We start from the raw sequence: 55878 nt of genomic DNA, 5'->3' as shown, positions 1-55878 counted from the left end.
AGCTCATCGCGCGCTGGATGCGCGAGGCGCTGGCGGCGCACCTGCCCAATGGCATCTGAGCGGGTCTGCGGCACACTCTGGCAAGCCGCAGACGGACGATGCCAGCCAGCCGACGCCGCGAACGCCACCGAAGCAATCACTACAAAAATAATAGCTTTCAGCGATGAATGGACCTGCGCCAGATGGCAATTTGGCTTCAAACCAATGCTTCCCCTGCCTTTCCACCACCCTGTTGACCGCCTTGCATCCGAGTCACGCCACGCACCCTGAGGCACGCCCATGGAACTGAGACAACTGCGCTATTTCGTGCGTGTGGTGGAGCAAGGCTCCATGAGCCGCGCTGCGCTGGACCTGGACGTGGTGCAGTCCGCGCTGAGCCAGCAAATCACCCGGCTGGAGAGCGAGCTGGCCACGCGCCTGCTGCAGCGCACGCCGCGCGGCGTCACGCCCACAGAGGCAGGGCTGGCGTTCTTTCGCGAGGCGCAGCTCACCCTGCGCCATGCCGACCAGGCCGTGCGCGCGGCGCAGCAGGCGCGGCTGTCGGGCACCGTCACCGTGGGGCTGGCGCCCACCACTTCGGGCGTACTCGGCCTGCCACTGATGCAGGCCATGCGCACACGCTACCCGGACGTGCGGCTGCACATGGTGGAGAGCATGTCGGGCCACCTCACGGCCATGCTGCATGCGCGCGAGCTGGACCTGGCCGTGCTGTTCGACACCCGCCTGCACCAGGCACAACAGGCCACGGGCGCGCGCCGCTGGGACATGGCGCCGCTGCTGGAGGAAGACCTGTTCCTCATCTGCGCCCGTGACCGACGGGAGAGCCCCGGCCCCCCCCGTGGCCGGCAGCTGCCGGAAACCATCACCGTCGCCGAGCTGGTGCAAGAACCGCTGATCCTGCCCACTGGCCCACACGGCCTGCGCAGCACGCTGGACACGGCCTTTGCCCGCGACCGCGTGGCGCCACACGTGGTGCTGGAGGTGGACTCGCTCGCCATGGTGATGGCCGCCGTGGACGCGGGCCTGGGCTCCACCGTGCAGCCCTGGGCCGCCATGGGCCGCTACCCGGATGCGGCCGAGCGTTTTCAGTGCGCACGCCTCACCGACGCGCCCGCGCGCCGCGTCAACCTGCTGTGCAGCCTGCCCGACGAAGAACTCTCACCCGCCGCCCTGGCCGCGCGGGTGGTGCTGGCGGACTGCGTGCGTGAATTGGTGACGAGCGGCCAGTGGTTTGGCACGACATGGATAGGCGGACAAGACACCAGCGCCTGAGCGGCCACCCCGCAGCCATCACGATCCGTGATACCCCCATGACCTGAACCCGCTGCACGGCGGGCCTGCGTCTCCCTACAGTCGCCATCACCCCGATGAACGACACGGCGACCGCGCCAGGAGACACCCCATGGGCCCCACACCCCCTTCTACATTCCCCCCCTCGCAGCGCGCCGCCTGGAGCCACCAGCCATGAGCGGCGATGCTGTGGTCGATGTGCTGGTGATCGGTGGCGGCAACGCCGCCCTGTGCGCCGCCCTGATGGCGCGCGAGGCGGGCGCCAGCGTGCTGCTGCTCGAATCCGCCCCGCGCGCCTGGCGCGGCGGCAACTCGGCCCACACGCGCAACCTGCGCTGCATGCACGACGCGCCGCAGGACGTACTGGTCGATGCCTACCCCGAGGAAGAGTTCTGGCAAGACCTGCTCAAGGTGACGGGCGGGCTGACCAACGAACACCTGGCGCGCCTGGTGATCCGCGAGTCGAGCACCTGCCGCCCCTGGATGCGCCGCCACGGCGTGCACTTTCAGCCCGCGCTGGCAGGCACGCTTCATGTGGCGCGCACCAATGCGTTCTTCATGGGTGGCGGCAAGGCGCTGGTCAATGCGTACTATCGCAGCGCCGAACAACTGGGAGTGCAGATCCGCTACGAAGTACCCGTGGAGCGCATCGAGATGGACGGCAGCCGCTTCATCGCTGCCCACCTGGCGAATGGCGAGCGTATTGCCGCCAAAAGCTGCGTGCTGGCCGCGGGTGGCTTTGAATCGAACCGCGAATGGCTGCGCGAGGCCTGGGGCCAGAACGAGCGCGGGGAGTGGCCGGCCGACAACTTCCTGATCCGCGGCACAGCCTACAACAAGGGTGTCTTGCTCAAGCACCTGCTCGACGACCACGGTGCCGACCGCATCGGCGACCCCACGCAGGCGCACATGGTGGCCATCGACGCGCGCGCGCCGCTGTACGACGGCGGCATCTGCACGCGCATCGACTGCGTGTCGCTGGGCGTGGTGGTCAACCGCGCGGGCGAACGCTTCTACGACGAGGGCGAGGACTTCTGGCCCAAGCGCTATGCCATCTGGGGCCGCCTGGTGGCGCAGCAGCCGGGGCAGATCGGCTACTCCATCATCGACAGCAAGGCCATCGGCCGCTTCATGCCGCCCGTGTTACCGGGCGTGAAAGCCGACACCCTGCCCGAGCTGGCGCAGAAGCTTGGCCTGCCCGTGGACACGTTCACCCACACGCTCCATGCCTACAACGCCGCCTGCCGCGTGGGCACGTTCGACCACACCAGGCTGGACGACTGCCACACTGAAGGCGTGGCACCCGCCAAGACGCACTGGGCTCGGCCCATCGACACCGGGCCGTTCTATGGCTACGCGCTCAAGCCCGGCGTCACCTTCACCTACCTGGGCCTGCACACCGACGACACCGCTGCCGTGCGCTTTGGCAACGTGCCCAGCCCCAACCTGTTTGTGGCTGGCGAAATGATGGCCGGCAACGTGCTGGGCAAGGGCTACACCGCGGGGGTGGGCATGAGCATTGGCACCGCGTTCGGCCGCATTGCGGGCACACAGGCAGCGTTGGCCTCCAAACGGCCGGTAGCGCTAGTCGAACATGCCTCAGACGCTACAAAACAAGGAGCAAACCATGCAAACGCTTGAGGCCCTGACGCGCGACGCCCGGGCGCTGGCGAATGGCGGCATTGTGCTGTCAGCCCCCGAAATCGAAGTGGCGCGCCAGCTGCAGATCTGCAACGCCTGCCGCTACTGCGAGGGCTTTTGCGCCGTGTTCCCGGCCATGACGCGGCGGCTGGAGTTTGGCAAGGCCGACATCCACTTCATCGCCAACCTGTGCCACAACTGCGGCGCCTGCCTGCATGCCTGCCAGTACGCTCCGCCGCACGAGTTTGCGGTGAACATTCCGCAGGCCATGGCCCAGGTGCGCGGCCAGACCTATGCCGACTACGCCTGGCCGCCTGCGCTGGGCCAGCTGTACCAGCGCAACGGTCTGACCCTGGCCCTGGCGCTGGTGGCCGGGCTCACGCTGTTCCTGCTGCTGGCCGTGGCACTGCATGGGCAGGGCATCGTCGCGCTGTGGCAGGCCCCTGTGGGCGGCTTCTACGGCATCTTTCCGCACAACCTGCTGGTGGGCCTGTTTGCGCCCGTGTTCCTGTTCGCCGTGCTGGCGCTGGGCCTGGGCGTACGCCGCTTCTGGCGCGACGTGACGCCCGCCACCAGCGGCGCGCCGCTGAGCGCGCCCGCCACGGCCGAGGCCACCGATGCCGTGCTGCGCCTCAAATACCTGGATGGCGGCCACGGCGACGGCTGCCACAACGAGGACGATGCCTACACCTTGTCGCGCAGGCGCATGCACCACCTCACGTTCTACGGATTCATGCTGTGTTTTGCGGCCACCAGCGTGGCGACGCTGTACCACTACCTGCTGGCCTTGCCTGCACCGTACGACCTGCCCAGCCTGCCCAAGCTGCTGGGCGGCATTGGCGGTGTCAGCCTGGCCGTTGGCACGGCTGGCCTGTGGCGGCTGAACCTGCGCCGCCACCCGCAACACGGCGATGCCGCGCAAAAGCCCATGGACCGCGCCTTCATCGCCCTGCTGTTCCTCACCGCCACCAGCGGCCTGGCGCTGTGGGCCGTGCGCGGCACTGCAGGCCTGCCGCTGCTGCTGTGCCTGCACCTGGGCGCGGTGATGGCGCTGTTCGCCACCATGCCCTACGGCAAGTTTGCGCACGGCATCTTCCGCACCGCCTCGCTGCTGCGCCATGCGGTGGAGAAGCGCCAGCCCAACCCCATCGGCCTGGGCGCCGACTGATCCCCAGCCCCCCAACAACCCACGATGAAGGAGACCCCCATGAACCCCAAAAGAACCCTGCTGCGTTGCGCCTTGGCGCTGGCCACCCTGCCTCTCGCCTTGGGCGCTGCGGCGCAAGACTTTCCGCCCAAGAAGCCCGTCACGCTGGTCGTGGGCTTTGCCGCAGGCGGCGCGGCCGATGCGGCGGCACGGCTCATCGCCAAGAAGCTGGGCGAGAACATCGGCCAGTCGGTGGTGGTGGACAACAAGGGTGGCGCAGGCGGCAACATCGCGCACCAGTTTGTGGCCAATGCGCCCGCCGATGGCTCGGTGCTGCTGCTCGGGTCGGTGGGACCGCTCACCATTGCGCCCCACCTGATGAAGGTGACCTACGACCCCTTCAAGGACCTGGCCGCCGTGTCGGGCGGGGTGAACTTTCCGAACGTACTGGTGGTGCACAAGGGCGCGGGCGTGAAGACGCTGGCCGAGTTTGTGCAGCTGTCCAAGAAGAAGCCTGGCAGCGTGGACTTTGCCTCCACCGGCGCGGGCTCGGCATCACACCTGGCGGGTGAACTGTTCAACCAGCGCGCCGGCATCGACATGACCCATGTGCCCTACAAGGGCGGCGCCCCGGCGCTGCAGGACCTGCTGGGCGAGCGCGTGACCTCGTACTTTGCCGCGCCCCCCACTGCGCTGCCGCATGTGGAGACGGGCAAGCTCATACCGCTGGCCACCACCGGCCTCACGCGCCCGGCCTACCTGCCCAACATCCCTACCGTGGCGGAGTCGGGCTATCCGGGCTTTGAGGCGCTCAACTGGTACGCCTTTGTGGCGCCGGGCAAAACGCCCGCGCCGCTGCTGGACCGCTGGAACCAGGAGATCGTGAAGGTGCTGAACGACCCGGGCGTGAAAGAGGCGCTGAATAAGCACGGCCTCACGCCGCAGCCCACCACACGCGCCGAGCTGACGGCCTTCATGAAAAAGGAATCGACCCAGTGGGCCACCATCATCAAGGAACGCAAGCTGACGGCGGACTAGCAAGGGCCGGCACCGCGCGATGCCTCCACAGCACCATCCGCCTGCACCAACCCATCGTCCAGCAGCTGCGCGAGCCAGCCGCCGAGCACGGTGGGGTCGCCCTGCCACAGGCCGCTGCCCAGCAGCGCCGCGCAGGCGTCGTGCACCGAGGCACCGGCGTGCAGCGCTTGCACCCAGGCGGCCTCGACCGCGTCGAGCGTGCGAAAGTGCGGCTGGTGCCCTTTGCGCCAGACCAGCAGCGTGGCTGGTGCGGACAGAGCCACGGCCTCGGGCACGTCGTCATCCGTGTGGATGGCGTTCCACACGCCCACGACGTTCGTCGTGATCGTTCGCAGCAAGGCGCTGGGGTGCAGCACACCGGGGCGGGTGGTCCAGGTGTCCGATGCCTGAGCTGCCGCAGTCTCCAGGGTCGGCACATCGGCACTGTCAAAGCGGGTGCGCAAATCCCAGTCGAGCTGGGCCAGTTCATGCAGCTCGGGGTTGTCGGGGTATTGCACTCGCAGCGCTTCCACCAGTCCTTCACCGTAGCGATTCAGGCTGCGTGTCTGCGGCGGATGGGCCACCGCAAAAGCGTGGGCATGCACATCGAAACTGTCTGACCCCATGTAGAGAAACGTCTTGGCGTAAGTGTCCGCCAGCACCTCGGCCAGCCGTGCGCGGTAGGCATGGTGGTAGATGGGCAGGCGGCCGGTGACAAGGTCATCGGGTGTGGCTTGCGGCAGCGCGCCGGCCAGCACCTGGTCGGCGAAGTGGCGCTGTACCGCAGCCAGTGGCAGCGGGTCCACTGCGGGGGCTAAAGGCATGACTGCAGCAGTTGCGGGTTCGGGCGAGGCCAAGGTCTCTGCCGCTATGCGCCGCGCCGTCGCCAACTCATCGAGCAGGTCGGCCAGCGGCGGAATGTGGTCGTCGCGCTCGATCATCGCGGCCACGGCGCCAAAGCGCTGGCAGGCCTGGGCGTAAAGATCCCACACCGGTTGCGCTACCGGGTGGTCGTGCGTGTCGATGATGTGGTCGCCGTTGTCGCTGTGCCCAGCCAGATGAATCTGCTGCACGCGATGCGCGGGCAGTGCCTGCAGGTACATCAGCGGGTCAAAGCCATGGTTCACGCTGCTCACGTAGATGTTGTTCACATCGACCAGCAGCAGGCAGTCGGCCTCCTCAGCAATGTGGGCCAGAAACTGCCACTCGCTCGCGCTGTCTTGCCGGTAGCGGACGTAGCTCGACACATTCTCCAGCACCAGCCTGCGGCCCAGCACGTCTTGCGCATGGCGGATCTGCGCGATCACGTGGCGTGCAGACTCGTCGGTGTAAGGCAGCGGGTACAGGTCGTGCAACTGCTCGGGGCCAGGGCCCGTCCAGCACAGGTGGTCGGACACCCACAACGGTTCGATGCGGTCGGCCAGCGCCTTCACACGCTGCAGATACGGCACGTCCACGCCCTGCGACGCACCGATGGACATCGCAACGCCATGCATGGCCACGGGGTAGTCGCGCCGGATGACATCGAGCACCGCCAGCGGCTTGCCGCCATCGATGAGGTAGTTGTCGGTGATGATTTCCAGCCAGTCGAGCGGCTGCTTGCGCGCGAGGAAATCGGCGTAGTGCTGCGTGCGCAGCCCCAGGCCAAAGCCGGTGCCGCGCGTAGCTATGAGGTCATGTGCCATGGCGAAATCAAGGTATCAAAGTGCGGGCACTGGGCATGATCGCCGAGACTGGCACGCCCTGATGCCAGCACCGCCGCGCAAGGGCCGCCCCGCCGCGCTGGCGGTGTCCCCCTGGGGGGATGGCGCGCAGCGCCTCAGGGGGGCTTGTTGCCTTATCCCTTGATATCGCCGATGGTGCCCTTCTCCATCAGGCACTGAGCCGCTGTCTTGGCCTTGAAGCCATGGCCCTTGCAAGCGTTCTGGCCTTTGCAGCTGTGCTCGGCCGTGGAGCAGTCGCTGTTGCCCTTGCAGTCGTGCACGTTGTAGCAGTGCACGGTGTCGTTGGCGCCAATGGCCGCGCCCTTGGAGCCCTTGGGCGCATCTGCTGCGAAGCTGGTGGATGCCAGTGCCAGCAGGGCGGCAGACAGGGCAAAGGAAGCGGTGGACTTGGCTTGGGTAGACAGCATGGTGAGTAACTCCGTAAACGTTGAGGGATGAATGAAGCGGGTAGATCACGCTGCACAACTGAGCGCTCTCTGCCTGGTAATTCGTCCCCCGCGCACTACGGGTTACAGGCCGTCCAAAAATTTTTCGCGTTGTCGCCTGGCGCTATTGCACTGAGGGTTCCGTCACCGAAATATCGGTGTGCACCAGCGTCAGCGGAAAACGCTGGCCCGCCAGGTAGTCCTCCAGGCAGCGCAGCAGCAGCGGGCTGCGATGGCGCTCGGGACAGGCGCGTATCTCATCGGGCGTGAGCCACACCGTGCGCACGATTCCCGTGTCCAGCGCCCGCCAGCCATGGTGCGTGCCCAGCGTGCCCGCAAATGCAAAGCGCATGTAGGTGATGTCATCACCCGTGCGCGTCTTGGTAAAGCGGTTGAGGTACACACCGATCAGCGCTGTGGGCTCGAAGTCGTGCGCGGTTTCTTCCAGCACCTCTCGCGCGCAGGCCTGAATGGGCGATTCGCCCGGGTCCAGGTGGCCTGCAGGGTTGTTGAGCTTGAGGCCGTCCGTGGTTTCTTCCTCGACCAGCAGAAAGCGGCCATCGCGCTCGATGAGCGCGGCCACGGTGACGTTGGGTTTCCAGCGGTGGGGCATGGCGGGCATTATGACGAGGGCGGGTGACAGTGGGCCTACAAGGTCTACAGCGCTCGCGCCATGTACACGGCGCCTTCGCCGTAGCTGGCCAGGCGGGCCTGCTGGGTGGCATCCTGCAAGGGGTGCAGCGCGTAGCCCTGCCGCTGCCAGTAGGCCTGCGAGCCCTGCACCGAGACCAGCGCACTGTGCCGCAGCCCTTCTGCACGGGCCTGCGCCCACAGAGGCTGCAGCAGCGCGTGGGCCAGGCCTTGCCCCGCATGGGCAGGCAACACGGCCATGTCGTGCAGGTACAGCGTGTCGGGCTGGGCGGCGGCTTCAAAGTCGCCATGCAGCGGGGTGACCTTGCCACGCACACTGCGATAGGCCGCAAGGTAGGCGCACACCGCGCCGCCTTGCTCCAGCACCAGCGAGCAATTGGCGGGGCTGGCGAGGCGGCGGGCAAAGACCTCGCCACTTTCCACAAACCCCTCGCCATAACAGGCCAGCTGCACGGCCAGCAGGTCGGACAGGTCGCTCAGCGCCAGCGGGCGCACCACCACGGACATGAGTGAGCTTGGTTCGATCAGTGCGGCAGCACGGGCGCCTGCACAAAGTCGTCGAGCGACAGGCCCTTTTCTTTCAGCAGCGCCTCCAGCACGGGCTGCAGGCGGCCCAGGCTCTCCTGCACGGCCTCGCGCACGGTGTCCACCACCACCTGGGTGCTGCGCTCGATCTCGATGTTCAGGCGGTCGCCCACCTGCTTGTTCTCGAACACGGTGGCGCGGCGGGTCTCGGGGATCATCCAGATCTCGAACCAGCCCTCTTGCCGGTTCACCTCGGCCACCGTGAGGCTGGCGCCGTGGATGGCGATGTAGCCCTTGGCAAAGATGTAGCGGCGAAACGCCTCGGGCACGGCCACGCGCCACACCAGGTTGTTGTCAAACTCGCGCCGCTCGATGAGCGTGCCGGTGAAGTCCACATGGCCCGACAGCGGGTGGCCGCCGATCTCGGCACCGTCCTTGGCCGCGCGCTCCACGTTCACGCGGTCGCCCTGGCCGTAGCTGCCCAGCGTGGTGATGTTCAGGCTCTGCAGCATCACGTCAAAGTTGGCCTGCGTGGGCGACAGGATCTCGGTGACCGTGAGGCACACGCCATCGGTGGCCACGCTGGCGCCAATGGCCAGGTCCTGGCAGAAGCCCTCGGGGAAATCGAGCGTGAACGTGCGCAGCCCTGCGCGGTCGTGGATGGCGGCAATGCCTGCCGTTGCTTGGACGATGCCTGTGAACATGATGGCGCGGCTTCCGGGTACGTTGGAACGGGAACCGGGAATTTTGCCACCCGGCCCCCACCGCGCGCTGGCGCCGGGTTACTTGGCTTGCAGTAGCCCGCCCACCTCCAGCAGCACCAGCTCGTTGTCATCCGCCTTGTTGGGGTCGCGGCTGCTGCTGAAGGGCAGGTTGTTGTCGTTGCCCACCACGATGTGCGTGCTGTCCACGATGTCCACGTTCTCGATGGTGAAGAACGGGAAGGTGAGCACGCCGCTGTTCAGCGGCTTGCGCGCCAGGCGCTGAGGGTCCTGGATGTTCATGAGATCGATGTAGCCCACCTTGCGGATCTCGCCACCCACGTTGGCGTCGCTCATCTCCACCTTGTAGACGCGCTTGAACTTGGCGAGGTCGTGGAAGCAGTCCGTGCGCTTGGTGCCTTCGGGGCAGGCCTTGTCGGCCGTGCCTTCGCCGTTGTCGCGCTCGATGATCAAACCGGTGGTGCCGTCGATCATGTTGAAGTCGCCAATCGCGTGGTGGTTGGCCTCCAGCACGTACTTCCAGTGGCGACCCGTCCACTGCTCGGTCTTCACGTCAAATTCGAGCACACGCAGGTACTGCTTGCCGCCCACGTTTTCGTACGCCTTGGCGCCGTCGTTCCACAGCGCGCCTTCGAGCAGTGCATAGAGCTTGCTGCCGTCCTTGCTGGAGGCCATGCCTTCGTAGCCCTTGGAGCGCTTGACTTCAAACGGCGTGGGCTTGGCGTCGGGGGCACCGGGCATCAGCACACCGGGCGCATCGGGCGAGCGCACGACCTTGCCGTCCACCTGCGTCTCGAACACGGCCAGCACCTTGCCGTTCAGGTCGGCCTTGATGAGGAAGGGGCCAAACTCTTCGCCGATCCACAGTGCGCCACCGGCGAACTGGAAGCTCTCGGGGTCGAAGTCAGCGCCCGTCAGGTAGCGCTTGTCGGTGCCTTCGTGGGTGATCCGAAACGGCACCTTCTTGTCGGGGTCGTGCAGGAAGACTGTCTTGAGGCGGTTGAACTGGCCGCTCTTGAAGTCCACGGTGTAGTGGCTCAGGTGCAGCATGAAGTCGGGCGAGTTGGCCTTGGAGCCCGCGCCGTTGTCGGTCAGGATCCAGAACGAGCCGTCGGCCATGCGCTTGATGCCCGAGTGGCCCTGGAGGGGCTGGCCCTGGAAGGGCAGCGACACGCCTGTGTCGCGGCCACCCGACTGGCCCATCACGCTGCCCACGGCGTCCACACGGCGGGGGGTGGTGAACTTGCCCGCCACCTGCAGGTCTTGCGGCGCGTCCTTGGGCGCGGCAACCACGGTGAGGGCGGGCAGCACGGCGTGGCCGGCCAGGGTGGCGGGGTAGGCCTGCTGGGCGATGGCGGGGGTGGCGGCAGCGCACAGCAGCGCTGCGCAGGCGGCAATTTGGGACAGTCGGGACATGGTGGTCAAGGGGAAGAGAGCCAAAACCGTGAACGATGCCGCCGCCCTGTGACACCGCCATGAAAAGCGGTTCTCCAACGCCCCCCACCAGGCAACGCCGAATCGGGCACATGCACGGACCTTTTGCGGCTGGCCAGGATCACACCAGCCTCACTCCACCCGCACGGCCTGCGCACCTGCCATGGAAACCCTCTCTGCACTGCAATCCCTCGGCCTGGAGCTGCCCAGCCCGGCCTACATAGTGGGCGCCATCCTGTTTGGCCTGATCGGCATGGCGGCGTACTGGCACGGCAAGCGTGCGCAGCAGCCGCGCACCCGCTGGTGGGGCGTGGCGTTGATGTTCTATCCCTACGTGGTCTCGGCCACCTGGCTGCTGTACGCCGTGGGCGTCGCGCTGTGCCTGGGGATGTGGTGGGACGGGCAGCGCGGCTAGGGATCCTCCGCACCAAGGAATCAACCGGCGGCGGCCACCAACCCTGCGCCGTGCCCGCGCGTGAAGGCTTCTTCAAACACCGAATACCCCGACCAGTCGGCATGCGCAAACGCCAGCCGTGCGGTGGTGGGCGTGGGCAGCCAGGCGGCACGCTCACCATTTGATAGCACCTTGGGCATGAAAGACCTGCGCTCCAGGCCGATTTGACTCAAAAACTGCTGCAAACCCGGTGTGGGGATGGACATGGCGTGCCCATAGCGGGTGATGTCCACGCGCGTGGCGCGCTGGCGCAGGTCGGGGTGGGGCACGGCGAGAGCGGCCAGGGCGGCTTCGGCCCAGTGCTGCCAGGGCTGGGTGGCCAGTTGCTGGCGGCCGTCCGCCCGGTCGCCCAGCGCCTGGTAGTAGGTGAGCACGGTGGGGCCGGCCAGCGTGGCACGGGTGTCCAGGCGCTGGTGGCCGGCGTTCACATAGCCCAGGCCCCCCGCCGTGGGGTCGGCATACAGGACGTTGTCCCAGGCCGGCGCGGCGCCGGGGCGGTCGGTGAGCGGACTTTGGATGTGGATGTTGGCCACCAGCCAGGGCGCCCACGACAGACGCTGGGCCGCCCCGGTGAGGAAGGCGGGCGGGTTCTGCACCACGCGCGCCGCCATGAAGACGGGCAGCGCCACGATGCAGCGTGGCGCCTGCCAGCGCTCCACGCTATCGGTGGCGTGGTTGAACGCATCCACCTCCACGCCGTGGCGGCCTTCGGTGATGCGCAGCACGCTGGTGCCGGCGCGCAGCTGGCCGCCGCCGTGGGACGTGTTGGCCAGCGGCTCGGCCAGGCGCCGGGTGATCCAGCCATTGCCCTCGGGCCAGGTCAAAACGCTTTCGCGGGCTTCGTCCACGGCCTCGCCGGGCGCATGAAAGCCATGGCGGCTGGCAAAGTAGTGGATGCCCGCCCAGGCCGAGACGCGGTCGGCCCCGGCGCCGTAGTCGTCGCGGCAGCAGTAGTCCAGGTACCAGCGCAGGTGGGCATCGTCCAGCCCTTCCTGCGCCAGCCAGGCGGCAAACGTCATCGCGTCCAGCGCCTGCTGGCTGGGCGCCAGTGGGCGCTTGGCGGCCCACAGCTTGAGTGCGGGCATGGCAAACCGGGCGGCGCGGGCCTGCGCGTCCACGGCCTGGGCAAAGCGGCGGTACTGCGCCAGCGTGGCCTCGCCCACGCCCTGCACGGGCAGCAGGCCGTCCTGCCACTCGCCATCGAAGTACAGGCGCTCCTGCGGGCTGTGGCACAGGTGGCGTTCGTCGTACTGCCAGCGCCCGGCCACGCGCTGGCGCAGGCCCAGCTCCTCCAGCAGGTCCTGCACCTCGCGCGCGTCGTCGCCCGGCACAGGCAGGTAGTGCGCGCCCTGCGGGCAGGTGATGCCGTTGACGGCGGTGCCCCGGCTGTTGCCGCCTGCGGTGTCTTCCAGCTCCAGCAGCGCAAAGTCCTGCACGCCCGCCAGGCGCAGCGCGCGCGCGGCGGCCAGCCCCGCCACGCCACCACCGGCAATGATGACCTGCGCACGGCGCACCACGGCAGGCTCGGGCCAGGTGCCGCGCGCCAGCCACTCACGCAGCTGGTGGCCGCGCGCCATGTCGATGCCGGTAAAGCTGCCTTCCAGCGGCGGCACGGCGTGGTCGCACCCGCCCAGCGCAGCCGTGGCCAGGGCGGCGGCGCCCGCCACGAACTGGCGGCGCTGCAGGGTCCAGGGGGTCATGCGGTCACGCCTCAATCGGCCCAGCGGGCGCGAATCTCAAGCAGCTGCGGCACCAGCGGGGCGAACAGCGCCACCAAAGCGGGGTCGAAGTGTTTGCCGGCCTGCGCTGCAATGTGGTCGAGCGCATCCTGCACGGGCCAGGGTTCCTTGTAGGGGCGGCGGGTGGTGAGCGCATCGAACACATCGGCCACCGCCACGATGCGCGCCGACACCGGGATGGCCTCGCCCGCCAGGCCGCGCGGGTAGCCGCTGCCGTCCCACTTTTCGTGGTGGGCCAGCGCAATCTCACGGGCCAGCTGCAGCACGCCGGACGGGTGCTCGCCAATGATCTCGGCGCCGATCTCGGGGTGGCGGCGCATGGTGTCCCACTCATCGGCGTTCAGCGGGCCGGGCTTGCGCAGCACGGCGTCGGGGATGCCGATCTTCCCCACGTCGTGCATGGGCGCGGCGTTGAGCAGGTCTTCGGCCCAGGCCTGGCTGTGGCCGGCAGCCAGGGCCAGCAGCTGGGCAAAGTGGCTCATGCGGATCACATGCATGCCGGTTTCGTTGTCCTTGTACTCGGCCGCGCGGCCCAGGCGCTGCACGATCTGCAGGCGGGTTTCGCGCAGCTCGTCCATGCGCACCAGCGACAGGTGGGTGCGCACGCGCGCGCGCACCACGGGCGGGCTGACGGGCTTGGTGATGTAGTCCACCGCGCCCGCGTCAAACCCGGCAGTTTCGTCCTGGCTGTCGGTGAGGGCGGTGATGAAGATCACCGGGATGGAGGCGGTGGCGGCATCGGCCTTGAGCGCGCGGCACACGGCATAGCCGTCCAGGTTCGGCATCATGATGTCGAGCAGCACCAGATCGGGCCGCTGCTCGCGCGCCACCTGCAGCGCACGTTCACCATCGGTGGCAAACAGCAGGCGGTAGTCGGACTGCAGGACGTGGCGCAGCACCTGCAGGTTGGTGGGCTCGTCGTCCACCAGCAACAGGCGGGGCCGCTGGTCAGGGGCCGGTGTCATGCGGGGTTCTCCAGGGGTTCGTCCAGCCAGTGCGTGCGCAGCTGCTGCAACTGCACCCCGGCCTGGTCAAAGTCAAAGCGGTCGATGGCCTCTTGCAGGCGCTCGGTGGCGTCTGCAGGCAGCAGCTGCACCAGCAGGTCCAGCGGCGGCTGGGCCAGCTCGGACTGTGCCAGGGCCTGCTGCAGCGCCTGCGCGGCGTCCCGGGCCTGCTGGCGTTGGTCGGCGGTCAGCGGTGCGTGCTGGCCCACGCCGGGGGCGGGCGCTGCGGCGGCCTCGGCCTCGTGGGCCAGGGCCTGCTCCACGGCCTGCAACGCGGCGGGCAGGGCGGCCACCAGCGGCTGCAGAGCCGTGCGGTCCAGGCTGTGGGCGGCTTCCTCGATGCGCTGCGCCAGCGTTTGCAGCGGGCCCAGCGCCAGGTTGCCTGCCGCACCACGCAGGCGGTGGGCCAGCGCACGGGCAGCGTCCATGTCGGGCTGCGCCACCAGGGCCTGCAAGGTGGCGGGGGTGGCGGCATGGTCGGTCAGCAGGCGCGCCACGGCATCGCGCAGCAGCGCACGCTGGCCCCAGAGGCGGGTGCCACGCTCCCAGTCCACCGCGGCGATGGTGGCGTGGGGGACCGGTGGCAAGTCGGTGGCGCGCGTCAAGGTCTGCAGGCTGCTCCACCCCGATGTGGCGGTGTCGGGCTGCAGATGCAGCACGCGGGCGATCTCGCGGAACAGGCGGGCGGGCTCCAGCGGCTTGCTGGCAAAACCGTCCATGCCCGCAGCGCGTGCGTTGCGCCGGTCCTGCTCCAGCACGCTGGCCGACAGGGCGATCACCGGCACCGGCTTGCGCCGTTGCGCCTGCTCGAACGCGCGGATGCGGCGCGTGGCCTCCAGGCCGTCCATGCCGGGCATCTGCAGATCCATCAGCACCACGTCAAAGCGCCCGGCCTCGTAGGCGGCGACAGCGCTTTCGCCATCCCGCGCCACGGTCACCTGGTGGCGCCCCCGGTCCAGGTGGATCTGCAGCAGCTCGATGTTGGCCGGCACATCGTCCACCACCAGCATGCGCAGCGGCGGCAACTGCACCGCATGGCTCACGGTGGCCACTGCCGCCGTCGCCTGGCCCACCGGCAAAGGTACACACACGGTAAACGTGGTGCCCACACCCAGGGTGCTGCGCACGCTGATGCTGCCACCCATCAGCTCCACCAGCTGGCGCGAGATGGTGGTGCCCAGGCCGGTGCCGCCGAACTGCCGGGTGGTGGATGCGTCGGCCTGCGCAAAGGGGTCGAAGATGCGCTCCAGGTGCTGCGCCGCGATGCCGATGCCCGTGTCCTCCACCTCCATCACCAGCGTGCCGTCGTGGTAGTCCAGCCGCAGCAGCACATGGCCGCGCTCGGTGAACTTGAGCGCGTTGCCCAGCAGGTTGAGCAGCACCTGCTGCAGGCGCAGCGCATCGCCCCGCAGGTAGGGCGGCACCCGGTCGTCCGTCAGGCACTGCAGCGCGAGCCCCTTCTTGCCCGCATGGATGCGCAGCGAGGCAAGGATCTGGTCGCACACCTCTTGCAGCGAGAAGTCCGCAATCTCCAGTTCCACCGCGCCTTTTTCCAGCTTGGCAGTGTCCAGGATGTCATTGAGCAGGCGCAGCATGGAGCGCGCCGCATGCTGCACCGTGCCCAGGTGGCGGCGCTGCTGCGGGTCCATGGGGGTGTCGAGCAGGGCCTCGGTGAAGCCGATGATGGCGTTCATGGGCGTGCGGATCTCGTGGCTCATGTTGGCCAGGAAGGTGCTGCGCGCGGCTGCAGCCTGCTCGGCACGCTCCTTGGCGGCGCGCAGCTCTTGCTCCATGGCACGGCGCTGGGTGAGGTCGGTCGCAAACTTGACGACCTTGAACGGCTGGCCTTGCGCGTCGAAGATGGGGTTGTAGGTGGCCTGGATCCAGATGCGCCGCCCGTCCTTGCCCAGTCGCTGATATTCACCGCCATCAAGCTGGCCAGCTCGCAGTTGCTCCCAGAACTGCACGTACGCCTCGGTCTGCGCGTAGGCGGGCTCGCAGAACATGCGGTGGTGCTGGCCCACGATCTCTTCCAGCCGGTAGCCCATGAGTTCTCGAAAGTTGGCGTTGGCGTTGAGCACATGGCCCTGCATGTCGAACTCCACCACCGAGAGCGCACGGTTGATGGCACGCACCGTGCTCTCGAACTCGGCGTTGCGCTCGCGAAAGACGGTCATGTCCATGATGACGCCGTCGATCCACAGCACCTGGCCGTCATCGCCGACCACGGGGCGGCCGCTTTCCGACACCCAGCGCAGGCGCCCATCACGGTCCCGCAGGCCAAACTCCACGTGGTAGGGTCGGTGCTCCTGGATGGCCACGGAGACTTCCGCCCACAGGCGGTCCACCTCTTCGGGCAGCGTGAGCTGGGTAAAGTTGATACGGCCTTCCAGAAAATCCTGCGGCAACCAGCCCGTGAGTGCGGTCACCGCATCGCTGACGAACAGCATGGTCCAGTCGGCATCGTGGCGGCAGCGGAAAGTGACGCCCGGAATGTTGGCCATGAGCGAGCGCAGGCGCTGCTCGCTGGCCTGCAGCTCCTGCTCCATGGCGCGACGCTGGGTCAGGTCGCTGATGAAGCCCACGAACACCGGCGCGCCATCCAGCGGCACACGGCCTATGGCAATGCGGATGGGCACGGTGCTGCCGTCGGGCCGCAGGGCCAGCACCTCGCGGCTGTTGGCGCCGACCACGCCACCGCCCTGGCCTTGCAGGTAGCGCTGCAGGTAGGTGTCGTGGCGCGAGCGGTCGGGCTCGGGCATGAGCATGGACACGTTCTGGCCCACCACTTCGTCGTGACGCCAGCCCAGGATGCGCTCGGCCGCTGCGTTGAAGGACTGCACGCGGCCCTGCGCATCGATCATCACCATGCCGTCCACGGCCGTGTCGGCAATGGCGCGCAAGCGGGACTCGCTCTGGCGCATCTGCAGGAACATCTGCCGGTAACGCAAGCCAGCGTTGATGGCGATCACCAGCAGCCCGATACCCGACGCCACTGCAGCAACGGCCAGTGCCAGGGGCGCGCCATCGGCCGCGGTCAGCAGTTCCAGCTCGTTGGGGGCGTCAATGAAACGCAAGGCCGCCATGCCGGTGTAGTGCATGCCCGCAATCGCCAGCCCCATGACCACACCGGCCACCGCATTGAGCCACCGGGCGCGCCAACGCACCACGCGCTCCAGCCCAAACCGCACCCACAGGGCCACGATGGCCAGCAATACGGCCACCAGCACCGAGGCGGCAAACCCCCAGGGGTCGTAGCGCATGACCGGCGCCCACTGCGACGCCGCCATGCCGATGTAGTGCATGGCGCCAATGCCGGCGCCCACCAGCACCCCGCCCACCACCAGGGCGGTGCGGCTGATCTCGCGGCGCATCAGCAAGCCCAGCGCCACCCACGACGCGCCCACGCTGGGCAGCAGGGACAGCACGGTGGTCCACGCATCAAACTGGCCCCGCGCGCACACCGTGAAGGCCAGCATGCCGATGAAGTGCATGGACCAGATGCCGCCGCCCAGCGCCATCGCCCCGGACCCCCGCGCCATCTGGCGCATGAACCGGGTGTCGGCGCGCCGGGCCAGGCCCGCCATCTGCAGCGCCAGCACGGAGGCCAGCACCGCCATGCCCACCGACAGCGTCACCAGCCAGGGATCGTGCTGCGCCCAAAGCAGCGGATAGGGCTGTGCGTCAGAAAGGAAAAAAAGGTCCAGCATCGGGGGCGCCCACGGCGATCAGGTCTTGACAGCTTTGTAGCCGATTGTGCTGCCCATGCCAGCGGGCAGAACCCCTGCAAATTGCTCGGCGAATGGCTGTTGGAGCCCAGTCCACCGGCGACTCAATGCGCCACCACCTTGCCCCATTCGCGCTCGTAGCTGTGCACCAGCGCCTGGTTGGACAGGCGGTTCACGTCGGCCGGCACCCGCTCCATGTCAAGTGGAAAGTCGAACAGCAGCGGCAGCGACGGGGCGCTCAGGAACCGGAGCCCGGGGGGCAGGGCGTCGGGCAGGCGCCACGGCCTGCGGCTGGCGATGACGTAGCCCCATTCGCCAAAGCTGGGCACATGGGCGTGGTAGGGCGCTGTCGAGAGGCCCACGGATTCGATGGTCTGCACCACCGTCCAGAAGCTCTGGCGCGCCACCAGCGGCGAGGTGGTCTGCACCACGGCGTAGCCACTGGCCGCCAGCCGCTTGTCCAGCAACGCATAAAAGCTGTTGGTGTAAAGCTTGCCGATGGAGAAGTTGGTGGGATCGGGGAAGTCCACCACGATCACGTCAAAAAGGTCCGTCCCCTGCTGCAGCCACCCGAAGGCATCGGTGTTGACGATGGTCACCTTGGGGTTTTGCAGCGCGTGGCCGTTGAGCTTTGCCAGCGTGGGGTTCTCGCTGAAGATGCGCGTCATGGCCGGGTCCAGTTCGACCAGGGTGACGGACTCGACCGAGGGGTACTTGAGGATCTCGCGCACCGCCATGCCATCGCCGCCGCCCAGCACCGCCACACGCTTGGGCGCCCCGTGGGCCGCCATGGCGGGGTGCACCAGGGCCTCGTGGTAGCGGTATTCGTCGGACTCGGAGAATTGCAGGTTGCCGTTGAGGTACAGCCGGTGGCCATAGCGGCCCTGCGTGACCACAATGCGCTGGTAGGGCGTGGCCGTGGTGAAGATGATGCGGTCCTGGTAGAACTTGTCTTCGGCAAAGCTCGTGATCTGCTCAGACCCCGCCAGTCCCGCCAGCAACAGGCCCACCACCATCAGGCAGGCGAACAAATGGGCTTGGAGGCGCCGCAGTTCATGCCGGAACAGCCACACCGCCCACAGCGCCACGGCGGCATTCATCAGCCCGAACAGCAGCCCGGTGCGGATGAGCCCCAGGTGCGGCACCAGCAGCAGCGGAAACGCCAGCGACACCGCCAGCGCGCCCAGGTAGTCGAACGTGAGCACCTGCGAGACCAGATCCTTGAGCACCACGTTGCGTTTGAGGATGCGCATGACCAGCGGAATCTCCAACCCCACCAGCGTGCCCACCATCAGCACCATGCCATACAGCAGAAACCGGAACGCGCCCGGTGCATACGCATTGGCGAGGAACAGCGTGGCGGGCAGCGCGCCGCCGATCAGCGCCACCAGCAGCTCGATGCGCAGGAAGTGCGCGGGCAGCTGCCGCTCAAAGTAGCGCGACAGCCACGAGCCCAGGCCCATGGCAAACAGGTAGGTGCCGATGATGGTGCTGAACTGCAGCACCGAGTCGCCCAGGACATAGGACGCCAGCGCCCCCGCCGCCAGCTCGTACAAAAGGCCGCAGGCAGCCACGACGAACACGCTGATGAGCAGCGCGATGTCGATGGGGCGTGGGCCGGGGGATCGGGGCAGCGCCGCGGGCGCTGGCTCGGTAGGGGACAAGGTGGGAGGCGACAAGGCGGCTGTCAGCGCACCCTGCGGGGTGCGCTGCTACGTTCATTCAGGCAATGGAGGCAAACAGGCGCGTCAATGAATGGCGGCCGCCACGATGATGCTGATGCCCAGGCACATCGCCGCCACCACCATGCCGAGGGCCTTGTTTTGCTTTTCCACAATTTCGCGCCACAGGTCGTAGGGCGTGATCTTGTCGATGATGATGAAGGCCGCCCAGAAGATGATGATGCCCATCAGGGCATACAGCAGCGTGCCGCCGATGGACAGGGGGTGAAGCCATTCGAATTTGGTCATGCTGTTCTCCGGTGAAATTCGGGTTGTTGCGAGGTTACTTGTGGCTGCCGCCCGACGAATATCCGCCGTACGAGCCCCCCGAACTGCGGTAGCTGGAGGACGAGGAACAGTTTTCGACCCGGGGATCGCAGCTGGAGCAACGGCTCAGCAAGATGAGCAGGATCAGGATCACCACGGCGATGATGATGATGGTGCCGCAGCCCAGGCCGGATTTGGCCACGAACGGGCCAGGGTCGTCGCGCTTCAGGACATCTTTCTTGTCGTCCAGCTTGAACGCCTTGGCCACCGTGTCGCTGGACAGCTTGTCCCCCGCAGACCAGGTGATCTCGTTCGGGCTCTGCTCCATCGACAGCAGGCCCTTGGCGCTCGCAAAGTCGCGGTTGGTGGTCTTCTGGCCGCGCGTGACCTGCCAGTAGAACTCGCCCAGCACGTAGGTCGTTTCGGCCTCGTAGGTGTACTTGAGGTCGTACTTGGTGCCCATGTACGTGGCGGAGCGGCCCGTGGCCGCCATCTGCGGCGCGCCGGTGGTGGGGCGCACCATGCTCCAGCCTTCTTCGGAATCGACCAGGAACGCGAAGCCACGCTTCTGGTTGTAGAGCAGGTATTCGCTCCAGCCAAAGTGCTCGTCATCGCCGGGCTCCACGCCCATGCGGTGCTGAAAGCCCACCACCTGCCAGTGCACGCCCTGCAGCTGCCCCTTGCTGCCCAGCGGGATCAGGGGCTGGACGGGCTCGTCCTGCTCCGCCGAGCGCAACTCTCCGCCCACACCACTGTCCAGGCTGATGATGCTGGCGCACGAGCCGCAGGTGATGCTCTTGGAGGTGGACAGCTGTACCTGCACCGGCGCACCGCAGTGCGGGCAGTTGAACTGGCGGCCTTTTTCGTCCTTGGCCGATTCGTCCTTCAGACCCTGCAGCTGCAGGTCTTCCAGGAGCACTGCCTTGCCACGCTCGACATTGGGCGGGGTGTGGCCGTAGTCGATGCTGACCACTTCGCCGTCGGCGCTGCGCAGCTCGACCATGCCAAAGGGCTGGCCCAGCGGCGGTAGTTTGGGCAGCTCGCCCTGGGCCGAGATCAGCTGTGCCTGGCCGGTGTAGGCCACGCTGTAGGGTTTGCCGTTGATGGCCGTGGTGGTGCCGATGCGAAAGCGCTCGGGCGCAGGCATCTCGCGGCCCGGGTCGATGGGCCGGGTGAAGACATAGGTACCGTTGTCTTCGCCCAGCGTGGCCAGCGTGCCGTCATTCAGAAAGGCCGCCCATTCGGTCCACACGCCCGCGTCGCCCTTGTATTGCAGGCGGCCGATGAGGGTGAAGGGAACGTCCTTGCCGTCGAGCTGGATGCGCCCGCTGGCCATGAGCTGCAGCGGGCTGTGGTCGTCGAACAGTTCGGCCATCTTGCCCAGGCGCGTGAGCACGTCGCCACTGCGCACGACGGTGCTCTGGCAGTAGCCGCAGACGGCATGGGTGGACTGCGCGCTCTTGAACTCCACCGGCGCGCCACAGCCGGGGCAGGGCGCGCGGTAATAGCGCTGGGTGGGGTCGGTGGCCATCGTGTGGAGTGTTCTGCCCGCGCCGCGCTAAACGGCTTTGAAGCCCTATTGGCCTCTAGCGCCTATCCCTCCAGCGCAAGCAGCTATTTTTATGATAGCAATCGATCCGATCGATCAGACGAGCTTCTTGAGCAGTTCGGCCTTCTTGGCGTCGAACTCTTCCTGCGTGAGGATGCCCTTGGACTTGAGCTCGCCCAGCTTCTCCAGCGTGGCCATCACGTCTTCAGGCTTGACGCCCACTGCAGCGGCCGCCGCTGCGGGCGCTGCCTGGGCAGCTGCGCCGCCGCCTTGCAGGCCCTGCTGCAGGTTCTGCGCGAGCACCTGGCCCAGCGCCACACCCGCGCCCAGACCCATGGCGTCCCCCGCCACTCCGCCACCGTTGCCCGCGCCCTCGGCAAATTTGGGTATGGCCTGCGCCGTCTGGTACTGCATGAATTTGGCCATGTCGTTGCCAACCATGCCCATGCCGATCTTCTGGTCGAGGATCTTCTGCAGCTCTTCGGGCAGCGAGACGTTCTGCACCGTGAGGGACTCAATCAAGATGCCCAGTTTGGCGAAGATGGGCGCCAGCTCCTTGGTCAGCGCATCGGCAAACATGACCTGGTTGGCCGCCAGGTCCAGGAACGGCAGGCCGCTACCGGCAATGGCGTTGCTGATGTTCTGCAACACCAGGCCACGCAGCTGGCCTTCCAGGTCGGCCACGGGGTAGGACTCGCGCGTGCCCGAGATTTCGGTGTGGAACAGCTTGGGGTCGGCGATACGGAAGGCGTAGTTACCGAACGCGCGCAGGCGCACGGCGCCAAAGTCCTTGTCGCGGATCGTGATGGGCTGGGGTGTGCCCCACTTCTGGTCGATCTGCTGGCGTGTGCTGAAGAAGTACACATCGCTCTTGAAGGGGGACTCAAAGAGCTTGTCCCAGTTCTTCAGGTACGTGAGCACCGGCAGCGTCTGCGTGGTGAGCTTGTAGGTGCCGGGGCCAAACACGTCGGCCACTTGGCCTTCGTTCACGAAGATGGCCATCTGCGACTCGCGCACCACCAGCGTGCCGCCGTTCTGGATTTCCATGTCGCGCATGGGGAAGCGCCAGGCCAGCGTGCCGTCCCCCTCTTCGGTCCACTGAATGATGTCAATGAACTGTTTCTTGATGAAGTCCATGAGGGCCATGTGTGCTCCCAAAGCAAAAGAGGGGGTTGAAAAGAGCGGCCATCATAGCAACGGGGGCTTTGGTGGCAGCGGCTTTTTTCAGTGGCGGAACGTGAACTAGTTCACGCGCAGAACCTGTCTGTTTGGGATAGGCGCTGTGGCGCTTCGCAAGGCGTCATTGGATAGCGGCTATCTGCGCCTTAGCGACGATCAATTGGCTTTCGCTATTGCGAATCACTACCATTCAACCATCCCTGCTGCACCGCTGCAGGCTCTGTTGAACCAAGGAGTCCGCCATGTCCCTCATCCGCCGCGTTGCCCGGCAGAACCAAACCATGCTGATGAAGACGGGCAGCTACTACCTCATCCACATCTGCGTGGCCGCCCTGGTGGCCTATGCCGTCACCGGCAACCTGTGGGCCTCGCTCACCCTGAGCCTGCTGGAGCCCACGGTGCAGGCGGTGGCCTTCTTCTTCCATGAAAAGGCGTGGGACCGGGCTGGCCGGCGCGCTGCACGCCAAAGCGCTACTGCATCGCCCCACAGCCATCCCGCCATCCAGGGCGCCTGAACAAACTCACGACAAGGAGCACCGCCATGTACGCCATTCCACTGCGCAGCCGCACCGCCACGGGCTTGGCCTTTCAACGCTGGCTGGTCCAGCGCCTGGCGGGGCTGGCCGATACCGACTGATAACGGGCAGTCCTCTCTGCCTGCGCCAGAAACGAACATGCCCCGACCAGCGGGGCATGGGGGTGGGAACACAAACAGGCGCGCAATGGGCAGCGCTCAGGCTTTCACATCCAGCAAGGAGCCCATCATTTCGTCCTGCGTCTTGATGGTCTGCAGATTCGCCTTGAACGCGTAAGTGGCCGACATCTGCTCCACCGCCTCTTGCTCCAGCGCCACGCCCTTGGCGTCCTGTTCGCGCTGCACGGTGGCTCGCACGCCGGCGCTTTCGGCCACTTCCTCTTGTGCAACCACCTCGCGGCGGTAGCCGGGGGTGTTCATGTTGGCCACGTTGTTGGCCGACGCGTCCAGCCGCAACTGGGCGGCCTGAAGGCCTGAACTGCCGATGGAGGAAATGCTGGCCATGGGCGCTGCTCCCGATGTCACACAATGTTGCAAAGAAGGTGAATTGTCCGCCGCGCCACGGCCGCTGGCAAGCCTCAGCCCCGCAATACCCCTGTCAGCGACCGGGCCGGTGCGCATCCTCCAGGCATTGCGCAAACGCCTGCGCCGCGCGGGCGGGGGCGGGGGAGCGGCGCATCAGGCTCACAAACTGGCAGTGGTAGTGGAACAGCGACGGGTTCACGGCCTGCATGCGGCCCTGGCGCTCGAAGGCCTCGGCATAGTGGTCGGGCAAGAACCCGAGAAAGCGGCCCGACAGGATCAGCGTGGCAATGGACTCCTGGTCAAAACCCGTGGCCGCGCGCTGCAGCCGGGCCTGGTGGCTCAACTCCATATTGGGCGAGTGGTAGCCCAGCCCCGCAAACTGGTATCCGCGCACGGCATGCCAGTCGGCCGGAGGCGATGACGCCCCAAACAGCGGGTGGCCCGCGCCGCAGTACAGCAGCATGGTCTCGCCAAACAGGTCGGCGTAGGCCAGGCTTTGCGAGCTGCGGTGCGCGGGGATGATGCCCACCTGGTAGCTGCCATCGATCACACCGCGCTCGATGGCGTTGATGGAGCCCACATGCAGTTGCAGTTGCACATCGGGGGCCTGGGCGGTGAAGGCGGCAATCGCCTCGCCAATGCGGGCGGCCGGGTTGCTGGCGGTTTTGTCGAACACCGCCACGGCCAGCTGCCCGCCCATGCGCGAGTGGATGTCGTCCACGCTGTCGCGAAAGCTGCGCACCGAGGCCAGCAGGCGCAGGGTTTCGTCATACACCCGCTGCCCCTCGGCCGTCAGCGCAAACCCCGCCCGTCCCCGGCGGCACAGCGTGAGGCCCAGGCGGGCTTCCAGGTCCTTGATGTGGCGGCTGACGGTGCTGGTGCCGATGTTCAGCTCCAGCTCGGCGGCCGACATGCCGCCGCACTCCACCACGCTCTTGAACACCTGCAGCAGGCGCAGGTCCATGTCGCTGAGCTGGCCCAGTACGGCGCGGTGTTTGCCCGGTACTGCGGGCACTGAAGCTTGGGGGGATGGAACCGGGTCTTTTACTTGCATAAATCGTCAAGTAAACATTGATATTGGATTATTTGAGAGATTAACAGGCGGCGCAACAATGCCCTACGTCAAGCCTCAGGCCGCTGGGGCCGTCCGCTTTTTGTCGCCGCCTTTGCACTGGAGAACCCCATGAGCTTCGTCAACATCGAAAAACCCGCCGCTGGTGCCGAAGGCCCCCGCATGGACGCCGAGTGGCTGGACGCGCACTGGATGCCCTATACGGCCAACCGCCAGTTCAAGGCCAACCCGCGCATGATCGTGGAGGCCAGCGGCGCCTATTTCACCGACAGCGAAGGCCGCAAGATTTTTGACGGCCTGTCGGGCCTGTGGTGCTCCGGGTTGGGCCACGGCCGCCGCGAGATCGCTGAAGCCATCGGCAAGCAGGCAATGAAGCTGGACTACGCACCCGCTTTCCAGTTTGGCCACCCGCTGTCGTTCGAGCTGGCCAACCGCGTGAAGGAACTGACGCCTGCTGGGCTGGACTATGTGTTCTTCACCGGTTCGGGCTCCGAGTCGGCCGACACGTCTCTGAAGATGGCCCGCGCCTACTGGCGCGCCAAGGGCCAGGGCACCAAGACGCGCCTCATCGGCCGCGAAAAGGGCTACCACGGCGTGAACTTTGGCGGCATCTCGGTGGGCGGCATCGTGGCCAACCGCAAGCTGTTTGGCCAAGGCGTGGAAGCCGACCACCTGCCCCACACCCAGCCACCCGCGGGCTCGTTCCACAAGGGCATGCCGCCCACGGGCAAGGAGCTGGCCGACCGTTTGCTCGAAGTGATTGCGCTGCACGATGCGAGCAACATCGCCGCCGTCATCGTTGAGCCCTTCTCGGGCTCGGCCGGTGTGGTGATCCCACCCGTGGGCTACCTGCAGCGCCTGCGCGAGATCTGCACCCAAAACAACATCTTGCTGATTTTTGACGAAGTGATCAGCGGTTTTGGCCGCAGCGGCGCCTGGACGGGTGCCGAAGCCTTCGGCGTGACGCCCGACATCCTGAACTTTGCGAAGCAGGTCACCAACGGCGCGCAGCCGCTGGGCGGCGTGGTGGCTACCAAGGAAATCTACGACACCTTCATGGCCGCGGGCGGCCCCGAGTACATGCTCGAATTCCCGCACGGCTACACCTACTCGGCCCACCCCGTGGCCTGCGCGGCGGGCATTGCGGCGCTCGACATCCTGCAAAACGAAGACATGATCGGCCGCGTGAAGGCGCTGGCCCCGTACTTTGAGCAGGCGGTGCACAGCCTCAAGGGCGCCAAACATGTGGCCGACATCCGCAACTTTGGCCTGGCCGCTGGCTTCACCATTGCGGCGCTGCCCGGCGAGCCTGCCCGCCGCCCTTACGAGATCGCCATGAACTGCTGGAAGAAGGGCTTTTACGTGCGCTACGGTGGCGACACCATCCAGCTGGCACCGCCCTTCATCAGCACCCAGGCCGAAATCGACCGCCTGATCAGCGCCCTGGGCGACGCCCTGCAAGAAACCGCCTGAGCTTCCTTCGCCAGCCAGCCCGCCCTTCCATGCGCATTTCCATCCTCACCTTCGATGCCTTCAACGACCTGGATTCGCTGGTGGCGTTTGGCATGCTCAATCGCATCGCCCTGCTGGGCGACAAGGACTGGCAGGTGCGCATTGCGAGTCCCGCGCCCCGCATCACGTCCATGAACGGGCTGACCATCGATGCGCACGAAGACCTGAGCCAGCTGGCTGAGGCCGACGCAGTGCTGGTGGGCAGCGGCATGAAGACGCGTGAGGTGGCCAACACCCCAGCGCTGATGGAACAGCTAAGGGTGCTGAACCCCGCCCGCCAGTTGCTGGCGGCGCAGTGCTCTGGCACCTTTTTGCTCAGCCGCCTGGGCCTGCTGAGCGGCACGCCCGCCTGCACGGACCTGACCAGCAAGCCGTGGGTGATGGAGTCGGGCGTGGACGTGGTGCCGCGCGCGTTTGCGGCCCACGGCAACGTGGCCACGGCGGGCGGGTGCCTGGCCTCGCAGTACCTGGTGGCGTGGCTGATCGCCCGCCTCAAGGGGCTGGACGCCGCGCGCGAAGTGCTGCACTACTTTGCCCCGGTGGGCGAGAAGCAGGAGTTCATCGACCGCGCCTTGGGGCATGTGCTGCCCGCGCTGGAGCCCCAGGCTGCTGCGGCTTGAATACTATAAATTTGATAGCTATCAGCGCATGTTTCACTAGCGCTTGTGGCGCTTTTTACTTGGAATCACCATGAACCACGACAAAAACGTCACCACTACCATCGGCCACCTGATCGACGGCCAGATCGTCGCCGACACCGCCCGTACGCAGCCCGTGTTTGACCCCGCCACCGGCCTGTCCACCACCAGCGTGGCCCTGGCAAGCCAGGCCACGGTCGAGGCGGCCATTGCCTCGGCCGAGGCCGCGTTTCCGGCCTGGCGCAACACGCCGCCGCTCAAGCGTGCGCGCGTGATGAGCAAGCTGAAAGTGCTGCTGGAAGAAAACGCCGACAAGATCGCCGCCCTGATCACCGCCGAACACGGCAAGGTGCTGGCCGACGCGCACGGCGAGCTGCAGCGCGGCATTGAAAACGTCGAATACGCGAGCTACGCGCCCGAACTGCTCAAGGGCGAGCACAGCCGCAACGTGGGCCCCAGCATCGACTCATGGTCCGAGTTCCAGGCGCTGGGCGTCACCGCTGGCATCACGCCCTTCAACTTCCCGGCCATGGTGCCGCTGTGGATGTGGCCCATGGCCGTGGCCTGCGGCAACACCTTTGTGCTCAAGCCATCGGAGCGCGATCCCTCCTCCACGCTGTTCATCGCCCAGCTCGCGTTGGAAGCGGGCCTGCCGCCCGGCGTGCTGAACGTCGTCAACGGCGACAAGCTGGCCGTGGACACGCTGCTGCAAGACCCGCGCGTGAAGGCCGTGAGCTTTGTGGGCTCCACCCCCATTGCCGAATACATCTACAGCGAAGGTTGCAAGCACGGCAAGCGCGTGCAGGCCCTGGGCGGCGCCAAGAACCACGCCGTGCTGATGCCCGACGCCGACGTAGGCAACGCCGTGAGCGCGCTGATGGGCGCGGCCTACGGCTCGTGTGGCGAGCGCTGCATGGCCATCCCTCTGCTGGTCGCCGTTGGCGACGAAGTGGGTGACGCCGTGATCGCGGGCCTGAAGACCGAGATCGCCAAGATGAAGGTCGGCCCCGGCACCGACAACAGCAACGACATGGGCCCGCTCGTCACCAAGCCCCACTTCGAGAAGGTGAAGGCCTATGTGGACAGCGGCGTGGCCGAAGGCGCCACGCTGGTGGTGGACGGCCGTGGCGTGAAGGTGGCGGCAGGCCACGAGAACGGCTATTTCCTGGGCGCCTGCCTGTTTGACAACGTCAAGCCCGGCATGAAGATCTACCAGGAAGAAATCTTCGGCCCCGTGCTGGGCGTGGTACGCGTGAAGACGCTGCAGGAAGCCATGCAGCTCATCAACGACCACGAATACGGCAACGGCACCTGCATCTTCACGCGCGACGGCGAGGCCGCCCGCTACTTCACCGACCACATCCAGGTCGGCATGGTGGGCGTGAACGTGCCCCTGCCCGTGCCGGTTGCCTACCACTCGTTCGGCGGCTGGAAGCGCAGCCTGTTCGGCGACCTGCACGCCTACGGTCCCGACGCCGTGCGCTTCTACACCAAGCGCAAGACCATCACGCAGCGCTGGCCCTCGGCGGGCGTGCGCGAGGGGGCGGTGTTCAGCTTCCCGAGCAGCCGCTGAAGCACCAGCGTCCACTTTTCGACGAAAAGGCCCCACACGGGGCCTTTTTTCGTTCTGTGCCGTGCCAGGGGGTTTGAAGGTGAGCCATGCAAATGCGCATGGCTGTCGTGGCATGCCGTCTTTTGGCGCAAGAAGAGCCCATGAAGCGACCCGTTTTCGGATGCCGAGGTCTTACCCCTCAAAAAGCAAAACACTTCATAGCTTTTGTGCATGGATACGGAGGTCTCAAAACCCTGCCCGCACGACACAATCAATGGGCAAACAGCCCCTCTGTAAGCAGATTCGCTTACTAGGGTTTTTACGCACATCCCCCTACAATCGCTGACCCTTACAAAGCTGACAGCCTGCTGCAGACCCGCTGGAGTACGGTTTTGGCCCCTCACCCCTGAGTTGGAGACACTGAATGCCCGAGAACACCACGGCCCAGAACAACAACGATTCCGACAAGCGTGCCCAGTTGCGCCGTGCCGCTCTCGAGTACCACGAGTTTCCCAAGCCCGGCAAGCTGGCGATTGCCGCGACCAAGCAGATGATCAACCAGCACGATCTCGCGCTGGCCTACTCGCCCGGCGTGGCCGCGCCCTGCGAAGAGATCGTCAAGGACCCGGCCAACGCCTTCCGCTACACCTCGCGCGGCAACCTGGTCGCCGTGATCAGCAACGGCACGGCCGTGCTGGGCCTGGGCGACATTGGTGCGCTGGCCTCCAAGCCAGTGATGGAAGGCAAGGCCGTCCTGTTCAAGAAGTTCGCGGGCGTGGACGTGTTCGACATCGAGATCGACGAGAAGGACCCCGCCAAGCTGGTGGAGGTGATTGCGGCACTGGAGCCGACCTTTGGCGCCGTGAACCTCGAAGACATCAAGGCTCCCGACTGCTTCTATGTGGAACGCGAGCTGCGCAAGCGCATGAAGATCCCGGTCTTCCACGACGACCAGCACGGTACGGCGATCACGGTGGCGGCTGCCGTCGTGAATGCGCTCAAGGTCGCCAACAAGAAGATCGAAGACGTGAAGCTGGTCACCAGCGGCGCGGGTGCGGCGGCCCTGGCCTGCCTGAACCTGCTGCTCAAGGTGGGCGTGCAGCGCAAGAACGTGTTCGTCACCGACCTGGCTGGTGTGGTGTATGAAGGCCGCGAAGAGCTGATGGACGACGACAAGCGCCAGTTCATGCAGAAGACCGACGCGCGCAAGCTGGCCGAGGTGATGGTGGGGGCGGACGTGTTCCTGGGCCTGTCGGCCGGCAACGTGCTCAAGCCCGAGACGGTGGCCACCATGGCCGAGCGCCCGGTGATCTTCGCGCTGGCCAACCCCAATCCCGAGATCACGCCCGAGCTGGCGCACAGCGTGCGCAACGACATCATCATGGCCACGGGCCGCTCGGACTATCCGAACCAGGTGAACAACGTCCTGTGCTTCCCGTACATCTTCCGTGGAGCACTGGACTGCGGTGCCACCACCATCACCGATGAGATGGAGATTGCCGCGGTGCACGCGATTGCCGAGCTGGCACAGGCCGAACAAAGCGAGGTGGTGGCCGCCGCCTACGTGGGCGAGAAGCTGACCTTCGGGCCCGAGTACCTGATTCCCAAGCCGTTCGACCCGCGCCTGATGATGAAAATCGCGCCCGCCGTGGCCCAGGCCGCCATGGACAGCGGCGTGGCACAGCGCCCCATCGCCGACATGGACGCGTACCGCGACCGGCTGCAGACCTTTGTGTATGCCTCGGGCACGACGATGAAGCCCATCTTCGACGCGGCCCGCAATGCCGCCAAGAAGCGGGTGGCCTATGCCGAGGGCGAAGAAGAACGCGTGCTGCGTGCTGCGCAGATCGTGGTGGACGAAAAGGTGGCGCGCCCCACACTGATCGGCCGCCCCGCCATCATCGCCCAGCGCATCGAAAAGTTTGGCCTGCGCCTGAAGGAAGGCGTGGACTACGACGTGGTCAACACCGACTTCGACCACCGCTACCGCGACTTCTGGCAGACCTACCACCGCATGACCGAGCGCAAGGGCATCACCCAGCAGGTTGCCAAGATCGAGATGCGCCGCCGCCTCACGCTCATCGGTTCGATGATGCTGCACAAGGGCGAAGTGGACGGCCTGATCTGCGGTACTTGGGGCACCACCGCCAACCACCTGATGTACATCGACCAGGTCATCGGCAAGCATGCAGGCGGCGCCGACAGCACCGAGCAGGATGTGCCGGTGTACGCCTGCATGAACGGACTGATGCTGCCAGGCCGCCAGGTGTTCCTGGTGGACACGCACGTCAACTACGACCCCACGCCACAGGAGCTGGCCGAGATCACCGCCCTGGCCGCCGAGGAAATGATGCGCTTTGGCATCAAGCCCAAGGCGGCGCTGCTGTCGCACTCCAACTTCGGCACCAGCAACAGCCCCAGCGCTGTGAAGATGCGCCGGACGCTGGAACTGCTGCGCCAGCAGGCCCCCTGGCTGGAAGTGGACGGTGAAATGCATGGCGACGTGGCGCTGGACGGCAAGGCCCGCTCGGCGCTCATGCCCAGCAGCGAGCTGACCGGCGACGCCAACTTGCTGGTGTTCCCCAACATCGACGCCGCCAACATTGCCTACAACCTGCTCAAGACCGCAGCAGGTGGCGGCATTGCCATCGGCCCCGTGCTGCTGGGCGCTGCCAAGCCGGTTCATATCCTGACACCCAGTGCCACCGTGCGTCGTATTGTGAACATGACAGCCCTCACCGTGGCCGATGCCAACGCCCTGCGGTAAGCCTTAAAAGAATAGCAAGCGCTAACTTAAAATCCCTGCAAAGCCCTTCAGCGTCTGCCCAATCTTTGTGCAGACGCTTGCTTTTTGGGGACCGTTGAGCGACACTAGCGGGTCGAAATTTCGGGTTAACCCGTAGTTTCTGAAAGGTTCGTTGATGCTGAAGGCTGTAGCCACCCGGGCGCGCAAGGCAGGGTTATTGTGTGTTTTGGGTGTTGCTTTCGTGCTGTCTCCGGTCGCGGGACATGCCCGGAAATCCCCGTCCACCGACGGGTCCATCACCCCCATCGCACTGGCCGAGTTGCCGCCCCAAGGGCGGACAACGTATGCGCTGATTCGTGAGGGCGGGCCCTTTCCGTACGACAAGGACGGATCGGTTTTTGGCAATCGCGAGCGGCTGTTGCCCGCCCAAAAGCGGGGCTACTACCGTGAATACACCGTCAGAACACCAGGATCGCGCGACCGGGGAGCCCGGCGCATCGTGTGTGGCGGCAAGCCCCGGATGCCGGATGCCTGCTACTACACCAGCGACCACTACGCCAGTTTTCGCGAGATCGTCGAGTAACCCCAATGCGTCGTACGCCAGCCCATCCCTGAAAGCGTACGCCGCGCCCCATTGAATTCCCCATTCACAGGCCGCATCCTGCAGCCTGTGAGATGCCAGAAGTTTGTGGACTTTATAAAGAAAGAGTAGCGGAGATGCAGACGCCACTTCGTAAAGACCTGGAAACGCCACTGCGTGGCGTGCGCACCAACATCGTGCAGTCCATTCGCGCCTTCCGCGTGCAGGACCTGCAAGATGCAGCCACCTCCATGGGTCACCATTTCTTGTACGCCAATCTGGCCCACGCGCAGTCCAAGCAGGATGTGCTGGACCTGATTGCCGCCCAATTCACGTTCCCGTCGCACTTCGGCAAGAACTTCGATGCGTTGTACGACTGCATGACAGACCCCTTGCACAAATCGGGCCCGCAGCCTGGTTTCATCGTGGTGCTGGAGCAGATTCCTGCCACGGGCAAGTTCGACAAGGAAGCGCGCGAGCAGCTGCTCGACATCTTCCGTGATGCCGCCGACTACTGGGGTGATCGCAAGATCCCCTTCCGGTGTTTCTATTCTTTTCTGTAGCCCGTTCTGCATCCACCAGCCAAGCAGAACGGGCGAACGAGGCTAGCGACACCCAGGCCGTGGAAGGCATCGAGATCAACGGCGAACCCGCTGAAAAGATGCCCACCGACAAGCTTGTGGACGTGTCGCCCATGGCGCTGCGCATGAGCAGCCCTTTCAATGCCGGGTATTGGCTCAGCGCCGCATAACTCGGTACATCCCCCTGAGCGGCTACGCCGCTTCCCCCTTCTCTCGGCTTCGCCGGGAAGGGGGACGACACCAGCGCGGCGGGGCGGCCCTTGCGCGGTGTCTCTGGCATGGTATGTCGCCCATCGTCGAGGGCAGAGTTGAATCAAGCGCCTGCCACACCCGAGGCAGGCCTCTTTTCCTGCCATTGATGCGGATGATGCTGGTGCACTGCACCCCATTTTTTTGCCCCATAGACCGCCAGCACCCATTCAACAAGCGCTGCCAGCTATCAATTTAAGAGCAATTCTGCGCCAGGGCCACGTATTCAGCCACGGGCACTTCCTCGGCACGGCGCTGGGTATCGAATTCACCAGCGAACTGGCGTGCTTCGAGCCAGCGGCCCAGCGTGTGGCGCAGCAGCTTGCGGCGCTGGCTGAAGGCGACCTGCACCAGCTCTTCCAGCAGCGGCACAGACAAGGCCGCAGGCTCTGCATGCGGCACCATGCGTACCACGGCGCTGTCCACGCGTGGCGGCGGGTCGAAGCTCTCGGGCGGCACGAACAGCACGTTTTCCATCGCGTAGCGCCATTGCAGCATCACCGACAGGCGACCGTAGTCGCCCGTGGCGGGGCTGGCCACCATGCGGTCGATCACTTCCTTTTGCAGCATGAAGTGCTGGTCTTCGATGACCTGCACATGGTCCAGCAGATGGAACAGGATGGGTGTGGAGATGTTGTAGGGCAGGTTGCCCACCACGCGCAACCGCAAACCGGGCTGTCCTGCCTTGTCACGCAGGGTCTGCGCCAGTGCGGTGAAGTCCACCTTGAGCACGTCCGACTCAATCACGTCGAGCTGGCCATGCAGGCGCAGGCGCAGCGCCAGGTCGCGGTCCAGTTCGATGACCGTGAGGCGCCCCAGGCGTTCCACCAGGGGCTGCGTCAACGCGGCCAGACCGGGCCCAATCTCGACCATGGGTTGGCCGGGCAGCGGCGCAATGGCCTGCACGATGCCGTCGATGATGCCCTGGTCGGACAGGAAATGCTGTCCGAAGCGCTTGCGGGGAATGTGTTTCAACGCGGCCTTACCTGTTGTCGTGTCTGAGAGTGCTTGGAGCTCGTGTGCGCTGCACTCACTGGGGTGGCTCGCGGTACTCGACATACGCGCGCCCGCGCAACTCCTGCGCCCAGGTGGCATAGGCCTCGTCGAGCTTCTTCTCGCGCACCGTGCTGCGGGCCATTTCGCGCTGCTCGCGCTGGGTGAGCTTGGCCTCGCGGCGTTCGAGCAGCTGGATCAGGTGCACGCCAAAACGCGAAACCAGGGGTTCGCTGATGTCACCGGGCTTGAGGGCGTCCAGCGCTTGCTCGAACTCGGGGACATACCGGCCTGGGTTGGCCCAGCCGAGGTCGCCGCCCTCCTTGGAACTGCCGTCCTGCGAATGCTCGCGCGCCAGGGCTGCAAAGTCGGCCTGTCCCGCCAGCAAGCGGCGGCGGTAGTCGGCCAGGCGCGCGGCGGCGGCGGCTTCGGACAACTGGGGGCCCGTGCGCAGCAAGATGTGGCGCGCATGGTTTTGCACTACGGTGGTCGGCATACCCGCCGTCACACGTTCCACCACCTTGAGCACGTGAAAACCCGCTGGCGAGCGCACCGGGCCCACGATGGAGCCCACCGGCAGGCCGAGGGTGGAGTTCACAAACAGCTCCGGATAACGATCCGCAGGCCGCAAGCCCAGCAATCCACCAGCGCGCTGGCCTTCGGGCGCATCGGAGAACTCGCGGGCCACCGCTGCAAAGTCTTCGCCCGCGCGCACCTTGTCGGCCGCTCGCTGTGCCCGTGCCTGCCGCTCGGCCACCTGCGTGGGGGTGGCGTTTTCAGGCACCAGCACCAGCACATGGCCGAGGTTGATCTCCATGGCGGCGACATCCGTGCCCTTTTGCTCTTCACGCAGGAACTGGTCCACGTCCAGATCGCTCACCTTCACCCGCGCTTCGACTTCGCGCTCGCGCAGGCGCTGCTGCAGCAACTGGTTGCGCAGCTCTTCGCGAAAACGGTCCTTGCTCATTCCATCGCGGGCCAGGCGCGCATACAGCTCGTCCACCGTCATGTCGTTCTGGCGGGCCACGCCCTGCTCGGCCTGCGACACGGCGTAGTCATCGACCTTGATGCCCGATTCGCGGGCCTGCTGCAGCTGCACCTTCTCCAGGATGATGCGTTCGAGGACTTCGCGCGCCAGCGCATCGCGCGGTGGCATGGTACCGCCCTGCTTGGCGATCTGCGCCTCGGCACGTGCCAGGCGCGAGCGCACCTCGTAGTTGGTCACGGGCTCGGAGTTGACCACCGCCACAATGAAATCGGCCGAGCGCGGGGCCGTGCTGGTGGAGGGCGCGGGCAGCGTGATGGAGGGCACGGCAGCAGGGCGCGCATTCAGCGAAGACGGCGAGGAAGACAACCCTGTCTTGCCCGAGGACGAGGTCCCCGATGGGCGCAGGCCCTGGGCCGCAGCGCCTTGCGCCACGAGGGATGCCAACGCGGCCGTCAAGGCCAGTGCGAATACACGGTGGTTCATGGTCTAGTCGTAGTTGCTGAAGCGGCTGGGCGTGGAGACCTGCTCGCGCAGGTTCTGGTAACGCGGCACATTTTGCTTGAAGGAGTCGAGCGGGCTGGAGCCCAGGCTCAGGCGGGAGAAGCCCACGAATTCGATCTGGAACAGCAGGCGCGTGTTGGAGCTGGTCACGCTGCTTTGCAGACGCTCCAGCACCACGCGGCCGATCCAGCAGCAGCTGTCGTACTCGAAGCCCACCACGGTGTCCACGAGTTTGCGGTCCTTCATGCTGTAGTTCAGGCGGCCCACGCTGTACCAGCGCCCGCCGCCCTGGCCGCGGCCGGGGCCCAGGTCCTTGCCCTTGTCGCCCCAAAGGTCGTTCAGCGGCCACTGCCAGCCGATGTCGATCTGCTCGCTGGTGCCACGTTGCAGACGATAGGCCGCGCTCACGGTGCGGTAGTTGCTGGGGCTGTAGCGCGCGCCGATGGTCGAACGGATGGACTGCCCGGTCTTGGGGTTGTACTGCACGGTGGAGTCAAAGCCCCACTGCGGTGTCCAGTTGATGCCCGCGCCCAGCAGCAGGTCCGACAGGCGCTCGCTGACCGGCGTGCCCCCTGGCAGGGTGACCTTCTGGTCCGAGAAACGCACCCGCTGGGCAATGCCGAAGCGCGCTGCCTGGGCGCCCGACTCAGGGTCCAGCAGGCGTGTGGTCACGCCCAGGGTCAGCAAGTTGTTGTCGGCCAGCCGGTCGTTGCCGCCAAACGCGTTCTCTGTGTAGATGGTCGCAAAGTTGAAGTCATTGGCCGCCGTGTCATACACCGGCAGCATGCTCTGGTCGCGGTAGGGCGTGTAGGTGTAGAACGCCCGGGGCTCCAGTGTCTGCAGGAAGGCGCGACCAAAGTAGGCGGTGTCACGCTCGAACACCAGGCCGCTGTCCAGGCTGAAGGTAGGCAGCGTGCGGCTGGCCGAGCGCTGGCCGTTGGACAGGGCCGAGTCAAACTGGTACTGCGTGGCATGCAGTTGCAGGCGCGGGGTGATGAAGCCGCCCGGCGACAGGAAGGGGCGGCTGATCTGCGCCATGGCGTAACTGCGATCGGCATTGGGCTGGCCCGTGAGCGCACGGGCTGCTTCAAAGCGCGTGGTGTCCAGCTCCACGCTGGCATCGAATCCACCGCCCAGCTGCGAGGGGTTGTAGCGCCATTGCACCTGCGGCATGCGGTCATACGGAGGCACGATGGGCGAGCTCACGTCTTGCAGCGTCTGCCATTTGAGGGTGCGCACGGTGGCCGACATGTCGTTGCGGCCCCAGGACAGGATGGCATCGTTGGGCAACAGGCGCTGGCGCAACTGCTCGGTGGCGCGGCTGAAGTCGCGCCAGTAGTTGTCATCACTCACGCGGTTGAGGTTGAGGTTCAGCCCCAGCCCGCCGATGCCGGTGTCGAACGCGCCTTCGTGTTTGCCGCTAAAGCTCCAGCGCACACGGTCGCGCAGACGGTCGGTGGGCATCACGTCGGCGCTGATCTGGCCTTTGTAGGTTGGCTCCAGGTAGCGGAACTCGCCGCCCACGTTGGCGCCTCGTTTGGTCATGAGCGCGGCGCGCAAGGTGGCATCGCGGTTGGGCGCGATGTTCCAGTAATACGGCTGCATGTAGGTCACGCCATCCCGGCTGTCGAGCCCGACGGTGGGCGGCAGCAGGCCGGACTTGCGCTTTTCCGACAGCGGGAAGCTGATGTACGGAATGGGCAGCACCGAGATGCCCTTGAACTCCAGCACCGCATCTTCGGCCGTGCCCACCTCTTCCTCGTTGTCAATGCGGATGGTGGCGGCGCGCAGCACCCAGTCGGGCTGCCAGCTCTCCTCGTTGCCACGCTCGCAGGTGGTGTAGGTGCCGTTGTGCACCACGGCGCGGTAGCGGTCCACAAAATCCACCCGCGTCGCATCTCCATGCGCCTGCGTGGCCAGGAAGCGGTAGCGCGCGTCGCTGAAGAAGCCCTCGAAGGCCTCCACCCGCAGCTCCAGCGCCGTCCCTTCGTAGACATTGCCTGCGCGGTTGATGCGCACCTTGCCGTTGGCCTTGGCCAGGTCCTCGGGCACGTTGTAGTCGAGCCGGTCGGCGCGGATGACCGTGTCGCCCCGGCGCAGCTCGGCGTTGCCTTCAATCAGTGCGTTCAGGTCGGTCTGGCCGCTGATGTGGTCGCCCTTCACAAAGACGGGCAATTGCGAACGCACGGCGTCGGGAATCTTTTCCTGCAGCAGGGGTGACGTGCGCAGCACCGGCGGCGCATCCCAGGCGCTGGGCGCGGCTCCGTCCTGGGCCAGAGCCGCCAGCGGCAGGCCACACCAGGCCAGCGCAACGCCCAGGGCCAGCACGCGGGGCACGGGGGGCCGCAGCCGTGCAGACTTCGCCATGGCGGGCCGGGCGCGAAGGGAGGTGAGGTTCTGCACGGTGAGGGGCTGGCAGCGTGGCACGTGGGGTGTTGAGGGGCGGTAGCGGACAAAGGGACCGGTCCTGGCCAGCGCGCACGGCGCCAGCCACGACCGGTTTGTAAAATCGGATTATCCATGAGCCACCCCATCCCCCCATCGCCCGCCGGCCAGCCCTTGGGCGCCACCGTGGCCGCACCTGCTGCGCCCGCCGCCTCCACCCCTGTCAGCTGGCCTGATGCAGCCCGCCGCGCAGCCTTCGAAGCCTGGTTGGCGCCTCTCGTGGGCCCCCACCAGTTGGTGCCTGCCACACTGCGCCCCGCCTCGGCCGATGCCAGCTTTCGCCGCTACCTGCGCATCGACACGGCCACGGGCGCCAGCCGCATCGTCATGGACGCGCCGCCCGACAAGGAAAACTGCCAGCCGTTTGTGCAGGTGCAGGGCCTGATGGCCGCCGCCGGGCTGAACGTGCCGCAGATCCTGGCGTTTGATGCGCCCACAGGCTTCATGCTGCTGTCCGACCTGGGCCACCAGACGGTGATCGAGCGGCTGAACCCCGAAAAACCCCAGGACGCCTACGCCTGGTACCAGCAGGCCACCGATGTGCTGCTGCAGTGGCAAAAGGCGTCCACCCCCGGTGTGCTGCCCGCCTACGACGAGGCGCTGCTGCGCCGCGAGCTGGCGCTGTTCCCCGACTGGTACTTGGCCCAGCACCGCAGCGTCACGCTGGATGACAAGCAACAGGCCACCTTGAGCAGCGCCTTTGACGCCATCGTGGCGCACAACCTGGCCGCCCCGCAGGTGTATGTGCACCGCGACTTCATGACCCGCAACCTGATGGCACCTGCCGAACAGGGCGCCCCCTTGGGCGTGCTGGATTTCCAGGACGCGGTCTACGGCCCCATCACTTATGACATTGCCAGCCTGCTGCGCGATGCGTTCATCAGCTGGGAAGAAGAATTCGTCATCGACATTACCGTGCGTTACTGGGAAAAGGCGCGCAAGGCCGGACTGCTGGGCGCCACCAGTGCCGGCGGCTGGGGCGATGACTTTGGCGAGTTCTACCGCGCGGTGGAGTGGATGGGCCTGCAGCGGCACCTCAAGGTCGCGGGCATTTTTGCGCGCCTGACGCTGCGCGACGGCAAGCCCAAGTACCTGGCCGATGCGCCCCGCTTCATCGCCTACATCCGCGCCACCGCCAACCGCTACCGCCAGCTGGGGCCCCTGCTCAAGATGCTGGACCAGATCGAAGGCACCGAGCCCGTGGTGGGCTTTGCGTACGGCCGGATGTAGCCCTGGCCGCCTGCACGCACGGCACACCCCATAAATCAAGTAAAAACCGGCTCAAGCGCAGACAAATCATGCGCTAGCAGCTATTACAAAGATAGCAAATGCCCCGTTTCCATTGCCCGGCCCCCCTGGCCACCGGCGCCGAGCTGGACCTGCCCCCGGGCGCTGCACGCCATGTGCAGGTGCTGCGCCTGCAGCCTGGTGACGGCATCACGCTGTTCCACGGCGGCCAGAGCTCGGCCGACCCGGGCGGCGAGTTCGATGCCACCGTGGTCAAGATGGGCCGCAGCGATGTGCGCGTGCTGGTGGGGGCGCACCACGCCATCGAGCGCGAGGCGCCCCGCGCCGTGCACCTGCTGGCGGGTATCACCGCCAACGAGCGGATGGACTGGCTGGTCGAGAAAGCCACCGAACTGGGCGTGGCCAGCATCACCCCGCTGGTGGCCGAGCGCAGCGTGCTCAAGCTCAAGGGCGAACGCGCCGACAAGAAGATCGCCCACTGGCAGGCCGTGGCCGTGGCCGCCTGCGAGCAGTGCGGCCGCAACCGCGTGCCGGTGGTGCACGCCGCCATCGACCTGGCGGGCTGGCTGCGTTCACCAGGGCAGGGCCTGACATCTCCCGAGACACGGGACACCCCCCAGCGCCTGCTGCTGTCGCTGCGGGCCGGTACCGTGCCGCTGCGCGAGGCCACGGGCAGCGCGGATGGCCAGCGCCCCGTGCTGTTCCTCTCGGGCCCAGAGGGCGGCCTGAGCGCTGCGGAAGAGGAGCTGGCGCTGCAACACGGCTTCGCCCCAGTCACGCTGGGTCCGCGTGTGCTGCGTGCCGAAACGGCCCCGCTGGCCGCCTTGGCCGCGCTCACGCTGTAGCGCGACACCCCGCGCGCAGGTCGGGCTCGCCACGCGGGCCCCAGGCCCGGTCAAGGCCCGGACAGCCCTGGGGGGCTATACGCACGGCACTACCTCACCGTAAAATCTCCGACCAGCCGGTAACCCAGGATCACACGGGTTTCGGGCCACCCCGCCCGCGCGCCGCGCGGCCCTCTCTCCTGGCCGGAGCCCCCCACCTTGCGCCCACCCGCCCGCTGGCAGCGCCTCAAGGATGTGATCCTCTCCACCGACCCTCGGCGGCGTACGCTGGTGGGCATGGCCTTGCTGGCGCTCACGCTGATGGCAGGCAGCGCCGGCGTGATGCTCCTGGTGGCACATTCCAGCACCACCGTGGACCAGACCGCCGTGCAATGGTGGGCCGCCCTGTCGGTGGGCGGCCTGCTGGTCATGACGGCCTTCATCCGCTCCGGCGAAACCGCCCGCCTGCGCGACCCCTCGCTCACCATCCCGCAAATGGTCTGGACCATCACCAGCGGCGCCGTGGCCTATGTGCTGGCGGGCGATGCGCGCGGGCTGGTGCCCAGCGTGCTGGCAATGATCCTGTTCTTTGGCACCTTCGGCCTCACGGTGGCCGAGGTGATCGGCATTGGCGTGTATGCACTGCTGGCCTTTGCCAGCGCCATCGGCGTCAGTTCGCGCTTCAACGCCAACGCCTCGGGCTACCTCGACACCGCCTACGCGCTGATGGTGCTCATCGTGCTCAGCGGCTGCATTGCGCTGAACCTGCGCATCCAGCGCATCCGCGCCAAACTGCAGCAGCAGCGCGAGGCGCTGGCCCAGGCGCTCGAAGTCAACCGCGAACTGGCCACCCGCGACGAACTGACGGGCCTCATCAACCGCCGCGCCATGCTCGACCTGATGGCGCTGGAGCACCGCCGCAGCCTGCGCAGCGGCCGCCCGATGCTGCTGGCGCAGCTGGACATCGACCACTTCAAACCCATCAACGACCAGCACGGCCACGCCACCGGCGACCGCGCGCTGCAGGCGTTTGCGGGCACCGTGCGCGCCAGCGTGCGCGACACCGACGTGCTGGCCCGCTGGGGTGGCGAGGAGTTTGTGCTGATGCTCACCGACACCTCGGCAGACCACGCGCGTGAGCTGCTCGAACGCATCCGCCAGGCCGTGCAGGCGCTGGAAATTGCCCACAGCGCAGGCTCATTGCACCTCACGGTGTCCATCGGCCTGGCGCAGCACCTGCCCGGAGACACCGTGGAGCACACGCTGGAACGCGCCGACCAGGCGCTGTACCACGCCAAGGCCCTGGGCCGCAACCGCGTGGTGGTGGCGCCTGCCGCCCACCGTACCGTGGCGGCAGGGTCTAACGCACGGGCTTGATCGCGCCGCAGTCCGCGGCGAGCCACTTGCCGTTTTGCACCATGTCGATCTGCTCGGGTTTGCCGTTGGATGTGGTCTTGACCTTGAAATTGCCCGTGTAGGCCGTGGGACCCTGGAAGGTCATCGTTCCTTCGCCCGTGGTGGGCGGCTGCCCCTGGGCGCCCTTGCAGCTGAACGTCATCGCCACCGCGTTGGGGCCCGTGCGTTGCACGTTCTGCGTGCAGCCCTCCTGCGCCGGAATGCGGTCCAGGTCGGCCTGCTCGGGGCTGATGCAGACCTTCACGGTGTTGCCGCTGGGGCCCATGCTCACACCCTGCTGGGCCATGGCTTGCTCCATCTGCTTGCGCTGCGCGGGCGTCAGGCTGGCCATGGACTTCTGCATCTGCGCCATTGCGGCCTCCAGCTGGCCACTCTGGCTTTTCATGGTCACGCTGTTCTCCCACAGGCCGGGCCGCAGCTTCTGGGGCTGGGCGTGGGCAGTGCAGAGCACAGCGAAGGAAACGGCAAACACGAAAGCGCGGGGGATGGTGGTGTGCATGGTGTGGGGGCCTCAGTGCCAGCGGCTGGGACCACAGTATCGGCAAGCACGCCCCGGCTGCCAAGTGGAGACGGAGCACTTCAGGGGCCACGATCGACGGCACGCTCTCTCTGAAAGACGCCGGACCGCTCAAGCACTCAGGTGCGGCGGCGCGCGCAGCTGCTCGGGGGTGGTGAAGTAGGCCGCCGACGCCCCCAGGGCCGCACGCGCCTGCGCCAGCTCATGGCGCGCCACGGTGCGCAGGTGCACCTCGTCGGGCCCATCCATCAGCCGCAGCGCGCGGCCCCAGGTCCAGAAGGCGGCCAGCGGCGTGTCGGGCGACAGGCCCATGGCGCCAAAGATCTGCATGGCGCGGTCCACCACCCGCTGCTGCAGGCGCGCGGCCACCACTTTGATGGCAGCGACCTGCGCACGCACGGCGCGCGTGTCCGCCGCATCGGCTGATTCGCCCTGGTCCAGCATCCAAGCAGCGTGCAGCACCAGCAGGCGCGCCTGGTCGATCTCGATGCGCGAATCGGCCAGCCACTCCTGCACGTTGGCCTGATCGGCCAGCGGCTTGCCAAACGCCGTGCGCTCCAGCGCGCGCTCGGTGGCCAGGCGCAGCGCCAGTTCGCACTGGCCGATGGTGCGCATGCAGTGGTGCACACGGCCCGGGCCCAGGCGCGCCTGCGCCATCGCAAACCCCGCCCCCCAGTCGCCCAGCAGGTGGTCCGCAGGCACACGCACGCCCTGCAGCAGGATCTCGCAATGCCCCTCGGGCGCATGGTGGTGCAGCACGGGGATGTTGCGCACGATCTGCACACCCGGCGTGTCCACGGGCACCAGCACCATGCTGTGGCGGCGGTGGCTGTCTGCACCATCGGCATCCGCATTGCGGCACAGCACGATGAGCAGTTGGCAGTGCGGATGCGCCGCGCCGGTGATGAACCACTTGCGGCCGCTGAGCACCAGGCCATCCCCCTCGCGTCGCACCGTGGTCTGCAGGTTGGTGGGGTCGGACGAGGCCACGTCGGGCTCGCTCATCGCAAAGGCCGAACGCATCTGGCCGTCCAGCAACGGTACCAGCCAGCGGGCGCGCTGCGCGGGTGTGGCAAAGCGGTGCAGCAGCTCGATGTTTCCGGTGTCCGGCGCCTGGCAGTTGAACACCTCGGCCGCCCAGGGCAGGCGGCCCATGGCCTCGGCCAGTGGTGCGTAGTCGAGGTTGGACAGGCGGGTGCCCGGCTCGTCCTCGCGCAGCGTGGGCAAGAAAAGGTTCCACAGCCCTTCTTCGCGGGCCAGGGCCTTGAGGTCTTCCAGGAACGGCGGCGGGTAGTCGCGCGCGGCCACGGCCGCATGCCAGGCGGCGTTGTAGGGCAGCAGATAACGGTCGATGAACGCCAGCAGGCGATCACGCAGTTGCAGAGCCAGCGGGGAAGGTGCGAAGTCCATGCGGACATTGTGAAAACAGCGCCAGCACACGTCACAACGCAAGCGACAACGGGCTTGACGCACATCACGGCCTGCCCGGAGCGCCCTCAGGGAGGCAAACACAGCGCTATTTTATTGATAGCTATCAAGGCATATTGCACTAGCGCTACCAGCCTCTTTTGCTTGAAATCTCGCTGAGCGCCCCCCTGCACACGGGTACCATGGCCCCATGAGTACCCACTACGAAACCCTGCAACACGCCGACACCTACCGCGAGGCGTTTGCGGTCGAGCCCCCTGCGGCGCTGGGTGAACGCCACCTGTGGCCCCGCAAGCCAGGTTTGTTTATCGTGCATGCCGCGACGGCCGCCGCCCTGGCACAAGGGCCCACGAGCCCGGCCGAGGAGACCGCTCCATCAACAACTGCATCAGACACCCCCGGCAACGCCGCCCCCGACCGGGTACTGGTGCCTGCGCAATGGGGCCTGGTGCCGCACTGGGTCAAGTCGGCATCCGACGCCAAGCTGCGTGCACCCAAGCTGGTCAACGCCAAGTCCGACACCGCCTCCACCGGCACGGCGTTTCGCGACGCATGGCTGAACGGCCAGCGCTGCATCGTGCCCATGGCTGCGTTTTATGAGGACGACCTGCGCAGCGGCAAGGCCGTGCCCACCCGCGTCGCGCGCGTGGACGGCAAGCCGATGGGCGTGGCGGGCCTGTGGGCGCGCTGGCTGGGCGCTGACGGCGAGGTGATCATCAGCTACTGCCTGCTCACGGTGAACGCCAACAACCACGCGCTGCTGCACCGCTACGGCCAGCCCGGCAGCGAGAAGAGCATGCCCGCCATCCTGAACGAAGGCGCGTACGACGCGTGGCTCACGGCCCGGCCGGAAAAGGCCAAGGAGTTCATGCGCCAGTACGCGGCGCAGTGGCTCACGGCCAACCCGGTGGAGAAAAAGGCGGACAAGTTGCCCAAGGGGTGGCTGGATTGAAGGCAGTCGCCGCCACCCGCACGGGGCCTGGGCTGCGCCCGCTCAGGATGGCCGCTTCATCTGGCAGGACGTCGGCTGGGCGCTGATGTAGTTGTCCCACGCCACTTCGGAGCGGAAGCCGTAGCCGGTTTTCTCCGCGTCGTACTTCACGCCCTTGCTGCCCTGCTTGGCCCAGATGCCCAGGTACAGCGGGGCTTCAAGCTGGTGGTCGGTTTTGCGCATGCGCACCTCGCCCATGGGGCTCTTGTAGGTCATGCCCTCCAGCGCCAGGGCCACCTTCTTGGCGTCGGTGGACTGGGCCTTGCGCATGGCTTCGCGCAGCATGTGCACGCTGTTCCAGTGGGCGGCAAACACAAAGTCTTCACCGGTCTTCTTCTTGTAGTCCACGTAGATCTTTTCGAGCTCGGGGGTGGGGGCGTTGTGCACCCAGTTCCAGATGACCCCGACCTTGCCTTCGCCCCAGGGCCCGATCTGCGCGGGCGTGCCGGGGTTGTTGGCATTGAGCGTGAAGTAGTTGATGTTCAGGCCATAGTCGCGCGAGGACTTGAACAGCAGCGTGAGGTCGCTGCCCCAGTTGGAGGTGATGACGGTGTCGGCCTTGGTGGCGGCAATCTTGGCCACGTACGAGGCGAAGTCACGCGTCTGGGCGATGGGGATGAAGTCATCGCCCACAACCTCGATGTCGGGCCGCTTGCGCGCGAGGTATTCCTTGGCGGCCTTGGAGACCTGGCGGCCGTGGGTGTAGTCCTGGTTGAGCAGGTACACGCGCTTCACATCCTTGCGGCCTTGCAGGTAGGTGGTCAGCGCCTCCATCTTCATCTCACTTGATGGATAGAAGCGGAAGTGCCAAAAGCTGCAGCGCTCGTTGGTGAGCTGCGGGTCCATGGCGGCGTAGTTGAGGTACACGGTGGCGCGCTCCGGATCGCGCTCGGCGAGCTTGTTGAGGCCGTCCACCAGCGCCAGCGCCACCCCCGATCCGCCCCCTTGGGTGATGTAGCGTACGCCCCGGTCGGTGGCAGCCTTGAGTGCGTTCAGGCTCTCCTGCGGCGTGCCCTTGTTGTCGAAGTCCATCACCTCGAACTTGGGCTCGTTGGGCCCCGCCTTGGCATTGACCTGCGCCACCACCTCGCGCAGCTGGTTGAGCGAGCTTTGGCCGGTGAGCGCGAACGGGCCTGACAGCAGATCGATGAAGCCGATCTTTACCGTCTCGGCCGCGCCGGCGTGCGCCGCCATCACCAGCGCTGCGGCGCACGCGCCGGCCTTGAGCCATTGATGAGGCCATTTCCTGGGAACCATGTTCATGGGTGTCTCCGTGGGGTGGGTGGGTAGGAACTGGGTCAATGTGGGGCGATGTCAATCGCCGCCGAACACCGAGCCATGGCGTTGCCGCAGCTCGTTTTTTTGGACCTTGCCGGTGCCGCCCAATGGCAGGCTCTCGACAAACAGCACTTCGTCGGGCAGCCACCACTTGGCAACACGCTCTGCGAGGAAGTCCAGGATCTGCGCCTTGTCGAGCGACTGGCCGGGCTTGCGCACGATGAAGAGCAGCGGGCGTTCGTCCCATCGGGGGTGCTTTACGCCGATGACAGCGGCCATGGCCACCGCGGGATGCGCCACAGCGGCGTTCTCCAGGTCGATGGAGCTGATCCATTCGCCACCCGACTTGATCACGTCCTTGGTGCGGTCGCGGATCTGCACCACGCCCTGCGGGTTGATGGTGGCGATGTCGCCCGTGGGGAACCAGCCATCCACCAACGCCGAACGCTCGGCCTTGTGGTACCGGTCCACGATCCACTGGCCGCGCACCATCAACTCGCCCTGCGCCACGCCGTCGCGCGGCAGGCTGGCGCCGTTTTCGTCGACCAGCTTGAGTTCGATGCCGAACACCGACTTGCCCTGCTTGGCGACCAGTGCATGGCGGTCCTCGGGCGGCAGCTCGGCATCGGCCGCGCCCAGCACGCTCATGGTGGCGATGGCGGTGGTCTCGGTCATGCCCCAGCCGTGGCGCACCTCCACGTCGTACACGTCGTTGAACTTGGCGATCAGCGCCTTGGGCATGGCCGACCCGCCCACGCCTGTGCGCCGCATGGTGGTAAAGCGCAGCCCGTGCTGCTCCACATGCTGGATCAGGCCCATCCAGATCGTGGGCACGCCCGCGCTGACGGTGACGCGCTCGGTCTCCATCAGCTCGTACAGGCTGGCGGCATCCAGGCGCGGGCCGGGCAGCACCAGCTTGGCCCCCCCAATCAGGGCCGCATAGGGCAGGCACCAGGCGTTGATGTGGAACATGGGCACGACGGGCAGGATGGTCTCCCGCGCGCTGATGCTCAGCACGCCCGGCATGCAGGCCGACAGGGCACTGAGCGCCAGCGCCCGGTGCGAATACAGCACGCCCTTGGGGTTGCCGGTGGTGCCCGAGGTGTAGCACAGCGCTGCGCCGGTCTTTTCATCACATTCGGGCCACACAAAGCGGTCATGCTGGCCGGCCACCAGGGTCTCGTAGGCCTCGACCCCGGGCACCCTTTGCAGGTCGATGGTGCCCAGCATTTCGGCATCACACAGCGCCACCCAGTGCCGCACGCGGGGGCACAACGCCGCAATGGCACGCACCAGCGGTGCAAAGGTGGTGTCAAACAGCACCACCTCATCGTCGGCGTGGTTGACGATGTAGGCCAGCTGCTCGGGGTGCAGGCGCGGGTTGCAGGTGTGCATGACCATGCCGCTGCCCGACACGGCGTAGTACGCCTCCAGGTGGCGGTGGTTGTTCCAGGCCAGCGAGCCCACCACGCTGCCAGGGCGCAGGCCCAGCGCCTGCAGCGCGTTGGCCAGCTGCCGGGCGCGCCGGGCCATGTCGGCAAAACGGTAGCGGTGCAGGCTGCCATCGGTGTCGCGCGAGACGATCTGCTGGTCGCCGTACTGGTTCTCGCCATGTTCGAGGATGGCCGAAACCAGTAATGGCCGGTCCATCATGCTGCCGGGCTGGTGCTGCTGCATTGCCGTTGTCTCCTAGGGATGTGCGCTGTGCTGCATCCCGGCATCCGTGGGTGCCGGTGCAGGGCCCTCTTTATCGGGGCTGGCACATCGTCGCAAACAACGCGGGGCGTGCTTGTCTTCTACGTGACTGGGGAGCTCTGCACCGCCGCGGTGCGCGGTGGTGTCACAGGCCCAGCGCCGTAAAAAGCCCGTCCACGCGCGCCTGCACGGCGGCCTCCATGACCATGGGGCTGCCCCATTCGCGCTGCGTCTCGCCGGGCCACTTGTTGGTGGCGTCCATCCCCATCTTGCTGCCCAGGCCGCTCACGGGCGAGGCGAAGTCCAGGTAGTCGATGGGCGTGTGCTCCACCAGCAGCGTGTCGCGCGCCGGGTCCATGCGGGTGGTGATGGCCCAGATCACGTCCTTCCAGTCGCGCACGTCCACATCGGCATCGACCACCACGATGAACTTGGTGTACATGAACTGGCGCAGGTGGCTCCACACGCCCATCATCACGCGCCGTGCATGGCCGGCGTAGGTCTTGCGGATGCTGACCACCGCTAGCCGGTAGCTGCAGCCTTCGGGCGGCAGGTAGAAGTCCACGATCTCGGGGAACTGCTTTTGCAGCAGCGGGATGAACAGCTCGTTCATCGCCAGGCCCAGCACGGCGGGCTCGTCGGGCGGTTTGCCGGTGTAGGTGCTGTGGTAGATCGCGTCGCGCCGCAGCGTGATGCGGTCCACGGTGAGCACGGGGAATTCGGCGCATTCGTTGTAGTAGCCGGTGTGGTCGCCATACGGCCCTTCCAGCGCGTGTTGCCAGCCGCTGGCGTGTTTCGCGTCGGGCTGGATGTGACCTTCGAGCACGATCTCGGCGGTGGCGGGCACCTGCAGGGGCACGCCCAACGCGGGCGTGACTTCGGTGCGGGCGCCGCGCAGCAGGCCGGCGAACTGGTATTCGCTCAACGCATCGGGCACTGGCGTGACAGCCCCCAGCAGCGTGGCCGGGTCGGCCCCTAGCGCCACGGCCACGGGGTAGGGCTGGCCGGGGTGGGCGGCGCAGTGGTCGGCAAAGTCCAGCGCCCCGCCCCGGTGCGCCAGCCAGCGCACGATGACCTGGTTGCGCGAGAGCACCTGCTGGCGGTAGATGCCCAGGTTCTGCCGCGCCTTGCGCGGGCCGCGCGTGATGGTCAGACCCCAGGTAATGAGCGGGGCCACGTCGCCAGGCCAGCAGTGCTGCACGGGCAGGCGGTCGAGATGAACGTCCGGCCCCTCCCACACCTCCTGCTGGCAGGGTGCGCCGCGCGCCACGGTGTGCGGCGCCATGTTCCACAGGGTCTTGAGCAGCTGGCCCATGCCCAGCATGTCCTTGAAGCCTTTCGGCGCCTCGGGCTCCTTGAGGGTGGCCAGCAGTTCGCCCAGGGCGCGCACACCGCGCAGGTCGGCTACGCCCATGGCGCGGGCCACGCGGTCTGTGGTGCCAAACAGGTTGGTGAGCACCGGCATGCGGTGGCCCGTGGGCTGGGTGAACAACAGCGCCGGGCCGCCTGCGCGCAGCACGCGCTCGCTGAGCGCAGTCATCTCCAGGTGGGGCGAGACGGGCTCCGCCACGCGACGCAGGCCGCCCGTGGCTTCGAGCTGGGCCATGAAGTCGCGCAGGTCGCTGTAGGCCATATCGGGTCCAGGATTTGAATGAAATTGGCCGCTAGCGCTTTTCCAAAAAGCGCAAACAGCTATCAATCAAGGAGCATTCAGCTCCAGACCTTGCCACCGAGGCGCCAGGGCGTGCGGCACATCGATAAGGTCGAGCACGCGCGCCACGCTGTAGTCCACCACCTCGCCCACGGTCTGCGGGCGCAGGTAGAAGGCGGGCAGCGGCGGGCAGATGATGCCGCCCATCTCGGTCACGGCCACCATGTTGCGCAGGTGCGTGAGGTGCAGGGGCGACTCGCGCACCATCAGCACCAGGCGGCGGCGCTCCTTGAGGGCCACGTCGGCCGCGCGCGTGAGCAGGTTGTCGGCAAGCCCATGCGCTATGGCAGCCAGCGTGCGCATGGAGCAGGGCGCGACCACCATGGCATGGCACTGGAACGAACCACTGGCGATGGCCGCGCCCACGTTGGCCACGTCGTGCGCGCGGTGGGCCAGGGCCTCCACCGCAGCGCGGTCCATGTCCAGCTCGTGCTGCAGGTTGCGCCAGCCGGCGTCGGAGACGACCAGGTGGGTCTCGATGCCGCTCTGGCCCTGTAGCACCTGCAGCAGGCGCGCGCCGTACACGGCGCCGCTGGCGCCCGAAATGGCGACGATGATGCGGCGGGTGTGGGCAGCATCATCCATGCGAGGGCTCCACCACAGAAGGGCGCCGCAGGGGTTGGGCCTGCTGGTCAGCCTCCACCTGCTCCAGCACCAGCGCGGCCTGCACGGGGTCAAAGTCTTCGTGCGTGCGCTTTTTCACGCCGTACTGCTGCAGCTGGTAATGCCGGTCGGCCACGATGCCGTGGCGCGCCAGCGTGCTTTTGACGCAGACCAGCGGACAGCCGTCGAGCGCGATGATGGGCCGGCCCGAGCGCACGGTCTTCATCAGGTGCGGCACGTCGCCGCCCACCCCGGCGATGCACGACATCTCGGCCACGCCGCGCCGGTCGAGCTGCAGCGCCACGTGGTTGGCCAGCTGCGCGGCGCTGGAGCAGCCAGAGCAGGAATAGACCAAGGGATGGTTCTGGGGATGGGTGTCGGTGGTCATGCTCACCCTCCGTTGCGTGGAGTGGGGTCCAGGCGGCGGCGCAGGTGGCCCAGCACCTGACGCGGCGCCAGCTTGTGCACCCACTGGCGCGGGTCCAGCACCGGCAGCTCGATGGCATCGAGCGCGTTCTTCACCACCAGGCCCAGCTCGGTGTCGCCCTCCATCGACAGGCGGCGGCTGAAGAACAGCGTGTCGGGGTCTTGCTGGCGCTGGGCCAGCAGCAAAAAATCATGGGCTGTGGCGCTCAGCGTGACATCGGCCACCTGCGGCGGCACCAGCGGTGCATGGGGGGCGAAGCGCTGGCCCGTCCAGGCAAAGTCGAACGCCACGCGCGCATCGCGCACCTGCACCCGCATCTTCTTGTGCAGCAGCACTTGGCCCACGTCCGCAGGCAGGTGCCGCGCCAGCGCCAGGTTGAGCGCGGTTACCAGCAGCTGGGAGCCGGGGTAGGCGGGCAGGCGTGCCAGCACAGCGCCCACGGGCGCAGGAACGACCAGGGGGAAAGGAAGGGGAGAAGCCGCCATGAGACAGAAGGGCCCTCAGGCCACGTAGAAAAACACGGTGAAAAAGTGGCAGACGCTGCCGCCCAGCACAAACAGGTGCCACAGCCCGTGGCCGTGGCGCACGCGGTGGTCCAGCGCATAGAAGACGATGCCCAGCGTGTAGCAGGCCCCGCCCGCCAGCAGCCAGGCAAACCCGGCTGGGGTGAGCGCCTGCCACAGCGGCACCACGGCCACCAGCGCCAGCCAGCCCATGAGCACATAGATGACCAGCGACAGCACGCGTGCACCACGCGCCCACCAGATCTCTTGCGCAATGCCCAGCAGGGCCAGCCCCCACACCACGCCCAGCAGCGACCAGCCCCAGGCGCCGCGCAGCGAAACCAGCGCAAACGGCGTGTAGCTGCCCGCAATCAGCAGGTAGATGCTGCAGTGATCCAGCTTTTGCAGCACGGCCTTGATGGTGCGCCGGCGCACGCTGTGGTACGCGGTGGAGGCGGCGTACAGCGCCACCAGCATGGCGCCGTAGATGCTGAACGCCACCACCTTCCACGGGTCGCCCAGGCGCGCCGCGAGGGTGATGAGCACGGCCGTGCCTGCCGTGGCGAGCAGGGCACCCACCAGGTGGCTGATGCTGTTGAAACGTTCTCCGGGGTACATGCGGTAATTCGCTTTTTTCGTTATGGATGCATCGCAGGCCGCGCGGCACCACCACCCGAGGCCCCTTGCAGCCCCTGCTCCAGGCCTGGACGCCCGAACCAGTAGCCATTGCAGGGCAGATCGGGCATGAAGGGCTGCATGCGCTCCGCAAAGTCGGGGGTCTTTTCAGCAGTCTCTTGCGCAAGCACTGCGCGGCGGGCTTCGTCAAACGCGGCGATCACCTGCGCCATGTGCTGCGCCTGCGGGCTCAGCCGCACCACGTCCACGCCCAGGGCCTGCATCGCCGCCAGTTCGTTGGCCAGGTTGTAGACGCGCGCCGATTGCGTTTGTGTGCCGTTGAGCACCAGAAAACCCTCGCCCTCGCGCGTGCGCAGCGGCAGACCGTCGGCGTGTTGCAGGCAGCTGAACTGGCAGTCGTCCTTGGGCAGGTTGCGGTGCCGGGCGGTGAAGCAGCGCGCCGAATAGGCCAGGGGCATGCGGCCGTAGGCAAACACCTCGGTCTCGATGCCTGCGGGCCGCTGCGCCAGCACAGCAGCGAGCGCGTCCTGCGACATCTCCAGCGGCATCACCCAGCGCGTGGCGCCCCGTTGCGCCATCCATTGCAACGAGGGCGCGTTGTACAGGTTCAGGTGCGGCCCGGCCACAAAGGCCTGCGGCCCGGCGGGTACACGCGCAAGGCAGCTCACTGCCCCCATGTCATTGGCCTCGACCAGAAATTCGCCGTTGCCTGTGATCTTGTGCATCACGCCCACGTCGGCGCTGGACTCGATGAGCACTTGGCTGGACAAGACCGCTTCCTTGCCCGCGTCCCGCAGCATGCGCGCCAGCGCCAGCCAGTCGGTCAGGCGCAGCTCGTGGCGGCGCGAGCACACCGTCTCGCCCAGGTACACCACGTCCACGGGCGTGGCGGCCATGGCCTCGTAGAACTCGAACACGGTGTCGCGGGGCCAGTAGTACAGCAGCGGGCCGAGAGAGAGTTTCATGGGGCGGTCTCCGGGGGTTTTGTCATTGTGGAGAAGCACTACTTCCAGGGGCGGTGGTAGGCACCCAGCGTGTGCTGCTGGCCTTCTGCCACCTGGTCCAGGCTGGCCATCCAGCGCGTCTTGGGCGCATAGCGGTGCGGGTAGGACAGGCACTGGTCCATGGCCTCGCGCCAGACCTGGGTGACCTGCGCCACATAGGCGGGGCTGCGCTGGCGGCCTTCGATCTTGATCGCGCGCACGCCCATTTTCAGCAGCTGGGGCAGCAGCTCCAGCGTGTTGAGGCTGGTGGGCTCTTCGATGGCGTAGTAGTTCTCGTCGTCCCCCACGTCAAAGCGGCCCTTGCACAGCGTGGGGTAGCCCGCGTTCTCGCCGGGCGCATAGCGGTCGATGAGCACGCCGTTCAGGCGCGACTCGCGGCCCTGTGGGGTCTCCACCCAGCGCACGGCCTTCGGCGGTGAACACACGCCGTGCGTGTTGGGCGATTCGCCCGTCGCGTACGACGACAGCGCACAGCGCCCCTCGACCATTACGCACAGACTGCCAAAACCGAACACCTCGATCTCCACCGGCGTGCGGTCGATGACCTGGCGTACCTGCTCCATCGACAGCACACGCGGGAGCACGGCACGCACGATGCCGAACTGTTCGCGGTAGAAGTTGATGGCCTCGTAGTTGGTGGCCGAGCCCTGCACCGACAGGTGCAACCGCAGCCGGGGGTGGTGCTGCACCGCGTATTGCATGAGCCCGGGGTCGGCCAGGATGACCGCGTCCACGCCCAGGTCCACCGCCTCGTCCAGGGCGCTGCGCCACGGCCCCGGGTTCGCCGCCTGCGGGTAGGTGTTGAGTGCCATGAAGACCTTGCAGCCGCGCGCATGCGCATGGCCAATGCCCTGGGCAATGGCCGCCTCGTCGAAGTTGAGGCCCGCAAAGTTGCGCGCGTTGGTGGCGTCGCGCAAGCCCAGGTAGACACAGTTGGCGCCGTGGTCCACAGCGGCCTTCAGGGCGGGCAGGCTGCCCGCGGGGCAAACCAGTTCCATGGCAGGGCCAGCCGCCCCGGGCAAGGCGGTGGCCGTCGATTTCAAGGGATCCATCACAAGCATTCAAACGCTGGCCCCGGTGGGGAGCCACAGCACTGGGCGCCACCATACGGGGGGCTCTCCGCGCATCCGCTGATCTTCATCAACGGCAGTGCACAATGCCGGAGCAAAGCAGTCGGGTTTTGATGTGCTCCAGCCTTCCCGGCGTTCCACACTGCCCACCGGCCTTGACTTGCGTCCAGTGCCCTGCGTGGGACATCCATTTCATAAAGACGCCAAAAGGCGCCCTCTGCCGTGAACAAGAACCTGTGGTTGCTGGCCCTGTGCCAAGGCCTTTTCCTGACCAACAACGTCGTCTTCATCGCCATCAACGGGCTGGTGGGACTGCAGCTCGCGCCCTTTGGCTGGATGGCCACACTGCCGGTGATGGGCTATGTGGTGGGCGGTGCGCTGTCCACGCCGCTGGTGGCGCACAGCCAGGCGCGATGGGGGCGCAAGGTGTCGTTCCAGATCGGGCTGGCCGTGGCCGTGGTGTCGGCCGCGCTGTGTGCCTGGGCCGCGTTCAGCGCCAGCTTCTGGCTGCTGTGCACGGCCACGGTGGTGGCGGGCTACTACAGCGCCAACGGTGGCCTGTACCGCTTTGCGGCCGCCGAACTGGCCAAGCCGGACTACCGCGAAAAGGCCGTGTCGCTGGTGCTGGCCGGTGGCCTGCTGGGTGCGGTGGCGGGCCCCAACCTGGCCAGCGCCACGCGCACGCTGTTTCCGGTGCCGTTTGCCGGTGCCTACATCGCGCTGATGGGCGTGGCGCTGTTGTCCATGCTGTGCATGGCGGCGATCCGCTTCGAGGCGCAGCCCGTGGTGCTCAATGCGGCGGGGCAGCGCGAGCAGGGGCGCCCGCTCAAGGTGCTGATGCGCCAGCCTGCGTTCATCGTCGCCATCGTGGGCGCCGCACTGGGCTATGGCGTGATGAACCTGCTGATGGCGGCCACGCCGCTGGCCATGCAGGTGTGTGGCTTTGACTTTGATGCCTCGGCACTGGTGCTGGAGTGGCATGTGATCGGCATGTTCGCTCCCGGCTTTGTCACTGGCCACCTCATCAAGCGGTTTGGTGTGCTGCCCATCATGGGCACGGGGGTGTTGCTCAATCTGGCGTGTGTGGCGGTGGCGCTGATGGGCGTGGAGCTGCACCACTTTGGCATTGCGCTGTTCTTCCTGGGCGTGGGCTGGAACTTGCTGTTCACCGGCTCCACCACGCTGGCCATGACGGCCTACCGGCCGGAGGAGAAGGACCGCGCCCAGGCGGCCATCAACTTCTGCGTGTACGCCACGCTGGCGCTGAGCGCGTTCTCGTCGGGCGTGCTGGTCACCACGCAGGGCTGGACGCTATTGAACGCCGGTTCGCTGGTGCCGATTGTGGTGACGGGGCTGGCGCTGGCCTGGCTGGGTTTGCAGCGCAAGCGTGTTTCAAGCGGCGCCTGAAGACCGGCCTACCGCAGCGCCTTCTGCCTGCGCCGTGATGCGCAGCCACTGTGCAAAGGCCGCCACCGCAGGGTCTTCCAGGCGCCCCGGCGCCACAAAGAGGCTGTAGCCCCGCGCACCGCTGTCGTGGTGCGGGTGGGCCAGCACCAGCTCGCCCGATTCCAGTTCGCGCTCCACAAAATACCGGGGCACCAGGCCAATACCCAGATCGGCGCGCACCGCCTCCACCAGCATCGAAAACAGATCAAAGCGGTGGCCGCCCAGGGTGTGGGCCGGCACGCGCGTGATGCCCGCGCGGCCCAGCCAGTCGTCCCACGCCCCCAGGCGGGAGCTGAGCTGCAACAGCGGCACGGCCCGGAAGTCGCCGCGCTCTGTCGCGCGCCGGTGGCGCGACTGCGGTGCACACACGGCCACGCAAACCTCGGGCATCAGGGGCGCGGGGACCACGCCGGGCCAGGCCGCGTCGTCGTACTGCACGGCCACGTCGAACGGAATCTCTGCCATGTAGATCTGCGTGGGATACACCTGCAGGTGCAGGCTGCAGCCTTTGTGCTGTGCAAGGAAGGCCGGCAGCCGGGGCAGCAGCCAGCGCTCGGCAAACACCGGCACGCAACCCACCAGCAGGCGCGCGCCATCGGGCCGCTGGGCCATGGCTTCGAGGGTGTGGTTCTGCAGCCGCAGCAGGTCGCCCACGATCTGCGCGTGGTAGCGGCGGCCCACGTCGGTGAGGGTGGAGCCGCGTGCGCCACGCTGCACCAGCTGCAGGCCCAGCTGGCCCTCCAGCAGACGCAGCTGCTGGCTCACGGCGCTGTGGGTGAGGCAGAGTTCTTCGGCGGCCTTGCTCACGCCGTGGTGGCGCGCCACGGCATCAAAAACAAGCAGGGCGCGGGTGCTGGGGATGTGTTTGCGCATGTAAGAAAAACTGTCGGCTGGGCAGATTAAAGCAGAGCCCGGGGGCGGGGTTCGGTCCAACAATTGCATGGCACTGCATGCCGGCCCACGGCTCCATCCACGATGGCTGGACAGGCCGGTCACTCCTTCCGTTTGTGTTCGTGTTTCGCTGGATCACCATGACTCTCCCTCTCCATACCTTCCGTGCCACAGCCCTTGCGGGTGTCATGGCCCTCGCCTGCGCCGCCTTGCTGCCCGGTGCCGCCCATGCGCAGTTCGGCGCCGTGGCGCCCACGCCCACCGTGCTGCGCCCTGCCGTGGACAAGGCCTATGGCCAGCTGATGGCCGCACCCCAGATCCTGCAGCTGCTCGACGCCGTGAAGGCCGACCACGACCGCGCCACCGAAGACCTGCGCATGCTCACCGAGATCGAGGCGCCTCCGTTCAAGGAACAAAAGCGCGCCGAAGCCTTCCTGGCCCGGCTCCAGGCCCTGGGCCTGACCAACGCCGCCATCGATGCCGAAGGCAATGTGGTGGGCGTGCGCAAGGGCACCGGCAACGGCCCCAAGCTGGTCATCTCGGCCCACCTGGACACCGTGTTCCCCTCCGGCACCGACGTGAAGGTGAAGGAGCGCGACGGCAAGCTGTATGCGCCCGGCATTTCCGACAACACGCGCGGACTGGCCGTGCTGCTGTCGTGGCTCAAGGTGTTGAACGACCAGAAGATCACCACCGTGGGCGACCTGGTGTTTGTGGGCAATGTGGGCGAGGAAGAGCTGGGCAACCTGCGCGGCATGAAGCATTTGTTCAAGGAGCACCTGGACATCGACGGCATGGTGGCGCTGGAGCCCGCGCCCGATGGCACGGTGCTGGTGCTGGGCACGGGCAGCCACCGCCACGAGGTGACCTTCAAGGGCCCCGGCGGCCACAGCTACGCCGCGTTCGGCGAGGTGCCCAGCGCCATCCACGGCATGGGCCGCGCCATTGCCAAGATCGCCGAGATCCGCACGCCCAAGAGCCCCAAGACCACCTTCACCGTGGGCACGGTGGGCGGCGGCACGTCCGTCAACACCATCGCGCCCGATGCGCGCATGG

The 55878-nt window shown here is 66.8% G+C and carries 50 protein-coding genes (2 of these 50 cut by a window edge); 20 read left to right on the top strand and 30 right to left on the bottom strand.

The features are described from left to right. From ACTJKQ_RS20335 to ACTJKQ_RS20315, 5 genes are all read left to right on the top strand, one after another. Nucleotides 1–59, top strand: the final stretch of a protein-coding gene (locus ACTJKQ_RS20335) for an IclR family transcriptional regulator (RefSeq protein ID WP_121508137.1). It extends 769 nt beyond the left edge of the window; the window shows 59 of its 828 coding nt (coding positions 770–828); the start codon falls outside the window, past its left edge; the stop codon is at nt 57–59. 220 nt (nt 60–279) lie between these two features. Beyond that, nucleotides 280–1272 (top strand): LysR family transcriptional regulator, encoded by a 993-nt coding sequence (locus tag ACTJKQ_RS20330; protein WP_121508136.1) that lies wholly within the window; start codon nt 280–282, stop codon nt 1270–1272. Nucleotides 1273–1464: 192 nt separating this feature from the next. Continuing rightward, nucleotides 1465–2931 carry an FAD-dependent tricarballylate dehydrogenase TcuA gene (gene tcuA, locus ACTJKQ_RS20325; RefSeq protein WP_440597900.1) on the top strand — a complete coding sequence of 489 codons (1467 nt, stop codon included), beginning with the start codon at nt 1465–1467 and terminating at the stop codon, nt 2929–2931. After that, on the top strand, nt 2918–4099 hold the full coding sequence (tcuB, locus tag ACTJKQ_RS20320; RefSeq protein ID WP_440597899.1) for a tricarballylate utilization 4Fe-4S protein TcuB: 1182 nt from the start codon (nt 2918–2920) through the stop codon (nt 4097–4099). Before tcuA ends, tcuB begins: the two co-directional genes overlap by 14 nt. Before the next feature lie 39 nt (nt 4100–4138). Beyond that, entirely contained in the window at nt 4139–5116 is a 978-nt protein-coding gene (locus ACTJKQ_RS20315) for a Bug family tripartite tricarboxylate transporter substrate binding protein (protein WP_395457069.1), read from the top strand. On the opposite strand, the gene bufB is transcribed toward ACTJKQ_RS20315, so the two are convergent. The 6 genes from bufB to ACTJKQ_RS20285 all read right to left on the bottom strand — a co-directional run bounded on the left by bufB (nt 5113) and on the right by ACTJKQ_RS20285 (nt 10558). Beyond that, nucleotides 5113–6780, bottom strand: a complete 1668-nt coding sequence (bufB, locus tag ACTJKQ_RS20310) for an MNIO family bufferin maturase (protein ID WP_440597898.1) — start codon at nt 6778–6780, stop codon at nt 5113–5115. The two genes, ACTJKQ_RS20315 and bufB, sit on opposite strands and share 4 nt — an antisense overlap. Nucleotides 6781–6932: 152 nt before the next feature. Continuing rightward, nucleotides 6933–7226: a BufA2 family periplasmic bufferin-type metallophore gene (gene bufA2, locus ACTJKQ_RS20305; protein ID WP_436076716.1), complete on the bottom strand. Its 294-nt coding sequence runs from the start codon at nt 7224–7226 to the stop codon at nt 6933–6935. 142 nt (nt 7227–7368) lie between these two features. After that, entirely contained in the window at nt 7369–7857 is a 489-nt protein-coding gene (locus ACTJKQ_RS20300; RefSeq protein ID WP_440597897.1) for an NUDIX hydrolase, read from the bottom strand. A 44-nt stretch (nt 7858–7901) separates the two neighbouring features. Then, on the bottom strand, nt 7902–8402 hold the full coding sequence (locus ACTJKQ_RS20295; RefSeq protein WP_440597896.1) for a GNAT family N-acetyltransferase: 501 nt from the start codon (nt 8400–8402) through the stop codon (nt 7902–7904). A 17-nt stretch (nt 8403–8419) separates the two neighbouring features. Next, nucleotides 8420–9124, bottom strand: coding sequence for a riboflavin synthase (locus ACTJKQ_RS20290; protein WP_056056705.1), 705 nt, complete (start codon nt 9122–9124; stop codon nt 8420–8422). Between the two features lie 78 nt (nt 9125–9202). After that, nucleotides 9203–10558, bottom strand: coding sequence for an esterase-like activity of phytase family protein (locus tag ACTJKQ_RS20285; RefSeq protein WP_440597895.1), 1356 nt, complete (start codon nt 10556–10558; stop codon nt 9203–9205). Nucleotides 10559–10739: 181 nt separating this feature from the next. Here ACTJKQ_RS20285 and ACTJKQ_RS20280 point away from each other — a divergent pair, with 181 nt between their 5' ends. After that, entirely contained in the window at nt 10740–10991 is a 252-nt protein-coding gene (locus ACTJKQ_RS20280) for a hypothetical protein (protein WP_056056709.1), read from the top strand. Nucleotides 10992–11011: 20 nt separating this feature from the next. Here ACTJKQ_RS20280 and ACTJKQ_RS20275 read toward each other — a convergent pair whose 3' ends face one another. The 7 genes from ACTJKQ_RS20275 to ACTJKQ_RS20245 form a co-directional block, all read right to left on the bottom strand. Beyond that, nucleotides 11012–12730 carry an NAD(P)-binding protein gene (locus ACTJKQ_RS20275; RefSeq protein ID WP_440597894.1) on the bottom strand — a complete coding sequence of 573 codons (1719 nt, stop codon included), beginning with the start codon at nt 12728–12730 and terminating at the stop codon, nt 11012–11014. Between the two features lie 11 nt (nt 12731–12741). Further along, nucleotides 12742–13734, bottom strand: coding sequence for a response regulator (locus tag ACTJKQ_RS20270; protein WP_440597893.1), 993 nt, complete (start codon nt 13732–13734; stop codon nt 12742–12744). After that, nucleotides 13731–17483 carry a PAS domain S-box protein gene (locus tag ACTJKQ_RS20265; protein ID WP_440597892.1) on the bottom strand — a complete coding sequence of 1251 codons (3753 nt, stop codon included), beginning with the start codon at nt 17481–17483 and terminating at the stop codon, nt 13731–13733. Before ACTJKQ_RS20265 ends, ACTJKQ_RS20270 begins: the two co-directional genes overlap by 4 nt. 122 nt (nt 17484–17605) lie before the next feature. Then, nucleotides 17606–19165, bottom strand: coding sequence for a polyamine aminopropyltransferase (locus tag ACTJKQ_RS20260; RefSeq protein ID WP_440597891.1), 1560 nt, complete (start codon nt 19163–19165; stop codon nt 17606–17608). 84 nt (nt 19166–19249) lie between these two features. Beyond that, nucleotides 19250–19471: a DUF350 domain-containing protein gene (locus ACTJKQ_RS20255; RefSeq protein WP_044396181.1), complete on the bottom strand. Its 222-nt coding sequence runs from the start codon at nt 19469–19471 to the stop codon at nt 19250–19252. 34 nt (nt 19472–19505) lie between these two features. Then, complete coding sequence (locus tag ACTJKQ_RS20250; RefSeq protein WP_440597890.1) at nt 19506–21020, bottom strand: DUF4178 domain-containing protein; 1515 nt, start codon at nt 21018–21020, stop codon at nt 19506–19508. Nucleotides 21021–21134: 114 nt separating this feature from the next. After that, nucleotides 21135–22184 (bottom strand): SPFH domain-containing protein, encoded by a 1050-nt coding sequence (locus ACTJKQ_RS20245; RefSeq protein WP_056056717.1) that lies wholly within the window; start codon nt 22182–22184, stop codon nt 21135–21137. A gap of 275 nt (nt 22185–22459) precedes the next feature. Between ACTJKQ_RS20245 and ACTJKQ_RS20240 the strand changes: the two genes are divergently transcribed. After that, nucleotides 22460–22732 carry a DUF2061 domain-containing protein gene (locus tag ACTJKQ_RS20240; protein ID WP_440597889.1) on the top strand — a complete coding sequence of 91 codons (273 nt, stop codon included), beginning with the start codon at nt 22460–22462 and terminating at the stop codon, nt 22730–22732. 218 nt (nt 22733–22950) lie between these two features. Here the strand turns inward: ACTJKQ_RS20240 and ACTJKQ_RS20235 are convergent, their stop codons facing one another. After that, nucleotides 22951–23256: a flagellar basal body protein gene (locus tag ACTJKQ_RS20235; RefSeq protein WP_015016359.1), complete on the bottom strand. Its 306-nt coding sequence runs from the start codon at nt 23254–23256 to the stop codon at nt 22951–22953. Nucleotides 23257–23350: 94 nt separating this feature from the next. Then, the gene (locus ACTJKQ_RS20230; protein WP_099731720.1) at nt 23351–24331 is read right to left on the bottom strand and encodes a LysR family transcriptional regulator; all 981 of its coding nucleotides are present in this window, start codon (nt 24329–24331) and stop codon (nt 23351–23353) included. 129 nt (nt 24332–24460) lie between these two features. On the opposite strand from ACTJKQ_RS20230, the gene ACTJKQ_RS20225 reads away from it, so the two are divergent. The 7 genes from ACTJKQ_RS20225 (at nt 24461) to ACTJKQ_RS20195 (ending at nt 32128) form a co-directional block, all read left to right on the top strand. Continuing rightward, the gene (locus ACTJKQ_RS20225; RefSeq protein ID WP_440597888.1) at nt 24461–25822 is read left to right on the top strand and encodes an aspartate aminotransferase family protein; all 1362 of its coding nucleotides are present in this window, start codon (nt 24461–24463) and stop codon (nt 25820–25822) included. A gap of 29 nt (nt 25823–25851) precedes the next feature. Beyond that, nucleotides 25852–26481 carry a DJ-1/PfpI family protein gene (locus ACTJKQ_RS20220; protein WP_440597887.1) on the top strand — a complete coding sequence of 210 codons (630 nt, stop codon included), beginning with the start codon at nt 25852–25854 and terminating at the stop codon, nt 26479–26481. A gap of 70 nt (nt 26482–26551) precedes the next feature. After that, nucleotides 26552–28072: a CoA-acylating methylmalonate-semialdehyde dehydrogenase gene (locus ACTJKQ_RS20215; protein WP_146870521.1), complete on the top strand. Its 1521-nt coding sequence runs from the start codon at nt 26552–26554 to the stop codon at nt 28070–28072. Between the two features lie 403 nt (nt 28073–28475). Continuing rightward, on the top strand, nt 28476–30818 hold the full coding sequence (locus tag ACTJKQ_RS20210; RefSeq protein ID WP_440597886.1) for an NADP-dependent malic enzyme: 2343 nt from the start codon (nt 28476–28478) through the stop codon (nt 30816–30818). 154 nt (nt 30819–30972) lie between these two features. After that, complete coding sequence (locus ACTJKQ_RS20205; protein WP_056056729.1) at nt 30973–31380, top strand: ribonuclease domain-containing protein; 408 nt, start codon at nt 30973–30975, stop codon at nt 31378–31380. Between the two features lie 134 nt (nt 31381–31514). Next, nucleotides 31515–31940, top strand: coding sequence for a barstar family protein (locus ACTJKQ_RS20200; RefSeq protein ID WP_015016366.1), 426 nt, complete (start codon nt 31515–31517; stop codon nt 31938–31940). After that, complete coding sequence (locus ACTJKQ_RS20195) at nt 31919–32128, top strand: hypothetical protein (RefSeq protein ID WP_015016367.1); 210 nt, start codon at nt 31919–31921, stop codon at nt 32126–32128. The genes ACTJKQ_RS20200 and ACTJKQ_RS20195 overlap by 22 nt, the downstream gene beginning before the upstream one ends. Before the next feature lie 274 nt (nt 32129–32402). Here the strand turns inward: ACTJKQ_RS20195 and rsmA are convergent, their stop codons facing one another. The 3 genes from rsmA to ACTJKQ_RS20180 are packed head-to-tail and all read right to left on the bottom strand — an operon-like array spanning nt 32403 to nt 37056. Then, nucleotides 32403–33182, bottom strand: coding sequence for a 16S rRNA (adenine(1518)-N(6)/adenine(1519)-N(6))-dimethyltransferase RsmA (gene rsmA, locus ACTJKQ_RS20190; protein WP_260668992.1), 780 nt, complete (start codon nt 33180–33182; stop codon nt 32403–32405). 55 nt (nt 33183–33237) lie between these two features. Next, a complete protein-coding gene (locus ACTJKQ_RS20185) occupies nt 33238–34671 on the bottom strand; it encodes a peptidylprolyl isomerase (RefSeq protein WP_440597885.1) in 1434 nt (477 codons plus the stop codon). A gap of 3 nt (nt 34672–34674) precedes the next feature. After that, nucleotides 34675–37056 carry an LPS-assembly protein LptD gene (locus ACTJKQ_RS20180; protein WP_440597884.1) on the bottom strand — a complete coding sequence of 794 codons (2382 nt, stop codon included), beginning with the start codon at nt 37054–37056 and terminating at the stop codon, nt 34675–34677. Nucleotides 37057–37209: 153 nt separating this feature from the next. Here ACTJKQ_RS20180 and ACTJKQ_RS20175 point away from each other — a divergent pair, with 153 nt between their 5' ends. The 3 genes from ACTJKQ_RS20175 to ACTJKQ_RS20165 all read left to right on the top strand — a co-directional run bounded on the left by ACTJKQ_RS20175 (nt 37210) and on the right by ACTJKQ_RS20165 (nt 40583). After that, on the top strand, nt 37210–38364 hold the full coding sequence (locus ACTJKQ_RS20175) for an aminoglycoside phosphotransferase family protein (protein WP_440597883.1): 1155 nt from the start codon (nt 37210–37212) through the stop codon (nt 38362–38364). A gap of 98 nt (nt 38365–38462) precedes the next feature. Beyond that, nucleotides 38463–39227 carry a 16S rRNA (uracil(1498)-N(3))-methyltransferase gene (locus ACTJKQ_RS20170; protein ID WP_440597882.1) on the top strand — a complete coding sequence of 255 codons (765 nt, stop codon included), beginning with the start codon at nt 38463–38465 and terminating at the stop codon, nt 39225–39227. A gap of 198 nt (nt 39228–39425) precedes the next feature. Beyond that, the gene (locus ACTJKQ_RS20165) at nt 39426–40583 is read left to right on the top strand and encodes a diguanylate cyclase (protein WP_440597881.1); all 1158 of its coding nucleotides are present in this window, start codon (nt 39426–39428) and stop codon (nt 40581–40583) included. Here the strand turns inward: ACTJKQ_RS20165 and ACTJKQ_RS20160 are convergent. Continuing rightward, complete coding sequence (locus ACTJKQ_RS20160; protein WP_440597880.1) at nt 40567–41121, bottom strand: DUF3617 domain-containing protein; 555 nt, start codon at nt 41119–41121, stop codon at nt 40567–40569. The genes ACTJKQ_RS20165 and ACTJKQ_RS20160 overlap by 17 nt on opposite strands. 129 nt (nt 41122–41250) lie before the next feature. Next, entirely contained in the window at nt 41251–42549 is a 1299-nt protein-coding gene (locus tag ACTJKQ_RS20155; RefSeq protein ID WP_440597879.1) for an acyl-CoA dehydrogenase family protein, read from the bottom strand. 208 nt (nt 42550–42757) lie between these two features. On the opposite strand from ACTJKQ_RS20155, the gene ACTJKQ_RS20150 reads away from it, so the two are divergent. Next, nucleotides 42758–43519: an SOS response-associated peptidase gene (locus ACTJKQ_RS20150; RefSeq protein WP_260668997.1), complete on the top strand. Its 762-nt coding sequence runs from the start codon at nt 42758–42760 to the stop codon at nt 43517–43519. Between the two features lie 42 nt (nt 43520–43561). Here ACTJKQ_RS20150 and ACTJKQ_RS20145 read toward each other — a convergent pair whose 3' ends face one another. From ACTJKQ_RS20145 to ubiU, 9 genes are all read right to left on the bottom strand, one after another. Then, complete coding sequence (locus tag ACTJKQ_RS20145) at nt 43562–44821, bottom strand: branched-chain amino acid ABC transporter substrate-binding protein (RefSeq protein WP_260668998.1); 1260 nt, start codon at nt 44819–44821, stop codon at nt 43562–43564. 51 nt (nt 44822–44872) lie between these two features. After that, the gene (locus tag ACTJKQ_RS20140) at nt 44873–46513 is read right to left on the bottom strand and encodes a long-chain-fatty-acid--CoA ligase (protein ID WP_440597878.1); all 1641 of its coding nucleotides are present in this window, start codon (nt 46511–46513) and stop codon (nt 44873–44875) included. 163 nt (nt 46514–46676) lie between these two features. Then, nucleotides 46677–48164, bottom strand: coding sequence for a 4-hydroxy-3-polyprenylbenzoate decarboxylase (gene ubiD, locus ACTJKQ_RS20135; protein ID WP_440597877.1), 1488 nt, complete (start codon nt 48162–48164; stop codon nt 46677–46679). A 66-nt stretch (nt 48165–48230) separates the two neighbouring features. Next, on the bottom strand, nt 48231–48827 hold the full coding sequence (locus ACTJKQ_RS20130; protein ID WP_260665673.1) for a UbiX family flavin prenyltransferase: 597 nt from the start codon (nt 48825–48827) through the stop codon (nt 48231–48233). Further along, nucleotides 48820–49233 carry a putative zinc-binding protein gene (locus ACTJKQ_RS20125; protein WP_056742644.1) on the bottom strand — a complete coding sequence of 138 codons (414 nt, stop codon included), beginning with the start codon at nt 49231–49233 and terminating at the stop codon, nt 48820–48822. Before ACTJKQ_RS20125 ends, ACTJKQ_RS20130 begins: the two co-directional genes overlap by 8 nt. 2 nt (nt 49234–49235) lie before the next feature. Next, on the bottom strand, nt 49236–49757 hold the full coding sequence (gene ubiT / locus ACTJKQ_RS20120; RefSeq protein WP_099731704.1) for a ubiquinone anaerobic biosynthesis accessory factor UbiT: 522 nt from the start codon (nt 49755–49757) through the stop codon (nt 49236–49238). 15 nt (nt 49758–49772) lie between these two features. Beyond that, nucleotides 49773–50393 carry a PAQR family membrane homeostasis protein TrhA gene (gene trhA, locus ACTJKQ_RS20115; protein WP_056056758.1) on the bottom strand — a complete coding sequence of 207 codons (621 nt, stop codon included), beginning with the start codon at nt 50391–50393 and terminating at the stop codon, nt 49773–49775. Between the two features lie 20 nt (nt 50394–50413). Beyond that, nucleotides 50414–51376: a U32 family peptidase gene (locus ACTJKQ_RS20110; RefSeq protein ID WP_440597876.1), complete on the bottom strand. Its 963-nt coding sequence runs from the start codon at nt 51374–51376 to the stop codon at nt 50414–50416. Between the two features lie 38 nt (nt 51377–51414). Next, nucleotides 51415–52467, bottom strand: a complete 1053-nt coding sequence (gene ubiU, locus ACTJKQ_RS20105) for a ubiquinone anaerobic biosynthesis protein UbiU (protein WP_260665676.1) — start codon at nt 52465–52467, stop codon at nt 51415–51417. 240 nt (nt 52468–52707) lie between these two features. On the opposite strand from ubiU, the gene ACTJKQ_RS20100 reads away from it, so the two are divergent. Then, nucleotides 52708–53892: an MFS transporter gene (locus ACTJKQ_RS20100; RefSeq protein WP_440597875.1), complete on the top strand. Its 1185-nt coding sequence runs from the start codon at nt 52708–52710 to the stop codon at nt 53890–53892. On the opposite strand, the gene ACTJKQ_RS20095 is transcribed toward ACTJKQ_RS20100, so the two are convergent. Next, nucleotides 53878–54804, bottom strand: coding sequence for a LysR family transcriptional regulator (locus ACTJKQ_RS20095; protein WP_440597874.1), 927 nt, complete (start codon nt 54802–54804; stop codon nt 53878–53880). The two genes, ACTJKQ_RS20100 and ACTJKQ_RS20095, sit on opposite strands and share 15 nt — an antisense overlap. Nucleotides 54805–54962: 158 nt before the next feature. Here ACTJKQ_RS20095 and ACTJKQ_RS20090 point away from each other — a divergent pair, with 158 nt between their 5' ends. Beyond that, a protein-coding gene (locus ACTJKQ_RS20090) for a M20/M25/M40 family metallo-hydrolase (protein ID WP_440597873.1) crosses the window boundary here: on the top strand, nt 54963–55878 show its 5' portion. Its footprint extends 455 nt past the window's final position; only the first 916 of its 1371 coding nucleotides appear in the window; it begins with the start codon at nt 54963–54965; the stop codon falls past the right edge of the window.

Source organism: Acidovorax sp. 22279, assembly GCF_052045435.1.
GTDB lineage: Bacteria > Pseudomonadota > Gammaproteobacteria > Burkholderiales > Burkholderiaceae_C > Acidovorax > Acidovorax delafieldii.
The sequence above is the reverse complement of the archived record's forward strand: the minus strand, read 5'-3'. Positions and strand labels throughout refer to the sequence as shown.

Excerpts from the sequence above, each read along its gene's own strand:
- ACTJKQ_RS20330 (WP_121508136.1), top strand. The coding sequence starts at position 280 with ATGGAACTGAGACAACTGCGCTATTTCGTGCGTGTGGTGGAGCAAGGC.
- tcuA (WP_440597900.1), top strand. The coding sequence starts at position 1,465 with ATGAGCGGCGATGCTGTGGTCGATGTGCTGGTGATCGGTGGCGGCAAC.
- tcuB (WP_440597899.1), top strand. The coding sequence starts at position 2,918 with ATGCAAACGCTTGAGGCCCTGACGCGCGACGCCCGGGCGCTGGCGAAT.
- ACTJKQ_RS20315 (WP_395457069.1), top strand. The coding sequence starts at position 4,139 with ATGAACCCCAAAAGAACCCTGCTGCGTTGCGCCTTGGCGCTGGCCACC.
- bufB (WP_440597898.1), bottom strand. The coding sequence starts at position 6,780 with ATGGCACATGACCTCATAGCTACGCGCGGCACCGGCTTTGGCCTGGGG.
- bufA2 (WP_436076716.1), bottom strand. The coding sequence starts at position 7,226 with ATGCTGTCTACCCAAGCCAAGTCCACCGCTTCCTTTGCCCTGTCTGCC.
- ACTJKQ_RS20300 (WP_440597897.1), bottom strand. The coding sequence starts at position 7,857 with ATGCCCCACCGCTGGAAACCCAACGTCACCGTGGCCGCGCTCATCGAG.
- ACTJKQ_RS20295 (WP_440597896.1), bottom strand. The coding sequence starts at position 8,402 with ATGTCCGTGGTGGTGCGCCCGCTGGCGCTGAGCGACCTGTCCGACCTG.
- ACTJKQ_RS20290 (WP_056056705.1), bottom strand. The coding sequence starts at position 9,124 with ATGTTCACAGGCATCGTCCAAGCAACGGCAGGCATTGCCGCCATCCAC.
- ACTJKQ_RS20285 (WP_440597895.1), bottom strand. The coding sequence starts at position 10,558 with ATGTCCCGACTGTCCCAAATTGCCGCCTGCGCAGCGCTGCTGTGCGCT.
- ACTJKQ_RS20280 (WP_056056709.1), top strand. The coding sequence starts at position 10,740 with ATGGAAACCCTCTCTGCACTGCAATCCCTCGGCCTGGAGCTGCCCAGC.
- ACTJKQ_RS20275 (WP_440597894.1), bottom strand. The coding sequence starts at position 12,730 with ATGACCCCCTGGACCCTGCAGCGCCGCCAGTTCGTGGCGGGCGCCGCC.
- ACTJKQ_RS20270 (WP_440597893.1), bottom strand. The coding sequence starts at position 13,734 with ATGACACCGGCCCCTGACCAGCGGCCCCGCCTGTTGCTGGTGGACGAC.
- ACTJKQ_RS20265 (WP_440597892.1), bottom strand. The coding sequence starts at position 17,483 with ATGCTGGACCTTTTTTTCCTTTCTGACGCACAGCCCTATCCGCTGCTT.
- ACTJKQ_RS20255 (WP_044396181.1), bottom strand. The coding sequence starts at position 19,471 with ATGACCAAATTCGAATGGCTTCACCCCCTGTCCATCGGCGGCACGCTG.
- ACTJKQ_RS20250 (WP_440597890.1), bottom strand. The coding sequence starts at position 21,020 with ATGGCCACCGACCCCACCCAGCGCTATTACCGCGCGCCCTGCCCCGGC.
- ACTJKQ_RS20245 (WP_056056717.1), bottom strand. The coding sequence starts at position 22,184 with ATGGCCCTCATGGACTTCATCAAGAAACAGTTCATTGACATCATTCAG.
- ACTJKQ_RS20240 (WP_440597889.1), top strand. The coding sequence starts at position 22,460 with ATGTCCCTCATCCGCCGCGTTGCCCGGCAGAACCAAACCATGCTGATG.
- ACTJKQ_RS20235 (WP_015016359.1), bottom strand. The coding sequence starts at position 23,256 with ATGGCCAGCATTTCCTCCATCGGCAGTTCAGGCCTTCAGGCCGCCCAG.
- ACTJKQ_RS20230 (WP_099731720.1), bottom strand. The coding sequence starts at position 24,331 with ATGCAAGTAAAAGACCCGGTTCCATCCCCCCAAGCTTCAGTGCCCGCA.
- ACTJKQ_RS20225 (WP_440597888.1), top strand. The coding sequence starts at position 24,461 with ATGAGCTTCGTCAACATCGAAAAACCCGCCGCTGGTGCCGAAGGCCCC.
- ACTJKQ_RS20220 (WP_440597887.1), top strand. The coding sequence starts at position 25,852 with ATGCGCATTTCCATCCTCACCTTCGATGCCTTCAACGACCTGGATTCG.
- ACTJKQ_RS20215 (WP_146870521.1), top strand. The coding sequence starts at position 26,552 with ATGAACCACGACAAAAACGTCACCACTACCATCGGCCACCTGATCGAC.
- ACTJKQ_RS20210 (WP_440597886.1), top strand. The coding sequence starts at position 28,476 with ATGCCCGAGAACACCACGGCCCAGAACAACAACGATTCCGACAAGCGT.
- ACTJKQ_RS20205 (WP_056056729.1), top strand. The coding sequence starts at position 30,973 with ATGCTGAAGGCTGTAGCCACCCGGGCGCGCAAGGCAGGGTTATTGTGT.
- ACTJKQ_RS20200 (WP_015016366.1), top strand. The coding sequence starts at position 31,515 with ATGCAGACGCCACTTCGTAAAGACCTGGAAACGCCACTGCGTGGCGTG.
- ACTJKQ_RS20185 (WP_440597885.1), bottom strand. The coding sequence starts at position 34,671 with ATGAACCACCGTGTATTCGCACTGGCCTTGACGGCCGCGTTGGCATCC.
- ACTJKQ_RS20180 (WP_440597884.1), bottom strand. The coding sequence starts at position 37,056 with ATGGCGAAGTCTGCACGGCTGCGGCCCCCCGTGCCCCGCGTGCTGGCC.
- ACTJKQ_RS20175 (WP_440597883.1), top strand. The coding sequence starts at position 37,210 with ATGAGCCACCCCATCCCCCCATCGCCCGCCGGCCAGCCCTTGGGCGCC.
- ACTJKQ_RS20170 (WP_440597882.1), top strand. The coding sequence starts at position 38,463 with ATGCCCCGTTTCCATTGCCCGGCCCCCCTGGCCACCGGCGCCGAGCTG.
- ACTJKQ_RS20160 (WP_440597880.1), bottom strand. The coding sequence starts at position 41,121 with ATGCACACCACCATCCCCCGCGCTTTCGTGTTTGCCGTTTCCTTCGCT.
- ACTJKQ_RS20155 (WP_440597879.1), bottom strand. The coding sequence starts at position 42,549 with ATGGACTTCGCACCTTCCCCGCTGGCTCTGCAACTGCGTGATCGCCTG.
- ACTJKQ_RS20150 (WP_260668997.1), top strand. The coding sequence starts at position 42,758 with ATGAGTACCCACTACGAAACCCTGCAACACGCCGACACCTACCGCGAG.
- ACTJKQ_RS20145 (WP_260668998.1), bottom strand. The coding sequence starts at position 44,821 with ATGAACATGGTTCCCAGGAAATGGCCTCATCAATGGCTCAAGGCCGGC.
- ACTJKQ_RS20140 (WP_440597878.1), bottom strand. The coding sequence starts at position 46,513 with ATGCAGCAGCACCAGCCCGGCAGCATGATGGACCGGCCATTACTGGTT.
- ubiD (WP_440597877.1), bottom strand. The coding sequence starts at position 48,164 with ATGGCCTACAGCGACCTGCGCGACTTCATGGCCCAGCTCGAAGCCACG.
- ACTJKQ_RS20130 (WP_260665673.1), bottom strand. The coding sequence starts at position 48,827 with ATGGATGATGCTGCCCACACCCGCCGCATCATCGTCGCCATTTCGGGC.
- ACTJKQ_RS20125 (WP_056742644.1), bottom strand. The coding sequence starts at position 49,233 with ATGACCACCGACACCCATCCCCAGAACCATCCCTTGGTCTATTCCTGC.
- ubiT (WP_099731704.1), bottom strand. The coding sequence starts at position 49,757 with ATGGCGGCTTCTCCCCTTCCTTTCCCCCTGGTCGTTCCTGCGCCCGTG.
- trhA (WP_056056758.1), bottom strand. The coding sequence starts at position 50,393 with ATGTACCCCGGAGAACGTTTCAACAGCATCAGCCACCTGGTGGGTGCC.
- ACTJKQ_RS20110 (WP_440597876.1), bottom strand. The coding sequence starts at position 51,376 with ATGAAACTCTCTCTCGGCCCGCTGCTGTACTACTGGCCCCGCGACACC.
- ubiU (WP_260665676.1), bottom strand. The coding sequence starts at position 52,467 with ATGGATCCCTTGAAATCGACGGCCACCGCCTTGCCCGGGGCGGCTGGC.
- ACTJKQ_RS20095 (WP_440597874.1), bottom strand. The coding sequence starts at position 54,804 with ATGCGCAAACACATCCCCAGCACCCGCGCCCTGCTTGTTTTTGATGCC.